Genomic DNA, 44,404 nt, shown 5'->3' on the forward strand with positions numbered 1-44,404 from the left:
GTTCTCGGTGGAAAAACTCGTGCTGCCTGGGTCAGCTCTCAGTGGAAATCAACACTATCAGTTCCTCCGGGCTCTGAAGGAGCATGGTGGCCCGGCGCGGGTCCTTGATCAGATAGGCCGGCGGCTGAAGACCCACTCTTCTCAGCCATTCCGGCAGGCAACGCACTGTGTCGTGATCGCGCAGCAAGATTCTGACCGGCTGCCCTCGGATCAGCTCGATCAAAACATTCTGGCCATGCATCTCGGGGATGAATCCACACTGCAGCGCCTCGACGGCGAAGCCGACAACGAGCGTGAACAGCTCCTCGAGAAAGGCTTCGATGCTCACTCCGGACCGAAGTCCGAGGGCCTGTTCGATCGCCGGAGGCAGTCCAGCGCACGGCGCGACCGAAAAGCTCGCCAACGGAACGAATGTCGCGTCGTCGGCGAGGAGAGGAAAGTCACGGATTGCGCAACCGAGAACAGCGGAGCGCGGCGAGAAGACGTCGCGCGACGCTTCGTCGAACGTCCAAAACCGAGCTTCATCCGCGATCCGCACACGAGCGGCAATGGTCGGTCTGCGCGAGCTGGCCTCCTCCAGGAGGGCGGCCGCGAGCAAGCCGTTGTGGAGCGATTGCGCGCTCATGAGACGTCGTACGCCGAGCGTGTAGACGTCCAATGGAAGCTTGACATGGCGATGAGGAGTCGAAGCGATCGCGACCGTCCGCAACGACGACGTCGCGCTAACGAGGGGTCCGACGAAACCGAGAATGACGATCTCGCCCGAAGCAAGTTCGGGACCGAACTCCAAAGGCGCGGCGGCTTCCAAGTGCCAAGGGTGAACGGGAAATGCGATATGGGTCTCCGCGAGGCCGCATCGCGCCATTTCCTCCGTCAAGGCCTCCACCTGAGATGGAGCCAGGATGATATCCGCGGGCTCTCGTCGGTCCATAGCGGGAGACTTCCGGATATGGTCGCGTGACACGGCGCACCAACGCAGCGCGAATAGCCGTCCGAATTCCGCGCCATAGGTTTCGATCTCGTCTTTTTCCCAGCCCCCTCTGCCGCGCGCGAGAGGGTGGAAAGGCCTGTCGCGCCACGCGGCAAGTCTTTCCCATATCCAGCTGTTGTTCTTCTCGAGGGCGAGCTTGCAGTCTTCCTCGAGAAGAAGAGCGGCTCTCTCCAAAAGCTCGGAATTACGAATACTCTCGTCGAGCTGCCGCATCGTGCGATCGAGTGTAGCCAGGTCGAGATCTCTCAAAGCCGAAAGAAGGATCCACAACAGATCTTTCGCATCCAGCCGCGCGGCGCCTTCAGCGGACTCTGCGAAGACCGCCGATGGCCGAAGCTCCTCGCGCCAGCCGTCCCAATCGAGCGTAGCCGACAATTCGATCTCACCGAGACGCAAGCGGCCCGACACGCGGCCGTCTCGTGCTTCGGTTACAATTCGCGAGCGAAAACCTGCGATATCCTCTGTCCACAATAGCTCCAGCAGTTCTGTGAGCACAGGATCGGCGGCGGCGGGCGGCTGGCGCATGATCGACCTCAGAACAAGTCGAGCATTGTTCCGACGTCGCCTGCTTCGGCGCGTCGCAGGATCGCTCGCGCACAGACGATGTCGTCGATAGCCATCCCCATCGGGTTGAGCAGAATGATCTCTTCGCCGTTCTCGCGGCCCGGCTTGGAGCCGACGACGATCTCGCCGAGTTCGGCATACAGCTGCTGCCTCGAGAATGAGCCGGCCTCGACGAGCTGATTGATGATCTTTTTCTCGCGATTGGACTGATCCCAGTCGTCGACGACGACCTTATCCGCCCTCAGGAAGACGTCCCTTTCTGCATCCATGATGGAGACGTTGGCGAGGAATGCTCCGGGCGAAAGCCACTCGAATGGCAAGTACGGCCGATCGGTTACTGTGCAGGTAACCACCACATCCGCGCCTTCGATGGCGGCGCGAGGACGCTCGAAACGCACGAACTCTACTTCGGGAAACGCCGTCTGCGCCCATTGAACTCCCTCGCTGAGGTTTACGGCGTGGGCGTCGTGAAGACGGATCTCTCGAACGTATGGGAATTGCTCGCAGAACATCTCGATCTGCGTGCGTCCGATGGGGCCGCATCCGATGATCGCGACTCGACGAAATTGTTGCTTGGCGAGGTGGCGACAGGCTACGCCCGTCACCGCGGCGGTGCGTAGAGCGCTGATCCGACCCGCCTCCAGAATTGCGATCGGAAAATGCGTGTTGGCGTCGTTCAGGACGATAACCGCGCTGGCTCGTTCCATGGACCTGGCCGAGGGGTTGTCGTGCTTCGATCCGATCCATTTTATTCCGGCGATAGGATCGTCGCCGCCGATCCAGGCGGGCATGGCGATGATGCGGTCGGCGATATGGGAGGAACGGGGGCTGCGCAAGTAGGGCTTAAGCGGCTGCGCATAGTCACCTGCGGCGTGAAGTCGAAAGCCGTCTTCCACCGCCTGCATGTAGAGCCCCGAGTGATTTCCCCCGAGAGACGCGATGTCGGCGCGGGAGAGAAAACGCAACGCATGAGCGCTCGCCGGCGCATGCCGGACGATGTCGAAAGTGTTCATCGATGAAGACCTCAGGAAGGAAAAGATGCTTTTGGGTGTTCGGCTAAGACTGGGTGACGCTTTGCGGTCTGGATGTCTTGGCGAGAATTCTGTGAGAGTCGTGAAGAGGTCGCCGCGCACGCTCGTTCTCGGGCAACCAATTCGAATTATAGACAGTGTCGAGATAGCGCTCGCCGCGATCGGGCAGCACCGTGACGATGACGGCGTCGTGCGGGAGGCGGGGGACCATTTTTTCGATCGCTGCGATAATCGAGCCCGAGGAACCGCCCGCGAGCAGTCCCTCTTCACGAACGAGCCTATGACAACCCTGCATGGACTCCCAATCGGTCACATAGACGACCTCGTCGATCTCGCATGTGTCGAGCTGCTCGGGAACACGGCTGGCGCCGATGCCCGGAAGTCGTCTCTGTCCGCCCGGGGAGCCAAATATGACGGAGCCCACGACATCGACGGCAACGATACGAATAGCCGGCCATGCTTCCCGCAGTCGACGAGCCACTCCCATGATCGTTCCGCATGTGCTGACGCCGATGAAAGCGTGTGTCGGCTCGACTGGCATGTCTCGTACGACTTCCTCTCCAATGCCTTCGTAATGAGAGCGTCGATTGTCTGGATTGGCGTACTGATTCAGCCAGACTGCGTTCGGCAATTCGTCCAGAAGTCGACGCACGCGACGAATTCGTGATTGCAGATAGCCTCCTTCTACATCCTTCTCGTCGACGAACTCGATTTTGGCGCCATAAATCTCGATCAGCTCGCGGTTATTTTTCGTGACGTTCGGATCGATGACGGCCGTAAACTCTAGTTTCATTTGCCGTGCGATCATTGCGATCGCGATGGCAAGATTCCCAGAGGAACTCTCGACCAAATGAGTGCTGTTGGTGATTCTTCCGTCAGCGATCCCTTGCTGAATCATGAACGACGCCGGCCGATCCTTGATGCTGCCACCGGGGTTGAACATTTCCAGCTTGGCGAACAGCCTGATTTCCGCGCCACCGAAAGGGACCTCCAACTCCACGAGAGGCGTATCGCCGACGAAAGAATAGAGATTCGGAATCATTTTGGTGCTCCGTCTAACGGGTAAAATAGCAGTGTTAAATTCGGCTGAGTCGCCGGAACACTAACTCAGTGAGCTTTTAGCGAGCCATGAGGTTTCAATATTCTGAGCCAAAATTGGTTAGCAGGCGAATTTTGGCGAGCCGGGCGCTTGCAGTTGTTGAGTATCATCGATCTTGCCCGAGCATCGATCACGCGCCGAAGCCCGTCAATGCGTCAATGGCGTGATTGGAAGCATTATAGAAAGCAGTTTAGAAGTATTGCAGTTTAAATATGAGGAAGGGAAGCGGATGAAAGATCATATGGCGCCGGCGGTGTCGGTTTAGTGCTCGCGAATGTCGAGCGCGCCTTGCCGGCCGCAACGCTGCGCGCTTTCAACGTCTCGAGCAGCGTCGTCAGAGCCGGCGCGTTCGGCTCGACGACATATTTCGTGTGCTTGCGCGAGCCCGGGACTTGGACCGCGACAATCCATTTCTTCGAACTCGACTCCAATGCTCCGATCAGCGTGCTATCGTAATCCAGAGCGACGGCCACGGGCGCTTGATCCACAATCGGGCGCATCTTCGGGGCTCCTTTCGGTTCGAACGACAAACCGAAGCCTACCCCGTCTCAGCCATCGCTTGCCTCCGTAGGTCTGAGAGATGACCTCGGGCAGGGTCGAGTCCCACGCGCTTTGTCGGAGCATGGCGTCGGGCGGGCTGTGCCGCGCTCTTCTTGTGCGGCGGCGGCGAAGGACAGCTCTGTTCCGCTCTGTCTAGAAGAAGAATTATTACAAAGTAGATCGGCGAAACCTATAACTATTCCAAAAACAATACGGATTTCATTAACGAAATTACGTAGCACAGATTACGTACCTGAAGCAATTCCGAAATGTTCGACACCACCGGCACGCCGCCCGAGGCCGTGATGGTCGCCATCGAAGTTCCGCATGGCCCCATCGTGGAAAGCTTGATGGAGCGAGGTTTCCGCGTTCACGCCATCGATCCCAAGCAGCTCGATCGCTTCCGCGATCGCTTCTCGCTTTCGGACGGCATCCGATCGCGCGCGCCGTCGCCGATTATCGTCGCCGCTGCGCTCAAACCCGTGTCGTTGACAGCGCATAACGATCCCGTCGGCCGGCGCCAGGGAGTGAAACACGTCGAGACTTTCGGCCGAGAGGCGACTTCGCTGCTATTCGGCGACGCCCTCCTCGACGCGCTGGAGGTGCTCCGTGAGATTCATGCAAAGCGCCCGAGGAAATTTCCGGCGCATCCACCGACGGCGTTCAGAGCTGGCTCCGCTTTGGCGCATACTCGACAACCATTCGGCGTGGGGCGGGAATAGGGCGAACTCCGTATCCGGCAGGCATGTCGCGGCGTCGGACCTCACTTGCGAATTCGCGTCGTATCGTTACCGTTGACGACCAAAGGCGCGTTGCGCATCATGTCGAGGCGTGAGCGGAATTCCTCGGCGACTCCTTGCGCGTCGAGCGAGTCGCGAATAATGCGCGGCTTGATGAAGATGATGATTTCCGAGCGATCCTTGTTCTTGGTCGTGCTGCCGAAGAGATCGCCGAGATAGGTGAGATGCCGAAGGCCCGGAATGCCATCCTTGGTGTGGTTTTCCTGCTCGCTGATCAGGCCGCCGAGCAGAACTGTCTGCCCGCTTCGAACCGAGACCGTCGAATGGACGCGCCTCTGCGAGATGGTCGGGGTCAGGCTCGTATTCACCGGATTGGAGATTTCCTGCTCGACCTCGAGCTGGACGACGCCATCGGCATGCACATGCGGCCACACCTTTAGAATGACGCCGGTGTCGCGCATTTGGATCGAGTTGACGATGGTGTTGGAGGTCGACAGAACCGTCGCAGAGCCTGTCGAGATCGGGACTTCCTGGCCCACTTGCAGGAGCGCGGGTTGATTATCCGATACGACGAGCGAGGGCGAGGACAGCACTTTGACGCTGGTCAGCGTCGTCAACGCGTTCAGCACCACATGAGGCTGGGCCTCCGGTCCCAGCAGCAAATTGAAGCCCGGCAACACGCGTTGAAGGACGAGATTCGACACGACGTCCGTCGTAGAGGAGGAGGTCGACGACGAGGTCGCGGCCGCGGCGGTCGTCGCGTTCGTCAATGACCCATTGGCTCTCGAAGAACCGCCGAGATAATATTGTACGCCATATTGCAGAGCGTCGGTCAACGTCACTTCGGCGACCGTCGCTTCGATCGAAACCTGCAGCTGCGGCTTGTCGAGCGCGCGCAGCGACCGCTCGATGACGAGATAATCGTCTTGGCTCGAATAGACGACAATGGAATTATTGGCGCTGTCGGCCGTGATGCGCACATTTTGGAACACGCCCTTGGGCAACGATCCGGAGGCGCCGAGGCCATTGCTCTTTTCTTCGCTCTCGGCGTTTTTCTGTTCGGCGAAATTGCCGAAGGCCGCCGCGATCTGATTGCCTCGGCCGGAGCCGGCGGCGGACTGCTGGCTCGCGTTATTCTGCGAGCCGGCCGCCGATGCGCTCGCGTTTCCCGAGAAGCTGCTGCCGGTCGAAAGCTGGTCGAGCTTGGCTTGCGCCCCGCTGGTTCCGGGCGCGAGCTGGCTCGCAGCGGAATCGGTCGCCTGACCGGCCCCCTTGCCGACGAATATCTCGTTCAGGATCTTTGCGATGCGCGCCGCATTGCCATTGACGAGCTGATAGACGCGCACAGTCGATCCGCTCACGTCGGATCGATCGAGCCTCCGCAGCCATAGGGTCGCGCGTTCGAGAAGCTGGCGATTGCGGGTCACGATGAGGACGGCGTTCATCCGGGGCATGGGCTGAAAGGCGACCGTTCCGGCGCCCTGGCCGTTTTCGCCAGTGTCGAATATTCGCTCGAGCTCACGAATGATGTTGTCGGGAGAGGTGGATTTCAGCGGATATATGGCGACGGAGCGATTGCGCAGCCATTCGACGTCGAAGCTGGAGACCATGTCGACGACGGCTCGGCGCTCGCTCGACGTTCCGTGAACGAGAAGAAGATTGCGCGTCGCATCCGCGCGGATGGCGCCGGCGCGCGCAATAAAATTCTCCGCCGTTTTGGCGAGCGCAACAGCCGAAGTGTTATGCAAAGGGATGATTGTGACGCCATAGCCCGGTTGCACGGAACCGATTGTGGTCGGCCCCGCGCCATTGGCTTCCGGGAGCGGAACGATGCGAACGAGCCGGCCCTCGCGGAGCAGAGCGGCGTTGGACATGCGGATCACATTTTCGAATGTCGGCAGAATGTCTTTTTTCGGGATGGGTCCCGCGGAGACGATGGTGACCGCGCCATGGACGCGCGGATCGATGGTGAAGTCGAGGCCGAGCGCGTCGCCGAGCAGCGCTTTGGCGACCGTCTGAATTTCGGCCTGTTCGAAATTCATCTCTATTTCGTCGCCGCGCGAGGTCACGCCGGGCTCCGTCGGCGCCTCGCCCGGCGAGCGCTTTGGCGAAGCGTCCTCCGCGCCGGGATAGAGAACCGGCCGGGCGGCGCTCTTGTCGAGGCGGGAGCCGACGGAGGCGGTCGTCGGAAAATAGGCGGAGAAGTCTTTCATGCGGGCGACATCGACGCTGTCGCCGGGACCGATCCCCATCAATTGCTCGGAGGACGAGCAGGCCTGCAGCAAGAGCGCGATCAGGAACAGAAGCTTTCTCGGATGCGCTGTCGGAAACCGGAAAACACGAGCCACTCTACACACTCCGACACACTCACTATAGAGCTTTTATATATCGACGCGGGACTTGCGAAAGCGGCGACAAGCCTCATCTGGCAAGATCCGCGCCAATAATTTTCTTGCGTCTCTTTCTCGTTATGTATAGAGTCCACATGACGTTTACGCAAGAATCTTGCATTGGCTGGCGACGTGAATTCGATGTCCCGCGACGCGTTCTTGAAATATCTCGCTCATGAGGGCGGGCTTCGCGAGGCCGATGCGTTCGAGCCCGTCCGGCGCGCCAATGAGAGCGAGGCGTCCGCCGAATTCGATTGGGCGAGCGCGACGAAGCTATCGGCTTCGGCCTTCGCCGACGAGCTCGCGAAGTTCTATTCTTGCGAGCGTGTGACGCGCGGCGAGCTCGCCGGCGTGACATTCGGCGGCGCGCTCTTGTCGCCGCGCTTTCTCCGGGATGGACGCCTCTTTCCCTTCGTGCATGACGACGAGCTGGTTCTCGCTATCGCCGCGCCGCTCGAGGACGAGATGCGCTCGGCTATAGAGACCGCCCTCGGACGGAGCGTGCGCGTCGCGGTCGCGACGCCGGAGGAGATCGAGGCCGCGCTCGGCTCGGCGCAAAAGCCGCTGGCGACGGAGGCCGTAGAGACGGCGAGCGCCGAAGCCGCCTCCGACGATCTCGACGATCTTCGCGATCTCGCGCGCGGCGCGCCCGTGGTGCGCGCGCTCGATGATCTGCTGCGCCTCGCAGTCGAGCAGCGCGCCACCGATCTGCATATCGAGCCATTCGCCGGGGCGTTGCAGGCGCGCATACGCGTCGACGGCCTGTTGAAGCCCGCGCCCGCGCCGCCGGCGAGCATGGCCAAAGGCCTGCTGTCGCGCCTCAAAATCATGGCGGGCCTGAACATCACCGAGCGGCGCCTGCCGCAGGACGGGCGCGCGCGCATCGTGGTCGGCGGCGCGGAGATCGATCTGCGCGTCGCGACATCGCCCAATCTCTACGGCGAGGGGGCGGTCGTGCGCCTTCTGCGCAAGGGCGCCGGCGTCGTCGCGCTGAATGAGCTCGGCCTTTCGCGACGCGACGGCGACATACTGCGGCGAATGCTGCAGGCGCCTTTCGGCATGATCATCGTCACCGGGCCGACCGGCTCCGGCAAGACGACGACGCTCGCCGCGTCGCTTTCCGAGATCAACGAGCCGACTCGCAAGATTCTCACCGTCGAGGACCCTGTCGAATATCAAATCCCCGGGGTCAATCAGATGCAGGTCCATCCGGGGATAGGGCTGACCTTTGCGACTGCGCTGCGCTCCTTTCTGCGCCAGGACCCGGATGTGATCATGGTCGGCGAGATGCGCGATGCGGAAACGGCTCATATCGGCGTTCACGCGGCGCTCACCGGCCATCTTGTGCTGACGACCTTGCACACGAATACGGCGGCGGGCGCGATCACGCGCCTCATCGATATGGGCGTCGAGAGCTTTCTGCTCGCTTCCTGCGTCCGCGCCGTCGTCGGCCAGCGCCTTGTGCGCATCCTCTGCCCGGATTGCAAGGAGCCGCACGAGCTCACCGAGCCTGTCCTCGAAGCCGACGCGCGCTATTCGGCGCTCGGCTTCGGCGCCGGCGAGATTCTGCATCGGCCGAAAGGGTGCGAATGGTGCAATTTCACCGGGTTTCGCGGGCGCAAAGGCGTCTTCGAGGTCATCGAGGCTTCGGCCGCGCTGCGGGCCGCCATCGGGCCGAAAGTCGACGGTCATGAATTGGAGACTATCGCGAAAAGCGAGGGGATGACGTCCATGACGCAGGACGGCGTCGCCAAATGCCGCGCCGGCCTGACGACGATCGACGAAATTTTCCGCGTCACCATGAGTCTTTGAATGCCGCAGTTTCGTTATCGCGCAGTGACGCGAACGGGAGAAATGGTGGCTGGAGAGGTCGAAGCGGCGACCCGCGAAGACGTGTTGCGACGCATCGAATATCTCGGGCATCTGCCCATAGAGGCGGAGGTCGCGTCGGGAAAGAGGCGCGACGTCGCCTCCGCCGGAGGCCGTGCGCCGGCGCGCGACGTCACCATTTTTCTACGTCAACTGGCGCTGCTCGTCGGCGCAGGCCTCACGCTGGACGCGGCCCTGCAGACGCTGGCGGAAGATGCGAGCAAGCCTATTCAGGGCTTTGCGACAGCGCTGCGCTCGATGATCTCCTCGGGCGACAGCTTCGCGGAGGCGTTGGAGCGACATCCGCATATCATCGATCCCGCCTATGTCGCCATGGCGCGCGCAGGCGAAGCCTCCGGAAAGCTGCAAGCCGTGCTCGCGGCGATCGTCGAGGATCGTGTGCGGCGCGAGCTGCTCTCCGAGCGAGTCGGCTCGGCCATTCGCTATCCTCTTTTTCTCATCGGCGCGGCGCTGCTCGTGTTGTTTTTCTTCATGCTCTATGTCGTTCCGCAGTTCGAGCCCGTGTTTCACGATCTCGGCGATCGATTGAATGGGGGCGTCGCCTTCGTGCTCGCGGCCTCCGCCTGGCTGCACGCCAATCTCTATTCTTTTCTCGCCCTATGTGCGGCCTTCGCGCTCTCGCTGCTCTACGCCTTCTCGCAGCCGGGCGCGCGCGCCGCGGCGATCTCGGCGCTCGGGCGCGTTCCCGGCGTCGCCGGCCCTATGCAGGATTGGCGCACGACGCGCGTCATCGGAGCGCTCGGCCTTCTTCTGGGCAATGGCGTGCCCTTGCCGACGACATTGAAAATCCTGCGCGATGTCGTGGTCGAGCCACAATCGGCCGCGGCGATCGACAGGATTCACGAGCAGGTTCGCAGCGGCCGCCGCTTCGCCGACGCGCTCGCCGAAACGCGGCTGCTGCCTCCGCTCGCCGTCCGCATGTTGCGGATCGGCGAGGAGACCGGCGATCTGCCCGCGATCGCGGCCCATGCGACGCAATTCTACGAGCATCGGCTCGGGGTTGGGCTCGATCGGCTCATGGGCGCGATCGGCCCAGCGGCCATCGTCGTCGTCAGCGTCCTCGTCGGCGCTCTCGTCACCTCGATCATGAGCGCTCTTCTCAGCATAACGGAACTCGCCCAATGACACTCTCCCGCACGCCGCATCACGATCTCGGTCGCGTCCCCAATAGCGCGCGCGCCGGCTACACGCTCGTCGAAATGCTGGTGGTTCTCACGATCATCAGCCTCATCCTCGGCCTCGTCGGTCCGCGCGTGCTCAATTATCTCGGCGAATCCCGCGTGAAGACGGCGCGCCTGCAGATCGAGAGCTTCGCCTCGGCGCTCGATCTCTTCTACATCGACGTCGGACGTTATCCCGCCTCTTCCGAGGGGCTCGCCGCGCTCGTGCAACGGCCGAGCGGCGTGGACATTTGGAACGGTCCCTATGTGAAAGGCGGTCGCCTGCCCAATGATCCCTGGGGCAAGCCCTATCTGTATCGTTTCCCCGTCGATCACGTTCCGCCTTACGAAATCGTCTCGCTCGGCTCGGACGGGCAGGAGGGGGGTGTCGGCGCGGCGGCGGATATTTCCAATGTCGAACATTGAGCGGCGCGCCGGCTTCACGCTGGTCGAAATGATGGCGGTGATGATGATCGTCGCGCTGATCTCCGCTCTCGTCGTCACATGGACCTTCGGCTCGGGACGGCCGACGCTGAAAGCGGTCGCGCTCGAGGCGGCGGCGCTGCTGCGGCGAGAACGGCTCGGCGCCATGCTGAGCGGCCATCCCCGTCATATCGCGCTCGACGTCTCGACGCGGTCGCTGATCGGCGACAGCGGCGGAATAGTCGCCGTGCCTCGGGATGTGTCGCTCGCTCTCCTCGCTGCAGAGCAGACGAACGGCGATCTGCAGGGGGTCGCGCGTTTCGAGCCGGACGGCGCCTCGACAGGCGCGGTCCTCGCCTTCGCCAAAGAGCGCGCGCGCTATGAGGTGCGGGTCGATTGGTTCAGCGGAAGAGTATCCGTCGATGCGCCGTGACCACGCCCGCCGTCGCGCCGGCTTCACGCTCATCGAGGCGCTGGTCGCGCTCGCCCTGCTGACTGCTTTCGCCGCCGCGCTCGGCCCGCAGCTCTTTCAAGCGCGTGGGGCGCTCGCCAAGGGCAAAGGGCGCGTCGTGGCCGAGCAGCTGCTGCGGTCGCTCATCGCGGCGCCCTCGGACCGCGCCGGCCCTCCCGAGAGCCGGGAAGGAGAGAGCGGCGGTTATCGCTGGCGCATCGCCGTCGAGCCGATCTTTCTCGAGACGCCGAGCCTCCGGGACGCGACGCCGGTGAAAGAGGGCGCCGATGGGCGCAAATGGTCGGCCTATCGCGTGGAGGCGCGTGTCGCCTGGGGCTCTGGCGGTCAATCCGTCGCGGCGGAGACGATCCGTCTCGCGCTCGATCCGTAGCAGGGGAAGGGACATGCGAGGCAGGCCAGAGACAGGACGCCGCGCCGGCTTCACGCTCGTCGAGACGCTCGCGGCCCTCGCCGTGGCTTCGTCGATCATCGTCGGGGCGGCGGCGCTCACCCATCATGTCGCCGCTCATTTCGATCATGGCGCGCGCGGCGTGAACGACGCCGAGCGCTTCGCTCTCGCTATGGAGCGTCTGTCGCGGGATTTCGGCGCGGCGCGCCATGTGGCGCTGAAGCCGTCCGGCGCCATAGCGCCGCCGGCGCCCGCATTGCCCGGCGCGAATGGCAAAAAGCCGGAGACGCCGCCTCCTCTGGTCGCTTTCGATGGCGATAGCAAAAGCGTCGTCTTCGTGACGGCGAGCGCCATCGGCGCGCAGGCGGCGCTGGAGGAGGTCGTCACCCTCTCCGTCGAGCCCGCCGGCGAGAGTACGCGCCTCGTTCGTCGGCGCGCGCCTTGGCTCGGCCCGGACGTGGGGCTCGACCGGGGACAGGCGAAAGATGACGTCGTGCTGCTCGAGGGGCGTTTCGACATCTCCTTCGCTTATGCGCGCGTCGAGAAGGGCGTTGCGAGCTGGAAGGACGTCTGGCGAGGCGAGAGCGCGCCGCCGCGCCTCTTTCGCCTCGATCTGCGCGACGAGGAGACGGGCCAGCGCCTCGCTCCGGGAGCGGAGTTCCTGCTGCGCGCCGACGCGCCGGCCGACTGCGCGAGCGCCGAAGCGCAATGTCTCCCGGGGGCAAAGAAAGCGCCGGAGCCGCCGCCGCCACCGCTGGGACGGGCGCCGACATGAAGCCCGTGCGGAGCATCCGCCCGCGGCGGGGCGTCGTCCTCGTCGCCGTCTTGTGGACGATCGCGCTGCTCTCAGCGCTCGCCATGGCGGCCTCGGCCGGCCTGCGCAGCTTTGCGGGACTGCTGGCGGTCGACCGCGACCGCGTCCAGGCCGAGGCGCTGATCGCCGCGGGCATAGAGGCCGGCGCCGATCTGCTGATCAAATATCGCGGCCGGCCGCTGCTTCCGGCCGAGGCGCGCTTTTCGCTTCGGAGTGGCGAGGGGCGCGTACAGATCAGCGACGAGCTCGGCCGCATCGACATCAACAAGGCGCCGGTCGAGACGCTCGCTTCCCTGCTCGCCGGTCTCGGCGCGCCGGATGCGCAGGTTGCGGCGCTGGCGATCTCGCGGCGGCGCGAATCGACACAAGCGACGGCTGCAAAGGCGCAAAAGCCGGAATCCTCGGAAAGACGACGGTTCGACCAGATTTTCACCAATGTCGGACAATTGGCGCGGATTCCCGGCGTTCCGACCGAATATGCGCGTCTCGTCGCGCCTTATGTCACCGTCTTCGGGGAGACGACGGTGAACGCCGCGACAGCGCCGGCGGAAACGCTCCGGCTGCTGCCGCAAATGACGGAGGCGCGCATCGAGCGCCTGCTGAGCGCGCGCGCGGAGGGGGCGCTCCAGGCGCCCGATTACGAACGCATTCTCGGTCCCGCTGCGCGCTACGCGAAACCCGCCGATCACAGCGTCGCGCGGCTCGAGATCGCGGTCGCGCTCGCCGATGGTTTCGCCTCCGCGGCCGAGGCGATCATCGTCACGCTGCCGAAGGACAGCGAGCCGTACCGAATTCTCGCCTTTCGCCAATCGCCCCGGGCTTCGGCCTATGCCGGCGGCTTTTCGGAGACACGCTGAGGTGCCGAATTTCGCCCTTCTCTTCCGCTGGCTGGACGTGCTCGGGGGGCTCCTCACGCTCATCGCGGACAGGCGGCGCATTCGGAACATGTTGCGCGTCACATGCTCGGGCGATCGATTTCTGTTTCGCTCGGGCGCCGATCCCGACGCGCCGCCCCTCGCCGCCGCCGCGATCGGAGCGACTTTGCCGGAGGAGATCCTGCGACATGCGCGCGGCGGCTTCGTCCTGCTCGAATGGCCGCGCGAGACGACCGTCACGCGCACATTGGTCGCGCCGGCGCAGGCGCGCGAGTTTTTGGCCGGCATCGTCGCCAATCAGCTCGATCGGCTCTCGCCCTGGCCGGTCGGCCAGATATTGCACGGCCATAGAGCGACGCCGGAGGAGGCCGGACGCGTGACCGCGCGCGTGCTGATCGCGCGGAAAGCCGACATAGACGCCGCGCGCGCCGCGCTCGCCGAAATGGGGCTCTCGGTCGATCGCGTCGTCGGCGCCGCGGACGCGACCCACGAGCCCATCGTTTTCTGGACGAAGGGGGCGACGCAGAGCGATGCGGCGCAGCGTCGGCGCATCCGGCTCTGCGTCGGCGGCGGGATCGGCGCCTATGTCGCGCTCTGCGCGTTCATCGTGCTGGGAGCGTCGCTTTCCGCCAGCGCGCTCCAGGAAGAGGCGGCGGCACTGGCGGCGCGCGCCCATGCGCTGCAAAAGCGCGCCGACGCCGCCAAAAACCCGGCCGTCGTCGCCGCTCTGCAGCCCTCCGAGCGCGCTTGGATATGGAAAGAGACATCGACGCCGGCCGTCGTTCTCATCGACGCGCTCACGCGCGCCATTCCGGACGGCGCTTTTCTCGAGAGCCTCGGTCTGGAGGGCGGCAGGCTGCGCATATCCGGGCTCGCCGACGACGCGCCGCCGCTCATCGACGCTCTGGAAAAGACCGGACAATTCTTCGACGCGCATTTTTCTGCGCCGACGACGCGCGCTTCCGACGGCCGGCTGTTTCGCTTCGGCGTCGAAGCGCAGCTCGCCGCAGCCACGAAAAAGGGAAAATGATCCATGCGAATCGACTTCGACCTCGATCTCGATCGCGAACAGAGTCTCGCGCTCGGCGCGCTCGCCCTTCTCATGGCGTGCTGCGCCGCCGCCGCGGTCTTCGCCCTCGGTTCCTGGAGCGACGCCGCCGAGGAGGCGGCACAGCGGCGCGCCATTCTCGCGCAGGTGGAGGCGGCGCAAGGCCGCAGCGGCGTCCATGGCAAAGCCGCGATCGCGCCCGAGGCGGCCTTTTTCGCCGCGCCGACGCAAGGCCAGGCGAGCGCTCTGCTGCAGGCCCATCTCACGAGGCTCGTCGTCGCGCGGCATGTGAGCGTCACGACATCGGCCGCGCAACCGACGACGCGCGAGGATACGTCCGATGTCGTGCGGCTGCGAGCGACATTCGACATGGGTCTCGCACCCTTGCAGACGCTGCTCTACGAGCTCGAGACCGGCGTGCCTTATGTGTTCGTCGATACGCTCTCCGTTTCGCCGCTGCGCGGCGGCCAGCGGGGCCCCGAGCCATCGGCGTTGCGCGTCACGTTGGATCTGCGCGCTCTCTGGCGGAGGATTCGAATATGAGGGGGCTTTACCTCCTTGGCGCCTTGCTCGCCGCCGCTTGCGTCGCCGCCTCCGCCCAAGAAACAGGAGAGCGCGCTCGTCTCAACCCTTTGGCGCGCTTCGAGCCGGGGCAGCTGGCGGAGACGCTGCGACGGCCTTTGTTTTCGTCGAGTCGGCGTCCTCCCCCTCCGCCCACCGCGGCGCTCCGAGACGAGGCGCCGCCTCCGCCGCCGGAGCCTCCGCGACTCACTCTGATGGGCGTCGTGACCGATTGGAGCGGCGCGCGAGCGCTGGTGAAGACCGGGCCGCCGATTCGGATGCGCAGCTTGCGGAGAGACGACGAGATCGAAGGATGGCGTGTGGTCGAAATTGCGCCCCGGCGCGTGGTTTTCGGACGGGACGCGCGTCGTCATATCGTCGCATTGTTCGCATCGCCGGTTCGCCCGGCGATCGCATCTCCTTTACCCGATGCCTCGGCTTCCGAGGGCGATTGAGGGCGTCGGCTCGCAACAGCGGGTCAGAAGGCTACAATTGTATGAATAATATATTGCAGATCTGGATTCCGGCAAGGATAACTCCTGCCAGATAAATTGGCGATAGCCTATCTAAACGTCACACGACGCGCGTAAATAAGGCGATTTGCTTATGACTGCGGCCTGCCACCTTGTATCATCTTCACATTGCGAACAATCGGCGAGCTTGACAGGCAAAAAATCATAGGTAATATATCTACGACTCATAACGCATGTATATACAAGTTTTAAATGCGTATGAGCAAATATAATACTTCACACAATGGCGGCGAGCTGGGATGGCTGGCTTGTGTCGTGCCTTTTTACGAAGGGGTATGGGGTATGCAAAAATACAAAATGAAGGCTGTTCTGTCTGCGGCGGCGGTTGTCGTTTCACTTTTCTCGGGAGGGGCTTCGCCGGCGCTGGCTACGAATATCAACGTCTCTGCCGCAGCCAATTTCTGCGCTCCGCCGAATCCTAATGATCCGACTCCATTGGGAGATCTGATAACGGCGTTCCAGAACACCACTGGGTACACCGTCACTCTGGTCCAATGCGGCGCCACTGGCACGCTCGCGAATCAGATCACCAGCGGCAATAGCCTGAACGTCGATCTCTTTCTCGCCGCCAACAGCGCGACTCCCGCCAGCCTCGCCAGCGGCTATGGCGTCGGCAGCCCCTTCGTCTATGCGGTTGGCACGCTCGCCTTCTGGTCCAATACGCCCGGCGTGAACGTCAGCTCTGGCTACAACTCCAGCACCTATTCCAAGGTTGCGGTCGCCAATACCACCACCGCGCCCTATGGCACGGCCGCCTCCCAATTGCTCACGGGACGCTATGGTCTCACGGCCCCGCTCTCCAGCAATAGCCTCGTCAACATCTACTCGAACATCGATACGACTTTCCAGGCCGTCAAAAATCAGACTGAGACGGTCGGCTTCGTCGCGCTTTCGCAAATCTGTAAGAACGGGGCCTATCCGCCGAGCGGCTCCTCTGCGCTCGCCTATCCGCCGACGGACACCAGCGTGTCGCCGGTGATCTATAACTACGACCCGATCAACCAGTCGGGCCTTCGCATCGCTCGCAGCGCCCGGACCAGCGCAGAGGACACGGCGCTCAACGCCTTCGTCGCCTATTTGACGGATCACACGCTCTCGCCGCAGTCGCAGATGATCACGACCCTGCTGAACTATTGCTACGGCGTTCCGTGAGCAGGGCGGGCAGCTTCGCTGAACCGTGCTGAAACGAGCCGAAGACAAAGAGAATGCCGCCGCGGTTTTCCCGCGGCGGCATTTTTCGCATCCGCCCAATGCCGCCCCGCCAGCCGGAGTCCTCGATGCGACACCGGGTCGAAGGGCCAAAATCAGTGCGCAGGCGTTCTGCACCGAGATTAATCGTTATGCATCAAATTTATATTTAAATTCACAATAACTTGTCTATTTCGACGCCATCTCCCGCATTGACCGAAACCTGCGCCATTCGATAATGTAATAACAATACATAAACAAAATCGTCATGGGCAAAATGGGGCTGCTCGATGAACCACAAAGATTATAAAGTCTTATATCGCGCTGCCGCTGCTGGCTGCCCCTCGAGGCCAAATCGGCCGTCCATGTCGCAGTCGTCCCGTATGACAATGACGGCGATCGCGGCAATTCTCGCCCTGCCGAGCTTCGCGCTCGCCAATCCGACGGGGGGCGTCGTCGTCGATGGCGCGGCGACCATTTCCTCGACGCCCAACGTCACCAATGTCGTGCAATCGACCAATCGCGCCATCATCAATTGGCAGGGCTTTTCGATCGGCGCGGGTGAGACCGTCAATTTCCTACAGCCCACTGCGATGTCGGTGACGCTCAACCGCGTCGTCGGCAATGAGCAGAGCATCATCGCCGGCGCGCTCAACGCCAATGGCAAGGTGTTCATCATCAATTCCAATGGCATCATGTTCACCAAGGATGCGCAGGTGAATGTGGGCGGCCTCGTCGCGTCCACGCTCGACATCTCCAATTCCAATTTCATGGCCGGGAACTACACTTTCTCCGGCTCCTCCGCCGCCTCCGTCGTCAATAAGGGGACGATCAACGCCGTCGATGGCGGCTATGTCGCTCTGCTCGGCAAGGCGGTCGCCAACGAAGGGACGATCAACGCCAAATTGGGGACCATCGCGCTCGCTTCCGGCGATGCGATCACGCTCAATTTCAGCGGTGATTCGCTGCTCGATGTGACGATCGACAAGGGAACCTACGACGCTCTGGTCGAGAACAAAGGGCTGATCAAGGCCGACGGCGGCAATGTGGTGATGACCGCCAAGGCGGCCGATGCGGTTCTATCGGCGCAGGTGAACAATAGCGGAATCATCCAGGCGCGCACGCTCGCCGATCTCACCGGCGGCTCCTCATCCACGGGAAGCGTGAAGATCGGCAAGATCAAGCTGCTGGCCCAGGGCGGGAGGACCAAGGTGTCCGGCACGCTCGACGCTTCCGCGCCCAATGGAGGCAAGGGCGGAACGATCGAGACCTCGGGCGACAAGGTGACGATCGCCGATGGGACGCTCGTCACCACGGCGGCCGCCTTCGGAGAGACCGGGACTTGGACCATCGATCCGGACGGCTTCACCATCGGGACGAACGGCGACATCACCGGGGCGCTGCTCGGCAGCCTGCTCGCCAGCAATAATATCACCCTCTGGTCGACGAGCGGCGGCGGAACGGGCGGCGATCTCAATGTCAACAGCGCGGTGAGCTGGTCGGGCAACACGATACTGACGCTGAATGCGACCAACAACATCAATATCAATTCCTCGATCACCGCGACCGGCGCGAACGCCGGGCTCGTCCTCAACTATGGCAATTACGCTTCGACCGGCAGCGCCGCCTCTGGGACGAATTACAGCATCAACACCGCCAATGGCGCTTCGGTGACGTTGAGCGGCGCCGTTGCGAGCCTGAAGATCAATGGCGACGCCTATAGTTTGATCCACAGCATGAGCGATCTCGCCGCCATCGACGGCGGCCCGGGCTATTATGCGCTGGCGCAGAATTTGGATGCGTCCGGAACGACCTATGCGAGCGCGATCGTCCCGACATTGGCCGGCACGCTCGCCGGCCTCGGCCATACGGTCGCCAATCTGACGATCAACGATAGCGCCGGAAATGGCGGCATCGGGCTGATCGGAACGCTCGGCTCGGGGACGAACTCCACTGCCGCAATTCGCGATATCGGGCTCGTCGGCGCCAGCATCACGGGCTCGACTTCGAGCATCCGAGTCGCTTCGCTCGTCGCGTTAAATTGGGGCAGGATCACAAACGCCTATGCGTCGAATTTGACGATCAACGGCCTCCACGTCGTGGGCGGACTTGTAGCGGTGAATTGGGGCACGGGGGTGATCGACAACTCCTATGTCACGGGAACTTTGACGACGCCCGTCGCCACGATCCCCGCGAATGAAATCGGCGGGCTGGTCGGATCGGATCTCGGCGTCATCACCAACTCCCATACCAATGTGGCGATCACAATATTGGGTAGAGCCTCCAATGTCGGCGGCCTCGTCGGGCAGAGCTATGGCGGCAAAATTTCAGATTCCTACGCCACCGGAGATTTGAACGCCAATGACACGACCGCTATCGGCGGCCTGATCGGTCAGGCTACGAATAATGGGCCCAATATCAACACGATCACCAACTCCTACGCCACCGGCAATGTGACGGTGAATTGGACGAACGCCACGCAGACGAATGGTGGCGGAATCGGCGGGCTCGTCGGCGGCGAACAGGGTGGAGCGATCACGAATAGCTGGGCGTCCGGAAACGTGACCGTCCATGCGCCCGACAGCACCTATGGGGTGAACAATGTCGGCGGGCTGGTCGGCGGGCTGTCGGGCGTCAACAACCTCGCCCTCGTCGGCGGCAAGGTCGTCGTCGTCTCCACCACTGTCGCCACCATCACCGGCTCGCACGCGTCCGGAAATGTGAGCGCCGGCGTCAATAGCGTGAGCGTCGGAGGTCTTGTCGGAAGCGCCGGCCTGAGCAGCATCTCCAATTCCTCCGCCAGCGGCAATGTGACCGGTCTCACCGATGTCGGAGGATTGGTCGGCAGTAATGGCGGCAGCCTCTCCAATGTATCCGCCACAGGCAATGTGACAGCGACGAGCCCGCGCGGAGGGGTCGGCGGCCTCGTCGGCCGCAATAGCGGCGCGATAGACGGAGCTTTTGCGAGTGGCGATGTTTCCGGCGGCCGCAATGCGGGAGCCCTGGTCGGGGAAAACACGGACACCGTTCAGAACACAGGAACGCTGATCGGCTCGGTCGCGAATTCTTCGGCGACCGGCAGCGTGTCGGGTGGCGGTTTGATCGGACAAAATTTCGGCACGCGAGGCGCGATCGCGAATAATTCCTATCGTGACGTGAAGGCGGAGGCGCGCGCCGCCGCGCAGCTCGCCGCGACGCAGCGGACGGCCGCTGCGGCCGGCAATGTGATCTCCAATGCCGCGGAGGTCGCCGCGACGAAGCCACAGAATGCGGCGGCATCGACCGCCGCCGGCAAATCCGCCGTCGCCTCGGCCAACGCCTCGGCGAATATCGATGATAATCTGACTGGCCAGGAGTCGACGCAGACGCAGCTTCCAGCCGCGCGCGCGCGTGCGCGCCATGCCTCCTCGGCGAACGCAGGCGGCGCGCGCAGGGCCCAGGCCCCTTCGCCCGGCGCCCATTATCGCGCCCGCATTCGCAGCATAGAGATCGACGGCCAGCATTTCGATCTCGGAACAGACGGCAAGAACTCCGCGCCCGCCCCGAAGGCCCAATAAGACGCACGGGACCAGAAAGGTTTATCCTCAGATGAATTTCCGCTGTCTGCTCCTCTCCTGCGTCGCTGCGCCGGCGCTTCTCCTCGCTGCGCCGCAGGCCTTCGCGCAGAGCGCGCCGACGCCGATCCTGCCTTACAATATCGGCGACGCCGTGCGTCAGGCCGAGGAAGCGCGGCCCGCGCCGCCGCGGCAGAGCGCGCCCACGCTGCCGCAAATCGCCGAGCCGCGCTTCACCCTCGCCAGCAAGGAGACGCTCTTCGTCAAACATTTTGTCGTCGAAGGGCCGCTGCTCGTCCAAGAATCCGAGCTGCGTGAAATTCTCGCGCCCTATGAAGGCCGCAAGCTCACGCTCGGCGACATCTACGGCGCCGCGGACAAGGTCACTCTGCTCTATCGCGCCAAGGGCTTTCTGGTCGCCAAGGCCTATGTGCCGGCACAGGATGCGCGCAGCGGATCGTTGAAGATCAAGCTCGTCGTCGGCAAATATGGCAGCGTGCTCGTCGAGAACTCCTCGGCCGTCGACGCGGGCTTTCTGCAAGGCGTCGTCGACACGGCGCTCGCGGATGAAGCGCTCATTCATAAAGACGCGTTGGAGCGCGCGCTGCTGCTCGTCTCCGATCTGCCCGGCGCCGGCGCGCCGCGCATCGTGGTCTCGCCCGGCAAGAGCCAAGAGACATCCGATTTTCAATTCGCCGTGCCGGAAGGAAAGCGCGTCGCAGGCTATCTCTTGGGCGATAATTTCGGTTCGCCCTATACGGGCCGCGATCGTTTGAATGGCGGCTTCGTCATCAACTCGCCGCTCGGCTTCGGCGATCGTCTCTCCGGCTCGGCGATCGTCTCCGAGCGCGCCGCGCTCGCCAATGGCCGCGTCGCATATTCGTTTCCGCTCGGCTATGACGGATTGCGTGCGGAAGTCGGCGCCTATCGCACCACTTACGCGCTCGGCGGCGCCTATAAGGATTTGGACGCCACCGGCAGCGCCTACGCCATCACCGGCACGCTGAACTATGCGCTGGTGCGCCAGCGCGAGGAGAGCATCTCGCTATGGGCGAATTTCACCCATAAATGGCTGGACGACAGGATCGCAGGAACCTCGACATCGGAGCGCAAGATCGCGCTCGGCACTATTGGCGTGACGCGCGAGACCGCGCAGGAGCTGCTCGGCCTGCCGCTGGCGACGAGCGCGATGCTGTCTTTCACCTCCGGCTACGTCGATTATCCCGATGTGACGCAGAGAACGCAAAACAGCGCCAGCGTCGATACGGTGGGCAATTTCCATCGCATCAATCTCGCCGTGAGTGCGACCGTGGCGTTCGACGAAAAATTCTCGCTGTCGACCTATCTGCGCGCGCAAAAGGCGCTCGACGGCAATCTCGACACCAGCGAGCAATTCAGTCTCGGCGGCTTTTGGGGTGTGCGCTCCTTCGACGAAGGCCTCGCAGGCGACAGCGGCTATTTCGTCACGCCGGAGCTGAAATATGCGCTGCCGCAGATCGAGAATTACCGCCATGCGCTGGGCGTCTTCACCGATATCGGCGCGGTGTGGCTGGAGAATGGCTCCTACACGACGACGCAGCGCAGCTATACGGGAGTGAACGATGTCGGCGTCGGCTATTACGCGACCTATGACATCGGCGGCGGCAGCCTGCTGGTGCTGAAAGCGCAAGCCGCGCACACTTACGGAACGAATAGCGGCGCGACGGCTTATGACCGGCATACGAAGGGGCTGTTGCAGGTCGGATTCACCTTCTGAGCTTTGCGCAACAGCAAATTCGCCGGAGCTTTGTCGATTGTCGCGTCAGAGCTTCCCGCGGCGTCGATCGCGGAGCCGGCGGGGACATTTCCAGGCTCGTTCGATTGGCGAAGCTCGAAGGCGCGGCCTTCGAGCTTCCCGCGATCGGAACTCCGCCGGCAGCGCGACGAGCAAATAGCGTGGGAGTCGAGGCGTCAACGCATATCGGTCGATGAAGCCGGGCGCGCCGCAGAAGCAAATCTCATCGAAGTTCGGATCGGGGCCGAACGAAGAACTTACCCGACGACAGAAACTTTGCGCAACCACGTCAAGGCAATGCCAGACCTCGCGCAGGGCGATCAGGTGAAGGTTTCCTCATCCTGAGGAGCCGCGAAGCGGCGTCTCGAAGGACGAGGAAACCTTCATTCGCGGCCAGCTGGAGCTCCCCCTCGTGCTTCGAGACGGCTCCTGCGGAGCCTCCTCAGCATGAGGGGGAGGATTGTTGTCCTTCACCCGATCGCCCTCAGACCTCGCGCCTTCCATTCCACCGCAACGGGGCCGAATTGCGATTCTCGCCTCGCTGGCAGTTTCGTCGCCGAGCGCAATTTATTTGGCATGTTCCAACGATCCCGAACGTCTAGGGATCGAGAATGAGATTCCGATCACGTCTACCCAGCAAGCCCTTATCGGCCGCGGCGAAGAAGGATATGATGCGATGTCGTCAGGATCATGCGTCGGCGGGCGCTGCCCGAAGAGCGGGATTTTTGGCTCGATTTCGAACACACTATTGACTCCATAGGCCGGCGAACGCACAATTACATTCGAGTAAATCACGCAAAGCAGCGGCGTTGCATGAAGGATGTGCAATCCAGGCGAGGGTTTTCGAGGCGCGCTTTCATCGCGCATTTCCTTGCGTGCGTGCTGATCCTGCAGGGCGTCGCCTCCGTGGTCTCGCACGAAAGAGGCTGGTTTGTCGGGTTCGACTCCCAAACAGAGGCCTCCGTCGAAGCCCGATCGTGCGGAGCGGATGCGACGGGCGACAATGGCGCGCCGGTTCCGCGCCATGATCATTCTCAGTGCTGCATAGTTTGTTCGTCGAGCGTGGACGGCGGGTTGATCCGTTTCACCGCGGCGCTTTTCGACCTCCTCGTCTTTCCGATCTTCGATCATGTCACTTCCGGGCGGCGCTTTCTCGATGAAGTCGCCGCGCCGCCGACGGGACCGGACAATCCCTGGTCTTCTCGCGCGCCTCCCGCTTTTAGTCCCGACTGACCGAATGCGGTCCTGAGCCGCTGTTTCTATTCCAGGTCACGTCGGCCAGTGGAGCCGCGTCAGGGGAATTCATGCTGCGTTCGACTTTGCTGCGCGGCGTTCCACTGGCGCTTTCATGTTCCCATTCATGAATGGTTTCGGCGCGCGCCCAGGAGACCTTGCCTGCGATCGAAATGGCCCGACCGAGCTCGTTCCTGGCGGCGTCTTAGGCTCTGAGAGCCGTCGCTCGAACTAGGGCTCTCGCCGAGGAAAACGACATGCGCGAAAGAGGTCATCAAATCGGATGGAATGGCGACGCGCCGACCCCAACGCGCGCCGCGCGATTTTCATCTCTTTGTCGAGCCGGAAAATGAGCGTGGATCCGGCCGCCGGCGCGTCGCTGCGCACCGAAGACGAAGCCAGCTCCACGGATGTCGACGGCTTCTCGAGACGCCGCCGCCTCGCACGGAAGCTCGCGATCATGCTGCCGATCGCCATAGGCTTCGCCTGGGTCGCGTCGATGTCGTCGGACGGCGTCCAGCCCGCTCGCGAGGCGGCGCCGGCGCCGGTTCCAGTCGGCGCGGCGAGCGCGACGAAGGGCGATGTCCGGGTCACTCTCGCGGCGCTCGGGACGGTCAAGCCCCTCGCCACTGTATCGGTAAAAACGCAGATTTCCGGTCGGCTGACGCAAATCGGCTTCGAAGAGGGGCAGATGGTGAAGGAAGGCGATTTCCTCGCGGAGATCGATCCTCGGCCCTATCGACATGCGTTGCGTCAGGCGGAAGGGCAGCTCATGCGAGATCGCGCGTTGCTCGAAAACGCGCGTCTCGACCGCGAGCGCTATCAGCGGCTGGTCAAGCAGAGCTCGATCTCCCGTCAACAGCTCGACACGCAAGAATCGCTCGTGCGTCAATATGAAGGCGTGGTGGAGATCGACGAAGGAAATGTCGCGAACGCCGCGCTCAATCTGGAATATTGCCGCATCGCGGCTCCGGTGTCCGGCCGCGTCGGGCTGCGCCAAGTCGACTTGGGAAATTATGTGCAGGCGGGCGGCGAGAGCATCGTCGTCCTCACGAAGCTGCAGCCGATCACCGTGGTTTTCCCCTTGGCCGAAGATCATCTGCCCGAGGTTTTGAAGCGGGTCGAGGCGGGCAGCAAGCTCACGGTCGCAGTGTATGATCGATCCGGCAGGAAGCTGATCGCAGAAGGGACGCTCGCGAGCGTCGATTCCCAAGTCGATCCTGCGACGGGCACGGTGAAGTTCAAGGCGCAGCTCGACAACCGCGATTCCTCGCTCTTTCCCAATCAATTCGTCAATGTGCGTCTGCTCGTCGATACGCTTCGTGATGTCACGCTCATTCCGAGCGAAGGCGTCCAATATGGCCCGAATGGCGCCTTTGCCTTCGTCCTCTCCGAGGACGACAAGGCGATCGCGCGACCGATCGAACTCGGGCCGGCGGAAAAGGGGACGACCGCGGTTCTTTCCGGCCTCGAGCCCGGCGAGCGGCTCGTGATCGCCGGCTCTGATCGCCTGCGCGACGGCGCCAAGGTGAAGGCGATCGAAAAGTGAATCCTTCGGCGCTGTTCATCCTGCGGCCGGTCGCGACCACTCTGACGATGGTCGCCCTCCTGCTGTGCGGGACGATCGGTTTCGTATTTCTCCCCGTCTCGGCGCTGCCCGCGTTCGACCATCCGGTCATCGAAATCAGGACCTTCTACCCCGGAGCCAGTCCCGAGGTGATGGCGAGCGCAGTCACTGCGCCGCTCGAGCGGCAGCTCGGTCAGATGCCCGGCCTCGAGCAGATGAGCTCGACGAGCTCCGGCGGCGCGTCTGTCATCACTCTTCGCTTTTCGCTCGACATTGCGCTCGACGTCGCCGAGCAGGAGGCGCAAGCGGCGATCAATGCCGCTCAGAGCCTGCTGCCGAGCGATCTGCCGGCGCCGCCGGCGTATGCGAAGATCAACCCGGGCGATGCGCCGATTCTGACGCTCGCCGTAACCTCGAGAACTTTGCCTCTCGAGCGCGTCCAGGAACTCGCCGACGCGCGTCTCGCTCGGAAGATCTCGCAAGTGCCCGGCGTCGGATTCGTCGAGATCGGCGGCGGCAAGCGCCCAGCCATCAGGATCGAGGTCAATCCCGACGCCGCTTCTGCTTACGGCGTCGACATCGACGACCTGCGCGCGACGATCGGCGGCGCCAATGTCGACATGCCGAAAGGAAGCTTCGAGGGACAAAAGCGCGCCTATGCGATCAACGCCAATGATCAGCTGAAGCGCGCGGAGGACTACGAGCGCATCATCGTCGCGTTTCGCAACGGAGCGCCCGTGCGCCTCTCGGATGTCGCGACGATCGTCGAGGGCGCGGAAAACGAATATGTCGCCGCTTGGTCGGATACGACGCCCGCCATCATTCTCGACATCCGTCGACAGCCGGGCGCCAATGTCATCTCCGTGGTGGACGCCATACAGTCCCGATTGTCGAGCTTGAAGGCCGGCCTGCCACCCGGAGTCGACGTCGCCGTGCTGACCGATCGAACCACATCGATCCGCGCGTCGGTACGTGGCGTCGAGTACGATCTCCTTCTGGCGATGGCGCTCGTCGTTCTGGTGATCTTCGTCTTCCTCCGGGACGGCCGCGCCACCTTGATCCCGAGCCTCTCGGCGCCGCTCTCCTTGGTCGGCGCTTTCGCCGGCATGTATCTGCTCGGCTTCAGCGTCAATAATCTGACGCTGCTCGCCTTGACCGTCGCGACCGGATTCGTGGTCGACGATTCGATCGTCATGATCGAGAATATCGCCCGCCATGTCGAAGAGGGGCGATCGCCGTTCGCTGCGGCTCTCATCGGCTCACGACAGATCGGCTTCACCATTCTCTCCTTGACCATTTCATTGATCGCAGTGCTGATCCCGCTCCTCTTCATGGGCGACGTGATCGGTCGATTGTTCCGAGAATTCGCCGTCACCCTCGGTCTGACGATTATCGTCTCCGCCGGCGTGTCGCTCAGCCTCGCGCCGATGCTCTGCGCGCGTCTCTTGCGGCGGAACGCCGGCGACGAGGCCAATTCGTTCGAGCACGGGAGCGATCGAAAGTTCGACGCCGTCGTTCGACTTTACGCCACGCTCCTCGATCGTGTGCTCGAACGTCGAGGCGCGGCGCTCCTGGCGACGGGGGCGACGCTCGTCATCGCTGTTCTTCTCTATGTCGCCATTCCGAAAGGCTTCTTCCCGGTCCAAGACACGGGAGTCGTTTACGGCGTCTCGGTCGCGCCGGGAGACGTCTCCTTCGCGGCGATGACCGAGCGCCAGCAGGCGCTCGCGCGGCTCATTCTCGCGGATCCGGACGTCGCCGGCCTGTCGTCCTTCGTCGGGGTCGACGGCGTGAATATGACATTGAATTCCGGACGTTTTCTCATCAATTTGACGCCGCATGAGCGCCGAGCCGCGAGCGCCGCCGAGATCGCGCGGCGGATCGCCGCCCGATGCGAGGCCGTCGCCGGAGCGGCGATCTACCTGCAGCCGGTTCAGGACCTTTCCATCGACGCCGCCATGGGTCGCGCGCAATACCGCTTCGTCTCCGAGTCTGCCGATTCTCGCTCGTTGGATCGCTACGCGCCCGCGTTGATCGAGCGTTTGCAGCGCCAGCCCGAGCTCGAAAATGTGAGCAGCGCGTCGCAGGTCACAGGAATCGGCGCCTATCTCGACATCGACCGCGACACCGCTGCGCGTTTCGGCGTCACATCGGCGACGATCGACAATGCGCTCTATGACGCGTTCGGGCAGCGGATCGTATCGACCATCTTCACCCAGTCCAATCAGCGGCGCGTCATTTTGACGGCCGCTCCTTCGTTCGGGCGCGCGCCGGATGCGCTCGCGCGGCTCTATCTCCCTTCGTCCATCGCGCGCGGCGGTCAGGTGCCCCTGTCCGCGATCGCGCATGTCGAGATCGGACCGGCGCCGTTGCAGATCGAGCATTTCGGACCGTTTCCGGCGGCTTCGATTTCCTTCGATCTGCGTCCGGGGGTCGCGCTCGGCGAAGCGGTGCGAGCCGTCCGCCGAGCCGAAAAGGAGATCGCGTCGACCTTTGACGTCCGCACGCATTTTCAAGGCGCGGCGCTCGCTTTCGAAGCCTCGCTCGACAATGAGCCCTTGCTCATTCTCGCAGCGCTGGTGTGCGTCTACATCGTGCTCGGCGTTCTCTACGAGAGCTTCATCCATCCGATAACGATCATTTCGACCTTGCCCTCGGCCGGCGTCGGAGCGCTGCTCGCCTTGATGCTCACAGGTCACGATCTCGACGTCGTCGGCGTCATCGGCATCGTGCTGCTGATCGGCATCGTCAAGAAAAACGCGATCATGATGATCGATTTCGCGCTCGTCGCCCAGCGCGATCAGGGCCTCGATCCGCACGCAGCGATCCGCCAGGCCTGCCTTCTGCGCTTGCGGCCGATCCTGATGACGACGCTCGTGGCGATGTTCGGCGCTCTGCCTCTGATGTTCGCTTCGGGGGCCGGGGCGGAGCTGCGACAACCGCTCGGGATCGCCATTATCGGCGGGCTCGCCGTGAGCCAGATCCTCACGCTATTCACTACCCCGGTCGTCTATCTGACCTTCGAGCGATTGGCGAGCCGCTGGGGAGGCGGCGCCTCCGCTCGGATGAAATCGGCCGCCTATGAGGCGGGCGAATGAATATCTCGGCCCCCTTCGTCGAGCGACCGGTCGCCACGACGCTGCTCACCATCGCCATCGCGCTCGTGGGCGCTTTGGCGGTTCTCCATCTGCCGGCGGCGCCCATGCCGGAATTCGATTATCCTGCGATCAGCGTGAGGGCGCAAATGCCGGGCGCCAGCCCGGAAGTCATGGCGACGACCGTGGCCGCGCCGCTCGAGCGGCGGCTCGGCATGATCGCCGATGTCTCGGAAATACGTTCGTTCAACAGCTCCGGCTCGACTGTCGTCGCTCTCACATTCGGCGTCGGCCGCAACATAGACGGCGCAGCGCGCGACGTGCAGGCGGCGGTCGCCGCCGCACGGGCCGATCTGCCGATCTCGCTGCGATCGAATCCGCTCATTTTCAAATCGAACTCGGCCTTCTGGCCGATCACTTATCTGTCTTTGAGCTCGACGACGATGAGCGTCGATCGGGTCTATGACGTCGCGTCGACAGTGCTGCAGCCGCTGCTCGCTTCGATCCAGGGAGTAGGGGAGGTCGTCGTTCTCGGCTCCTCGCCTCTCGCCGTGCGCGTCGAAATCGACCCCGACGCCTTGTCGAAATACGGCGTCGAATTGGAGAGCGTTCGCGCCGCGCTGGCCGCCGCCAACGCCAATAGTCCGAAGGGCGTCATCGAGAGCGACGGCCGAAGATTTCAGATCTACGCGAACGACCGCGTGAGCAACGCCGTCGCGCTGCGGGATCTCATCATCGCCTATCACGAAGATCAGGCGATCAGATTGTCCGACGTCGCCGAAGTGATCGATTCGGTCGAGGATTTCCGTCCGTTCGCGATCACGGGCCGACAAGCTTCCATCCTGGTTCGCGTCTACCGGACATCGGGCGCCAATGTGGTGGAGACGGTCGATCGCATCAAGGCGAGGCTCGAGCAGATACGCGCTGCGTTGCCGCCGGCGATCGCCGTCGAGATGGCGTCGGATCGCACCGCCACCATTCGCGCCTCGCTGCGCGATCTCGGACACAGCCTCGTCATCGGCGCCGTTCTCGTCATTCTCGTGGTGCTCGCCTTTCTTCGTAGCCTTCGCGCGACATTTCCGCCGGCGATCGCGGCGATCGTCTCGCTGCTCGGGACCGGCGCCGTCATGCATGTGATGCGCTACAGTCTGGACAGCGTCTCGCTCATGGCGCTCATCATCGCCGTCGGACTGGTCATCGACGATTCCGTGATCGTCCTCGAAAACATATCGCGGCATGTCGAGCGAGGAGAGCCGCTGCTGCGCGCTGTCCTACGAGGCGTCGACGAGGTTGGATTCACCGTCGTCGCAATCAGCCTTTCTCTCGTCGCGATCTTTATTCCGTTCCTGCTCATGGGCGACCTCATGGGGCGGGTGCTCGCCGAATTCGCCGTCACGCTCTCGACCGCAGTCATGATTTCGCTCGTCGTCTCTCTCACGACGACGCCGATGCTCTGCTCGATCGTGCTGTCGCGAAAGCAGCCCCGGCGGGCCGGCGCGGCGCTCGAAGCGATTTTTCAGCGCGTGCTGGCGCAATACGATCGGACGCTGGATTTCGCCCTTCGTCATTCGCAGTGGACGCTCGCGGCGTTTTTCGCTGCGCTCGGCCTGAGCGTCTATCTCTACGCCGCGGTCCCCAAAGGGCTGCTGCCCCAGCAGGATCCGGGCCGGCTCTACGGCGTCTTGCTGGCGGATCAGAATGTTTCCGCCGCCGCGATGCGACGGATGTTGGAACGCGCAGCGGAGCTGATTTCCGCCGATCCGTCCGTGGCGAGTTTCGCCGCCGTGATCGAGGACGGCGCGAGACGCAACAGCGCCGAGCTCTATGTCGAGCTGAAGCCGCGGCCGGGGCGCGTGGAGAGCTGTCAGGACGTCAACGCCAGACTGACCAAGGCAATCAGCAATATCGCCGGCGCGACATTGCGCCTCGTCGCTCCACAGGATATCGCCGCCTTTTCCGCGCCGGCCAACAGAAGCGGACAATATCATTACGATTTGCGTGGCGACGACCTCGCAGAGGTTCAGGCTTGGGCGCTTCGTCTGACCGCGGCCCTCACCCGCGCGCCGCAGATCCGCGACGCCGATGTCGATCCCCGGCCGCACGCGCTCGAGACCGTCGTGACGGTCGACCGGGACAAAGCCGAACGTCTGGGGGTCGACATGAGACAGGTCGACAATGTGCTCTACGACGCTTTCGGCCAGCGGCAGGTCTCGACCATGTACGGGCAGCTGAACCAATATCACATCGTGATGGAGGCGGCGCCGCGCTTTCGGGAAAGTCCGGACGTTCTGAATAGAATCTATGTCAGCCCCGCGCGGGGGCTCGTCGGCGGCGTGCAATTCACCAATGCGCCGATCGGAACCATCGTGGCCGAGACGAATGGGGCCGCCGATCCGGGAGGCTCTTCCGCGGCGGCCGACGTCGCGCGCAATCAGCGCGCCAACGCCATCGCCCATCGAGCGGGCGGCGCGGTGTCGACGGGAGCCGCGGTCAGCACGCAGGTCGCCAGCATGATTCCGCTTTCCTCGATCGCGCGTTTCGAGCAGAAAGCGGCGCCTCTCGTCGTCACCCATGTCGGCGGCTCCGCCGCCGTGTCCGTTTCGTTCAATCTGCCGCCGAATGTCGCGCTCGGCGACGCCGTCGCGGCGATCGAGCGAACGGCGGCCGAGATTCATATGCCGGCCTCGATCCAATCCGGCTTCTCCGGAGCCGCCGCGGCATTCCAGAAGGTGATCGTCCAGGAGGGGATTCTGGCCATTGTGGCGATCGCCGTGATCTACATAATTCTCGGCATCCTCTATGAGAGCTTCATCCATCCGATGACGGTTCTGTCGACTTTGCCGTCGGCCGGCCTCGGCGCGATTCTGACGCTGACGGCGTTGCGCATCGAATTTACGGTGATCGCCTTCATCGGCGTGATCTTGCTGACCGGCATCGTCAAAAAGAACGCGATCATGATGATCGACGTGGCGATCCGAGCGCAACGCCAACTCGGCCTGTCGGCGCATGACGCCATTCGCCACGCATGTGTGCTGCGCTTCAGGCCGATCACGATGACGACAGTCGCCACGATTTTCGGAGCGGCGCCGCTCGCCCTCGGCGGGGGCGACGGCGCCGAGTTTCGGCAGCCGCTCGGGATCGCCGTCATCGGAGGGCTCGTCGTCAGCCAGGCGCTGACGCTCTACACGACTCCGGTGGTCTATCTCTATCTCGATCGGCTGGTTCGACGCGGAGGACGTTCGAGCGAGAGCCGAAATTCGGCGATGCAGACCAATCCGTGAGCTCGGCGAGCAGAGCGCCGCCTATCTCGACCGTCGGCCCTTCGCTATAATCCGCATGGCGATATGAATGGGGCTCATGAATGGTGCGAGACAATGTCGACGACCTGCTCGCCTTCCTCGCCGTGGCGCGGGAGCGCAGCTTCACCCGGGCGGCGGCCAAAATGGGCGTTTCACAATCGGCCTTGAGCCATAGGATTCGACAGCTCGAGGCGCGGCTCGGCGTCCGGCTGCTGACGCGCACCACGCGCGCCGTGTCGCCGACGACGGCCGGCGAGCGCCTGCTCGAAGGCATTGGCCCGCATTTCGACGAGATCGAGGCGCAGGTCGATTCGCTCAGCGAGCTGCGCGACAAGCCCGCCGGAACGATCAAGATCACCGCCTCCGATTTTGCGATCAGCAATGTCCTATGGCCGAAGCTGAAATGCTTCATGCCGAAATATCCGGACATAAAGGTCGAGGTCCTGATGGAAAACGGCCTCACCGACATCATCACCGAGCGCTATGACGCCGGCGTTCGCATGGGAGAGCTGGTCGCGAAAGACATGATATCGGCGCGCATCGGCCCCGACATTCGCTTCGCCGTCGTCGGCGCGAAATCCTATTTCGCGAAGAATCCCGAGCCGACCAAGCCGCAGGATCTGATGCGGCATATGTGCATAAATTATCGCTTCACGACGTCCGGCGGCCTCTATGTCTGGGAGTTCGAGAAGAACGGCCGCGAGATCAAGATCCGCGTCGACGGGCAGCTGGTCTTCAACAATATCCACCATGTGCTCGACGCCGCTCTGGCGGGTCTCGGCCTCGCCTATGTGCCCGAGGAGATCGCGCTTCCGCATATCGCCAAAGGACGGCTCGTGCAGGTGCTGGAGGGCTGGTGCCCCTATTGGGACGGCTTCTACCTCTATTATCCGAGCCGGCGGCAGTCCTCGCCGGCCTTTTCCGCTCTGGTGGCCGCGTTGCGCCACCGCGAATAGCCGCGCTATTTCGGGAGCGGCGCGGCGGCGCGAGATTCGGCTTCTCGGCGGCGTCCAGCCTCACGTCGGTTGGAGACGGCTGTCTTCAATCGTAGGCTTTGCCGATGTTCTGCGCCGGAGGCATCGTCGCGCGCGGCGACGGCCCGAAGGATCACAGTGCGGCGCCTCAAATATCATAGCAGAGCGCGACGCGATCGCTCAGCGAGCGGGCTTGCGCGAGCGTGCAACTGTCGAGCACTTCGGAAAGCGCCCTTTGCGCCTCCTGCATGATGAGCCGAATGGCGCAGCGCTCGACATCTCCGCAATCGTCGCAAGGCTGGTAGCGGGTTTTGCTGGCGCAAGGGAGCGGCGCCAAAGGACCGTCGAGCGCGCGAATAATGTCGCCGATGATGATCTGTTCCGGCTGGCGGGCGAGCGTGTATCCTCCGCCCTTGCCCATTTTGGAGCTGACATAGCCGCTATTGCGCAGCTCGCAGAGGATAGAATCGAGAAATTTCTTCGGGATATTCTGCGTCGTGGCGATCTCGGCCACCGGCACCGGGCGCCCCGGCGCGAATTTCGCGAGATACGCCATGGCCTTCAGGCCATATTTCCCCTTTTTGGTCAGCAAGCGCCCCGCTCCGTCTATAAAGTCGATAGACTAAAAGCGTAGCGTTACGAAGTCAACGAATTCGAGCCGATCACCGAGGCATAGCGGGAGCGCGACCGCTCTGCAGGCGCATGAGCGCGGCGACCAGCGCATCGACATCGGCGCATGTATTATAGAAGGCCAGCGACGGCCGCACGGTCGCCTCGAGGCCGAAGCGGCGCAGAATCGGCTGCGCGCAATGATGGCCGGCGCGCACCGCTATGCCCTCGCGGTCCAGCGCCTTGCCGACATCCTCGGTGCGATGGCCGTCGAGCACGAAGGAGAGCACGCTGGCCTTCTCCCCCGCCGTGCCGATGAAGGTGAGGCCGGGCACGAGGCGCATCTTCTCGGTCGCGTAGAGGAGGAGATCATGCTCGTAGCGGGCGATCACCTCCATGCCGATCGATTCGATATAGTCGAGCGCGGCGCCGAGCCCGACGGCGTCGGCGATATTGCCGGTGCCGGCCTCGAAACGCTCCGGCGGGCCTTGATAGATGGTCTTCTCGAAGGTCACGTCGGCGATCATATTGCCGCCGCCCTGCCAGGGCGGCATGTCGGCGAGAACCTCATCCGTGCCATAGACGACGCCTATGCCGGTCGGGCCGAACACTTTATGGCCGGAGAAGACGAAAAAGTCGCAGCCGATCGACTGCACGTCCACCGGCATATGCGAGACGGACTGCGCGCCGTCGATGAGCACGCGCGCGCCATGGCGATGGGCCATGGCCGTGATCTCATGCACCGGCGTCACCGTGCCGAGCGCGTTGGAGACCTGCGTCACCGAGACGATTCGCGTCTTGGGACCGAGCAGCTTTTCGTATTCCTCTAGGATGATCTGGCCGCGATCGTCCACCGGCGCGACGCGCAGCCGCGCGCCCTTCTCGGCGCAGAGCTGCTGCCAGGGCACGATATTGGCGTGATGCTCGAGCCAGGAGACGACGATCTCGTCGCCCGCCTGCACATTGCGCCGGCCCCAGGCCTGGGCGACCAGATTGATCGCCTCGGTCGCGCCGCGCACGAGGATGATGTCCTTGACCGAAGGCGCCTTCAGGAAGCGGCGCACCTTCTCGCGCGCGGCCTCATAGGCGTCGGTCGAGCGCGCCGCCAGCGCATGGGCGGCGCGATGAATGTTGGAATTCTCATATTCATAGAAGTGGGCGAGCCGGTCGATGACGGCCTGCGGCTTCTGCGTCGTCGCCGCATTGTCGAGCCAGACCAGCGGCTTGCCATGCACTTGCTGCTGCAGAATGGGGAAATCGCGCTTCACCGCATAGGGGTCGAAGGCGGCCCGGCTCGCCGGCGCGCTGGCGGCAAGTTGCGGCGCATAGCCCTGCGGCTCTTGCGGAGCCGTCTTCGGCGCGGCGGGAACGGCGCCGGCGCGATCGAGAAAATAGAGCGAATCGGTCGCGGCGGGACCAGCGGCGCCGGGCGCGGAGCTGCGCTCCTGGCCGGAGATTTCCGGCAGGGCGACATTTGGCGTCCCCAGCGCGAAAGCATCCGAGAGACGATGCGGGTCCGCCTCGGAAGGGCCGGAGTAGGCGAAATTCTGCGGTGGAGCTTCGGGGGCGGCCGGGGACGGCGCGACATCCGCCGCCTTATAGCGGTCGACGAGCGAAAGCGAGGGATCGGAAGCCGCCGGCGTCGCGCGCTCGCGCAGGAAATAGAGATTGTCGCTCGGCGCCGCCTTCACGCCGCCGGGCGTGGCGGCGGGATCATGGGAGCCATAGGGCGCCGGCGCCTGCACAAGCGAAGCGCCGGGATATTGCGGCGGCGAATTGTGGATGGCGGAATAGTCGATCGCCGCATCGGCGGGGCTTCCGGGCTCGAAGGCGCCGACCGAAGCGCCCGGCTGCGGAACATCGGAGAGGCCATAGGGCGGAACCGCAGGCTGCAGGCCGACCGGCGCCGAGGGGGCGGAAAGATTGGGCGTCGGCGCGATGGAGGGAATGGTCGTCGGCGGAATGTCGGGTGGCCCGAAAGGCGCGCGCGCGGGCGCATAGGGAGCGACGCTGGTGACGACCGAAGGCGCGGGCGCCTCGGGCTGGGTCGGCGGCATGATGGGAGCGCCGGGAGAAGGCGTCGTCGGAGGCTCATTCGGCGAGGCCTGGAAAAAAGCATTGGCGAGGCGCGCGATCATGGCCGGATCGGGAAAGGCCGGCGCTCCATGGCGCGTCAGCGTCTCCTCGGAGGGCGCATCGGGCGCTGTCGCGCCGAATGCCGCGGAATTGGACGGCGCAGAAGACATGATCGCTCTCTCTCGGACATTGCGGAAATGCGCGCCGGCGGAGCTTCGCCGGCGCGAGCGGCTCGAGAGCCGGAAGATCAGACGTATTTGTCGCCGTAATCGTGGAACTTGCCGACCTCGACGCCCTCGAGCACGCCGAGGGCGTCATGCGTCAGCACGGCGGCCGAGCAATAGAGTGAGATGAGATAAGAGGCGATCGCCTTGCGGTTGATGCCCATGAAGCGGACCGAAAGGCTCGGCGCCACCTCGCCCGGAATGCCCGGCTGAAACAGGCCGATCACGCCCTGCTTCTTCTCGCCCGTGCGCAGCAGCAGAATATTGGTCTTGCCGGCCTCGTCAATGAAGAGCTTGTCGCTCGGCACCAGCGGCAGGCCGCGCCAGGTGATGAAGGGCGAGCCGAACAGAGTGACGGTCGGCGGCGGCACGCCGCGGCGGGTGCATTCGCGACCGAAAGCCGCGATGGCGCGCGGATGGGCGAGGAAGAAGGCCGGCTCTTTCCAGACTTTGGAAATCAGTTCGTCGAGATCGTCCGGGGTCGGCGCGCCCGTCCGCGTCCTGATCTTCATGGACGGATGGGCGTTGGCGAGCAGGCCGTATTCGGCATTGTTGATGAGCTCGCTCTCCTGCTTCTCCTTGACCTTCTCGGTCAGCAGGCGGACCTGCTCCTGGATCTGATCGTAAGGATGGCTGTAGAGATCGGAGACGCGGGTCTGCACATCGAGCACGGTCGTGACCGCATTCATCGAATATTCGCGCGGATGATCCTCGTAATCGACGAAGGTCTCCGGCAGGTCGGCGTCGCGGTCGCGGGCCGGGCTGCAGGTCACGTCGGCGTCGGTGAGGGCTCCCTCCTCCTTGACGCGGTTCAGCCGGTAGATGCCGGCCTCGACGGGCGTCCAGGGCAGAAAGGACACGAGCCAGCGCGGCGTAATGCCCGACCACTGCGCTCTCGTCTTGGTCGCATTGGCGAGCTGGCGGGCCGCAGATTCGCTCAGCGTCCGCCGGACTTCGGGTTCGGTGGTCATTTAAGGTATTCCTCGGGGCGATAGAACGAAGCGCCCGGCGCCGGCGCGACGGAATCGCGCGTCGCCGAAGAACGTCGGCCGTCATCGAAAGGAGCGGCGCAGGCGAGGCCCGCCGCAACCGAAAGCTACCCTCGCCGAGCGCGTCGAGCAATAGTAATTTAAGTAGAAAATTTTTCTACTTCAGCAGTTTGTGTTAATTTATTCATTTTATAGACGTCTACAAGAAGTCTATACTTCTCGGCGTGGCGGCGTCGCGAGCGAGAGTGGGTAACTCGACCAATGGCGTGAACGGGGCATTCGACGATGGTCGAAGCGAGTGCTCGGCGCTTGCCGCTTCGCTCGGCCGCCGCGGCCGAGCTCGAATTTCAGAGCGGGCGAGGCGCGGCGGCGTTGACGCTCGAGGGCGCCGGTCCCATTTCACCCTCGTCGAGGCGAAATATTCGCAATCAGGAAAAGTCAGGACCGCCAATATCGAAGGTCGCCGCTTCCGTTCATGCTCGAAAGCCTTCGAGACGGCTCGGGATATTCTTCCTCATTCTCGTGATCGAGCCCGATGAACATACCCGTCGATCGCAAAATCAACTGGTCGGCCGTCTCGTTCGAGACGGCTCTGGAGCGGCTCGATTCCTCCAGCGCGGGGTTGAGCGATGCGGAGGCGGCGCGACGGCGCGCCCATTACGGGCCGAATCGCCTGCCGTCCGGACGGCGGCGCAGCGCGCTCGTCCGTTTCGCCCTGCAATTCCACAATGTTCTCATCTATGTGCTCATCGGCGCCGCTGTCATTACCGCTCTGCTCGGTCATTGGGTGGATATGGCGGTCATCGTCGCCGTGGTGGTCATCAACGCGCTTATCGGCTTCCTCCAGGAAGGCAAGGCGGAGCAGGCGATGGAGGCGGTTCGCGGTATGCTGTCGTTCCACGCGACAGTCATTCGCGACGGTCATCGCCATGTCGTCGACGCCGAGACATTGGTTCCCGGCGATGTCGTGTTCGTCCAATCGGGCGACAAGATTCCCGCCGATCTTCGCCTGATCCGCGTCAAATCATTGCAGATTCAAGAGGCGGCGCTGACGGGAGAATCCCTGCCGGTCGATAAGGACGTCGCGCCGGTCGCGCCGGACGCGCTGCTCGGCGACAGGCCGTCCATGGCTTATTCGGGCACGGTGGTGACTTATGGCCAGGGGGCCGGGCTCGTCGTGGCGACGGGCGCGGCGACGGAGATCGGCCGCATCAGCGCGATGCTCTCGGAGGTGGAGGAGCTGACGACGCCGCTGCTGCAGCGCATGGCCGAGTTCGCGCGATGGCTCACCATTCTCATTCTCGTCGTCGCCTTCGCCGTCTATCTGATCGGGACGCTGGCCTGGGGATTTGCGGCCTCCGAAATGTTCATGGCGGCGGTCAGCATCGCCGTGGCGGCCATTCCAGAAGGATTGCCGGCGATCATCACCATCACCCTGGCGATCGGCGTCGAGCGTATGGCGCGCCGCCGCGCCATCATCCGGCGGCTGCCCGCGGTGGAGACGCTCGGGGCGGTGACGACGATCTGTTCCGACAAGACCGGCACGCTGACGCGCAACGAGCTCACCGTCCGCGCCGTCGTGACCGCGGGCGCGATCTATGAGGCCTCCGGCTCCGGCTATGATCCGCACGGCGGCTTCACGCGGCTGGAGCGAGACGCCGGGCAGCAGGACGTCTCTTGCGAGGACGCCGCCGATCTGCTGGCGATTTTACGCGCCGCTTCGCTCTGCAATGATGCGGTCCTGCGCGAGGCGCGAGAGGTCTGGAGCGTCGAAGGCGATCCGACGGAAGGCGCTCTGCTGACGGCGGCGGTCAAGGCGGGCGTCGATCTGCGCGCGCAGGCGCTCGAGTTGCCGCGGACCGACGAGATTCCCTTCGAATCGCAACACCGCTTCATGGCGACGCTGCATCACGACCATAGAGGCGCGGGCTCGATCTTCGTCAAAGGGGCGCCGGAGCGCCTGCTCGAAATGTGTTTCTGGCAGCGCGACGCCGAGGGCGGCCAGCAGCAGCTCGACGCGGCGTTCTGGACCGCGCGCATCGACGAGATCGCGGCAAAAGGCCAGCGCGTGCTGGGCGTCGCCCAAAAGAGCGCGGAGGAGGGCCGCCAGCAGCTCGCATTCGACGATGTGGACACGGGCCTCGTCTTTCTCGGACTCATCGGCCTGATCGATCCGCCGCGCGAAGAGTCTCTGGAGGCGGTGAGGCGATGCGCGCTGGCCGGCGTCGGCGTGAAGATGATCACCGGCGACCACGCAGCGACGGCCGTCGCCATCGGACGGGAGCTCGGGCTCGAGCGCGTCGAAGCGGCGCTGACCGGACATGACATCGACGCGCTGTCGGACGAACGGCTGTGCGACGCCGTCGCGAGCACGACGATTTTCGCCCGCACCAGTCCAGAGCACAAGCTGCGTCTGGTGAAGGCGCTGCAGAGCAAGGGCCAGATCGTCGCCATGACGGGAGACGGCGTCAACGACGCGCCGGCGCTCAAGCGCGCCGACATCGGCATCGCCATGGGCGTGAAGGGGACAGAAGCCGCGAAGGAGGCGGCCGAAATGGTGCTGGCGGACGATAATTTCGTCTCCATCGTCGACGCCGTCGGCGAAGGGCGCCTCGTCTATGAGAATTTGCGGAAGACGATCCTCTATCTCCTCCCCACCAATGGCGGCCAGGCTCTGACTGTCATTTTCGCGATCGCGATCGGCGACATGCCGCCGATCTCGCCGGTGCAGATTCTCTGGGTCAATCTCGTCACCGCCGTGACTCTCGGCATAGCGGTCGCCTTCGAGCCGCCGTCGCGCGGCATCATGGCGCGTCCGCCACGCGCCGCGACGGAGCCGCTCCTTTCGAGCTACTATGTCTGGAGGATCGTGTTCGTCTCGATCCTGATGCTCATCGCCACGCTGGGTCTCTATGAATACGCCAAAGCGGCGGGTCTGGGGCTCGACCGCGCGCGGACGATCGCGGTCAACACGCTCGTCGCCTGCGAGGCGACCTATCTCTTCAACGCTCGCTATCTGAACGAGTCCTCGATATCCTGGCGCGGCTTTTTCGGCAGCCGGGCCGCGCTCATCGCCGTCGGTCTCACGATCGCGCTCCAGGCGCTGTTCACCTACGCGCCCTTCATGCAGGAGTGGTTCGCCACAGAGGCGCTCGACCTCGCGAATTGGGGATATGTCCTCGCGGCGAGCGTTGCGCTGTTCCTCGTCGTCGAGATCGAGAAGGCGCTCTTCGGCTCGCGGAATTTGGCTCGTTGGGCGCGCGCCGTTTTCTCTCCCGCCGGCGGCGCTGTTCGAAGCGGCTGGCGTCGGACAGCCGCGGTCGGGCTGCTCGCGCTTCTCGCAGCGGGCGGCGGACTGGCCTATCGCGCTCTGCGTCACGCGCCGCCCGCGGCCCCTGTCGTGACGGCCTCGGGCGTGATCGAGCCGGTCGTCGTCGTCCCGGCGTCTGCGCGCGCGGCCGGCGTTGTCGAATCGATCCTTTGCGATCGAGGAACGAAGGTCGCGGCCGGGCAAATCTGCGCGAAGCTCGACGCGCGTCCTCTCGAGACGGCTCTCGACGCGAAGCGGACCGCTGTCGCAGCGGCGGAAAAGGCGCTTCGACAGAGCGAGGCGCGCCTCGCCGCAGCGCGCGACGGTCTCGATCGCAAGACGGCCGGGCGGCGCGCGTCGCGAAAAGCGCTGGCCGCCTCTCGCGCCTCGCTCGAGCGGGCGCAGGCTGCGGCGCGCCGTGCGCAAGCCACGCTCGCCGAGCGTCGTTCCGCGCTGGCGGCGGCGGAAACGGCGCTGAGCGACGGCGATATTCGCGCGCCGGTCGACGGCGTCGTCGTCGCTCGCAATGTCGAGGTCGGTCGAAAAGTCGCGCCGGGGGGCGATCCTCCGCCTTTCGTCATAGGATCGAATCTCGCCACTTTGCGCATCGACGCCCGAACCGCCGAGACGAACGCTGCTCTCATTCGGGAAGGGACTGCCGCGACCGTTGCGGCCGATGCGATTCCCGATCGCCGCTTTTCCGGCGTCGTGCGCGTCGTGCGGCGCGCGCCGGAAGGGAGCGCCGGACGCGAGGTCAGCGAGATCGTCGTGGATGTGGCCAATCCGGACATCGCCCTCGAGCCGGGGATGACCGCTACGGTCGAAATCGCGATCGATCCTTCGGAATAGGGCGAAATCCGATGCTGCGCGTCGTCCCGCTCAGCCTGCGGCGTCGGATAATTTGCGCTTCTCCTTGTGCGTCGTCCACCAGAGCGAGGCGCCGACGAGAAGCGCGAAGACGAGAACGATGACGACGATCGTCAGAATCAGCGCCGACTGCTGAATCCAGGCGATGATCGGGATCGAGATCGCCAGCACGAGGCCGACCGCGGAGATCTGCCAGGCCGCGGCATGTATGCCGGCGAGCACGGTGGCGAGCGCCAGAATGGTCATCAATGTGATGCCGGCGGCGTTGTTGTTCATCACATCCTGCACGCGCGGCAGATAGATCACATACATGGCGACGAGAACGGACAGCCAATGCGCGGATTGAGTCCATACGAGCTTCAGCCGCGCCTCGCGATCCTCGGTCTTGCGCCAGCCGGTGTGAATGCAGATGATGGCGTAGAGGGGCGTCAAAATCTCCCAATAGACCGGCGTCATCTCGCCTGTGAAAGTCGCCATTCCGATCCCGAGGACGGCGGCGAGCAGCATCACGATATAGGGAAGGTCGATCTTCAGCACATGCAGGAACAGCGCCGGCGGCGGCTCCTGGACGATTTCCTCGACCCCGTGCGCGATTTCCTCGACCTCATGCTCGACCGTATGCAGCCATCCGCCTTCGGGAGCTCCGGCGTGCTCGGCTGCGGTTCCGGCGTCTCGTCCAGATTCGTGACTCTTCGTCATCGGTCGGCTCTCCAGCTGATAGGCTGGCCTCGACGCTCGATCGCGAGCGCAGGCTCTGGACGGCTCGAGGAGGCGGGCGATTCGTCGACGCGACGCGATCGTCCCGCCGGAACATAGCCGTCGACCAGAGCGGCTTCAATGGCCGTGCGCAAATTCAGCGTTCCGTTTCGGGAGCCTCGCCTTCCAGCCATCGCCGCCATATGGCGAGCAGCACGGCCAGAATCAGCGGGCCGAGGAACAATCCGACGAAGCCGAAGGTGAGCAGGCCGCCCATCACCCCGAGAAAGACGACGACGAGCGGAATGTCGGAGGCGGTGCTGATGAGCAGAGGCTTGAGAATATTGTCGGTCGGGTTGACGATGAGCGCGCCCCAGGCGAGCAGCCCGAGGCCTGCGCCGATCTGATCGGTGAGAAGAAGCCAGACGCCGAGCGGTCCCCAGATCGCCACCGTTCCGACCAAGGGAATCAGCGCGGTCAGCGCGGTCGCCGCGCCGAGCAGAACGGGAGGGCCGGCGCCGATGAACGCATAGCCGACGCCGGCGATGAAGCCCTGCGCCAGCGCGCTGACGATTAGGCCCGACACGACCGCATTCGATGTGGTCTCTACGGCTCGGACATATCGATCCGCCGTTTCTCCGACCACTCGTCGAAGCCCGACGCGGATCTGCTCGAGTATGAGGTCGCCATCGCGATAAAAGAAAAACACCGCGATCGTGGTGACGCCGAATTGCGCGATGCTGCGGCCGACCGCGCCGACGACCCCGGCGAGCTGACGGATCCAGGGCTCCATCCATTCGTTGAGCTGCTGCTTGCGAAACTCCGGATCGTTCACGACATTGTTCAGCGCGTCGGTCAACGCAGGGCCGATGACGGGCAGTCGCGCGATCGCCTCGGGCAAGACCAGCGGCTCATCCGCGAATTTCGTCGATAGATCGCGATAGGCGCCGACGATCTCGCTCTGCAGATCGACCAGCAGCAGCGACACCGGAACGACGATGAGAACGATCAAAAGAATCGTCGTGACTGCGGCGGCGAGATTGCGCCGCTGGCCGCAGAGGCGCAGGCAGCGGCGAAAGGCGCCGTCGGTCGCGTGAACCAGAATGGCGGCCCAGGCGAGCGGCGCCCAGAAGGGACTGATGACGACGACGCCCAGCGCGATCATGCCGGCGAGCAGAATCAAACCGAATATTTGTCGATTTTGCATGTCGGCCTCCCCGCTGCGCTTTTTCCTTCTCCGATGCGGCGATCGGCGCGACACGCGAACATCGCCGCTCCTGGTCCCCGTATCGCTTCTGAAATTTCGACGCGAGAGTTCATCGCGTAGAGAGCTCATCACGTATCTTGCCGTCGGCCCGATCCGGGCGCAACGCCGAAAGGGTGCGGCCTGTCCTCCGCTTTGGTCTCGATTCTCCACCGCTCGACGCCCCTTGCGACGGGCGAAAAAATCGGTGGACGCCGTGACGCGCGCTGTTTACTTCTCGGGGCTCCGCTTCACGTCGAAATGAGCCGCGTTCCGAAAATGACCGATCAGCCCTGCCCGTGCCGCGCCAAAGACGCCGAGCCGGCGCCCCTGTCCGCTTGCTGTGGGCCTCATATCGACGGGACGAGGCCCGCGCCCAGCGCTGAAGCTCTGATGCGCTCGCGCTATTCCGCCTATGCGCTCGGCCGCATCGACTATCTTCAGGATACGCTGGCGCCGGAACGCCGGGCCGGTTTTCATCGTGAGGCGGCGACGGATTGGTCGAAAAAATCGCAGTGGCTCGGACTCGAGATCGAAGCGACGGAGGACGGCCGGCCCGGCGATGCGAAGGGCTATGTCGAATTCACCGCTCATTATATCTCCGAAGGGCTGCGCATGACGCATCGGGAGCGCGCGGAGTTTCGCTTCGACGAGGCCGATCAGCGCTGGTATTTCGTCGAAGGCGAGGGCCGCAAGAGCGCGCCTGTCATCCGGGAAGCTCGACCGGGACGCAATGATCCTTGTTCCTGTGGATCGGGGAAGAAATACAAGAAGTGCTGCGGCGCCGCGGCGTGATTTGACGAGCCCTTCGTCCATGTGACGACGGGGAGACGAGCGGAAGTCGCGTCATCTCGCATGTTCGACGGCAGGCGTCGAAGTCTCGCTGATAGCCTTCGGGTAATTTCGCTTTGTTCGCGCGCGCGAGATTTTGCGCATAGGCGATCATTTTGTCGGTCGGCGCTTTCGAACCTCCGGGGCGGCGCCTCGCCCCGTCTTCGGCCGATGCGGCCGGCTTCGCTCGGGACGCGCGAGGCGCTTTCGCGCCGCGACGAGGCCGACCCGCGTCGGATCGCTTCGCCGCGGCAAGGCCGTTCAACGCTCCTTTTCGCCATCGCCGCCCCGTTCGGCCGGCTGGCGCCGAGTTCGTCAGATCGACTTTTCCATTCGGCGTTTCGATGAGCGCCTCGACCAATTCTCCCGCAGCTGAGGGCGTTGTCACGTTAACGGGCGGGTAAGCGGACACGGGCATAGGCGCTAGGATAAGGGCTGGACGGGCCGAATCGTATTGTGATTCATAGGTGAGATGCATGATTCGGCATCTCTCTTCGATCGCGATTGGCCTGACCTTCTGGCTCGATTGAGCAAGGGTTTGGACCTCGAGGCGCTGGCTCTGGAAAAGCGAGCGCTGATGCGCCGTCGCGGCGTTCCCGACGCGAAGGCTTTGCTTCGTTTGGCTTTGGCGCGAGGTCCCGGCGGCATGTCGCTGCGGCAGACCGCCGCCTGGGCGCAGCTTTCGGGCGTCGCCGATCTCACCGACGCCTCGCTCAACGATCGGCTGCATCAATCCTGCGACTTCCTCGCGGCGATCGTCACGCATCTGTTGCAGGCGAAGGCGCCTTGCCCGCGCCGGCGGGGCCGCAGCAAGACCGAAAAGGGCGGGCGCAGCTGGACATACGCCCATCTGATCCTCGCCATCCTCACCGACGAATGCAGCCAGGACCTCCTGGACTCTTCCCCCGGAAGACCTGCTCGCGGCGCATTACGCGCCGTCGATCTGGCGCGCGCAAAAGCTCGTCATCGCGATATTGCGCGCCGCGATCCTCGGTCGCCTCACGCTCGACGCCTTGCTCGCCGCTTCCCCGAGATTCCACCACCTCCTCGCAGAACTCCGAAGAAAACGAAAATTGCAGTTCAAATACCCCGTCAGCCCTTATCCTAGCGCCTATGGGGGCAAGAGTCGTAGAAGGGCGTCCATCAGTCGGCGAGCGTCGGCGGCGCGCGCGGCCCGCGTCCGATCGACGTCGCGGGAATTCATGTTTCGAATAATCTCGTTCGTGTCGAAATCGATTTCTATATATAAATCGACAGCGTATATCCGATATGAGCGCAACATCAATTCGACGGCGCATACGCCCAGGGCTCCGAATTCGGGTTAACGGCGGTTAACAGATCGGCTCAGGCATGATT

At 63.7% G+C, this 44,404-nt stretch carries 31 protein-coding genes; 20 read left to right on the forward strand and 11 right to left on the reverse strand.

The window, feature by feature from the left end; all coding sequences use genetic code 11:
* Positions 1–31: 31 nt before the first annotated feature.
* From KP010_RS20570 to KP010_RS20585, 4 genes are all read right to left on the reverse strand, one after another.
* Positions 32–1,516, reverse strand: a complete 1,485-nt coding sequence (locus KP010_RS20570) for an IucA/IucC family protein (RefSeq protein ID WP_216281573.1) — start codon at positions 1,514–1,516, stop codon at positions 32–34.
* Positions 1,517–1,524: 8 nt separating this feature from the next.
* On the reverse strand, positions 1,525–2,568 hold the full coding sequence (sbnB, locus tag KP010_RS20575) for a 2,3-diaminopropionate biosynthesis protein SbnB (protein WP_142862089.1): 1,044 nt from the start codon (positions 2,566–2,568) through the stop codon (positions 1,525–1,527).
* Positions 2,569–2,611: 43 nt separating this feature from the next.
* Positions 2,612–3,628 (reverse strand): 2,3-diaminopropionate biosynthesis protein SbnA, encoded by a 1,017-nt coding sequence (sbnA, locus tag KP010_RS20580; protein ID WP_142862088.1) that lies wholly within the window; start codon positions 3,626–3,628, stop codon positions 2,612–2,614.
* A 263-nt stretch (positions 3,629–3,891) separates the two neighbouring features.
* Positions 3,892–4,185: a hypothetical protein gene (locus tag KP010_RS20585; RefSeq protein ID WP_142862087.1), complete on the reverse strand. Its 294-nt coding sequence runs from the start codon at positions 4,183–4,185 to the stop codon at positions 3,892–3,894.
* Positions 4,186–4,494: 309 nt separating this feature from the next.
* On the opposite strand from KP010_RS20585, the gene KP010_RS22925 reads away from it, so the two are divergent.
* Positions 4,495–4,947: a hypothetical protein gene (locus KP010_RS22925; protein WP_246659756.1), complete on the forward strand. Its 453-nt coding sequence runs from the start codon at positions 4,495–4,497 to the stop codon at positions 4,945–4,947.
* A gap of 41 nt (positions 4,948–4,988) precedes the next feature.
* On the opposite strand, the gene gspD is transcribed toward KP010_RS22925, so the two are convergent.
* Entirely contained in the window at positions 4,989–7,313 is a 2,325-nt protein-coding gene (gspD, locus tag KP010_RS20595; RefSeq protein ID WP_246659755.1) for a type II secretion system secretin GspD, read from the reverse strand.
* Positions 7,314–7,496: 183 nt separating this feature from the next.
* Between gspD and KP010_RS20600 the strand changes: the two genes are divergently transcribed.
* The 13 genes from KP010_RS20600 (at position 7,497) to KP010_RS20660 (ending at position 22,017) form a co-directional block, all read left to right on the forward strand.
* Positions 7,497–9,167, forward strand: a complete 1,671-nt coding sequence (locus tag KP010_RS20600) for a GspE/PulE family protein (protein ID WP_142862086.1) — start codon at positions 7,497–7,499, stop codon at positions 9,165–9,167.
* Positions 9,168–10,370 carry a type II secretion system F family protein gene (locus KP010_RS20605; RefSeq protein ID WP_246659754.1) on the forward strand — a complete coding sequence of 401 codons (1,203 nt, stop codon included), beginning with the start codon at positions 9,168–9,170 and terminating at the stop codon, positions 10,368–10,370. It abuts the gene before it with no gap.
* Entirely contained in the window at positions 10,367–10,831 is a 465-nt protein-coding gene (gene gspG, locus KP010_RS20610; protein ID WP_109027219.1) for a type II secretion system major pseudopilin GspG, read from the forward strand. Before KP010_RS20605 ends, gspG begins: the two co-directional genes overlap by 4 nt.
* The gene (locus tag KP010_RS20615) at positions 10,818–11,261 is read left to right on the forward strand and encodes a prepilin-type N-terminal cleavage/methylation domain-containing protein (protein ID WP_142862085.1); all 444 of its coding nucleotides are present in this window, start codon (positions 10,818–10,820) and stop codon (positions 11,259–11,261) included. The genes gspG and KP010_RS20615 overlap by 14 nt, the downstream gene beginning before the upstream one ends.
* Positions 11,251–11,670 carry a prepilin-type N-terminal cleavage/methylation domain-containing protein gene (locus KP010_RS20620; protein ID WP_142862084.1) on the forward strand — a complete coding sequence of 140 codons (420 nt, stop codon included), beginning with the start codon at positions 11,251–11,253 and terminating at the stop codon, positions 11,668–11,670. The genes KP010_RS20615 and KP010_RS20620 overlap by 11 nt, the downstream gene beginning before the upstream one ends.
* A 13-nt stretch (positions 11,671–11,683) precedes the next feature.
* Positions 11,684–12,463, forward strand: coding sequence for a type II secretion system protein J (locus KP010_RS20625; RefSeq protein ID WP_185966435.1), 780 nt, complete (start codon positions 11,684–11,686; stop codon positions 12,461–12,463).
* On the forward strand, positions 12,460–13,359 hold the full coding sequence (locus KP010_RS20630; protein ID WP_166143753.1) for a type II secretion system protein GspK: 900 nt from the start codon (positions 12,460–12,462) through the stop codon (positions 13,357–13,359). Before KP010_RS20625 ends, KP010_RS20630 begins: the two co-directional genes overlap by 4 nt.
* Before the next feature lies 1 nt (position 13,360).
* On the forward strand, positions 13,361–14,407 hold the full coding sequence (locus KP010_RS23455; protein ID WP_185966434.1) for a PilN domain-containing protein: 1,047 nt from the start codon (positions 13,361–13,363) through the stop codon (positions 14,405–14,407).
* A 3-nt stretch (positions 14,408–14,410) separates the two neighbouring features.
* A complete protein-coding gene (gene gspM / locus KP010_RS20640) occupies positions 14,411–14,968 on the forward strand; it encodes a type II secretion system protein GspM (protein WP_109027213.1) in 558 nt (185 codons plus the stop codon).
* A gap of 233 nt (positions 14,969–15,201) precedes the next feature.
* Positions 15,202–15,441 (forward strand): hypothetical protein, encoded by a 240-nt coding sequence (locus KP010_RS20645; protein WP_142862648.1) that lies wholly within the window; start codon positions 15,202–15,204, stop codon positions 15,439–15,441.
* A gap of 513 nt (positions 15,442–15,954) precedes the next feature.
* Entirely contained in the window at positions 15,955–16,671 is a 717-nt protein-coding gene (gene modA, locus KP010_RS20650; RefSeq protein WP_185966471.1) for a molybdate ABC transporter substrate-binding protein, read from the forward strand.
* Positions 16,672–17,096: 425 nt separating this feature from the next.
* Positions 17,097–20,264 (forward strand): S-layer family protein, encoded by a 3,168-nt coding sequence (locus tag KP010_RS20655; RefSeq protein ID WP_253203949.1) that lies wholly within the window; start codon positions 17,097–17,099, stop codon positions 20,262–20,264.
* A gap of 31 nt (positions 20,265–20,295) precedes the next feature.
* A complete protein-coding gene (locus KP010_RS20660) occupies positions 20,296–22,017 on the forward strand; it encodes a ShlB/FhaC/HecB family hemolysin secretion/activation protein (protein ID WP_142862651.1) in 1,722 nt (573 codons plus the stop codon).
* A gap of 585 nt (positions 22,018–22,602) precedes the next feature.
* On the opposite strand, the gene KP010_RS20665 is transcribed toward KP010_RS20660, so the two are convergent.
* Entirely contained in the window at positions 22,603–23,166 is a 564-nt protein-coding gene (locus tag KP010_RS20665) for a hypothetical protein (RefSeq protein WP_142862652.1), read from the reverse strand.
* Between the two features lie 451 nt (positions 23,167–23,617).
* On the opposite strand from KP010_RS20665, the gene KP010_RS20670 reads away from it, so the two are divergent.
* The 4 genes from KP010_RS20670 (at position 23,618) to KP010_RS20685 (ending at position 32,185) form a co-directional block, all read left to right on the forward strand.
* Entirely contained in the window at positions 23,618–24,817 is a 1,200-nt protein-coding gene (locus KP010_RS20670; protein WP_185966472.1) for an MdtA/MuxA family multidrug efflux RND transporter periplasmic adaptor subunit, read from the forward strand.
* Entirely contained in the window at positions 24,814–27,933 is a 3,120-nt protein-coding gene (locus KP010_RS20675; RefSeq protein WP_142862654.1) for an efflux RND transporter permease subunit, read from the forward strand. Before KP010_RS20670 ends, KP010_RS20675 begins: the two co-directional genes overlap by 4 nt.
* A complete protein-coding gene (locus KP010_RS20680) occupies positions 27,930–31,211 on the forward strand; it encodes an efflux RND transporter permease subunit (RefSeq protein WP_142862655.1) in 3,282 nt (1,093 codons plus the stop codon). The genes KP010_RS20675 and KP010_RS20680 overlap by 4 nt, the downstream gene beginning before the upstream one ends.
* A gap of 80 nt (positions 31,212–31,291) precedes the next feature.
* Complete coding sequence (locus KP010_RS20685; RefSeq protein WP_216281575.1) at positions 31,292–32,185, forward strand: LysR family transcriptional regulator; 894 nt, start codon at positions 31,292–31,294, stop codon at positions 32,183–32,185.
* A gap of 166 nt (positions 32,186–32,351) precedes the next feature.
* On the opposite strand, the gene KP010_RS20690 is transcribed toward KP010_RS20685, so the two are convergent.
* The 3 genes from KP010_RS20690 to KP010_RS20700 all read right to left on the reverse strand — a co-directional run bounded on the left by KP010_RS20690 (position 32,352) and on the right by KP010_RS20700 (position 36,083).
* On the reverse strand, positions 32,352–32,795 hold the full coding sequence (locus KP010_RS20690) for an Rrf2 family transcriptional regulator (protein WP_109027202.1): 444 nt from the start codon (positions 32,793–32,795) through the stop codon (positions 32,352–32,354).
* Between the two features lie 70 nt (positions 32,796–32,865).
* Positions 32,866–35,058, reverse strand: a complete 2,193-nt coding sequence (locus KP010_RS20695; protein ID WP_216281577.1) for a family 2A encapsulin nanocompartment cargo protein cysteine desulfurase — start codon at positions 35,056–35,058, stop codon at positions 32,866–32,868.
* Positions 35,059–35,135: 77 nt separating this feature from the next.
* Positions 35,136–36,083 (reverse strand): family 2A encapsulin nanocompartment shell protein, encoded by a 948-nt coding sequence (locus tag KP010_RS20700; RefSeq protein WP_142862656.1) that lies wholly within the window; start codon positions 36,081–36,083, stop codon positions 35,136–35,138.
* 553 nt (positions 36,084–36,636) lie between these two features.
* Here KP010_RS20700 and KP010_RS20705 point away from each other — a divergent pair.
* On the forward strand, positions 36,637–40,260 hold the full coding sequence (locus KP010_RS20705; protein ID WP_142862657.1) for an HAD-IC family P-type ATPase: 3,624 nt from the start codon (positions 36,637–36,639) through the stop codon (positions 40,258–40,260).
* Positions 40,261–40,290: 30 nt separating this feature from the next.
* On the opposite strand, the gene KP010_RS20710 is transcribed toward KP010_RS20705, so the two are convergent.
* Positions 40,291–40,977 (reverse strand): hypothetical protein, encoded by a 687-nt coding sequence (locus KP010_RS20710; protein ID WP_142862658.1) that lies wholly within the window; start codon positions 40,975–40,977, stop codon positions 40,291–40,293.
* Between the two features lie 154 nt (positions 40,978–41,131).
* Positions 41,132–42,181 (reverse strand): AI-2E family transporter, encoded by a 1,050-nt coding sequence (locus tag KP010_RS20715; RefSeq protein WP_185966474.1) that lies wholly within the window; start codon positions 42,179–42,181, stop codon positions 41,132–41,134.
* 315 nt (positions 42,182–42,496) lie between these two features.
* On the opposite strand from KP010_RS20715, the gene KP010_RS20720 reads away from it, so the two are divergent.
* Positions 42,497–43,012 carry a YchJ family protein gene (locus KP010_RS20720; RefSeq protein ID WP_142862660.1) on the forward strand — a complete coding sequence of 172 codons (516 nt, stop codon included), beginning with the start codon at positions 42,497–42,499 and terminating at the stop codon, positions 43,010–43,012.
* The last annotated feature ends 1,392 nt before the right edge of the window (positions 43,013–44,404 follow it).

Source organism: Methylosinus sp. KRF6 (assembly GCF_018887255.1).
Lineage (GTDB): Bacteria > Pseudomonadota > Alphaproteobacteria > Rhizobiales > Beijerinckiaceae > Methylosinus > Methylosinus sporium.

What these genes read in the sequence shown, in the direction of transcription:
- KP010_RS20570 (WP_216281573.1), bottom strand. Translation starts at nt 1,516, where the DNA reads ATGCGCCAGCCGCCCGCCGCCGCCGATCCTGTGCTCACAGAACTGCTG.
- sbnB (WP_142862089.1), bottom strand. Translation starts at nt 2,568, where the DNA reads ATGAACACTTTCGACATCGTCCGGCATGCGCCGGCGAGCGCTCATGCG.
- sbnA (WP_142862088.1), bottom strand. Translation starts at nt 3,628, where the DNA reads ATGATTCCGAATCTCTATTCTTTCGTCGGCGATACGCCTCTCGTGGAG.
- KP010_RS20585 (WP_142862087.1), bottom strand. Translation starts at nt 4,185, where the DNA reads ATGCGCCCGATTGTGGATCAAGCGCCCGTGGCCGTCGCTCTGGATTAC.
- KP010_RS22925 (WP_246659756.1), top strand. Translation starts at nt 4,495, where the DNA reads ATGTTCGACACCACCGGCACGCCGCCCGAGGCCGTGATGGTCGCCATC.
- KP010_RS20600 (WP_142862086.1), top strand. Translation starts at nt 7,497, where the DNA reads ATGTCCCGCGACGCGTTCTTGAAATATCTCGCTCATGAGGGCGGGCTT.
- KP010_RS20605 (WP_246659754.1), top strand. Translation starts at nt 9,168, where the DNA reads ATGCCGCAGTTTCGTTATCGCGCAGTGACGCGAACGGGAGAAATGGTG.
- gspG (WP_109027219.1), top strand. Translation starts at nt 10,367, where the DNA reads ATGACACTCTCCCGCACGCCGCATCACGATCTCGGTCGCGTCCCCAAT.
- KP010_RS20615 (WP_142862085.1), top strand. Translation starts at nt 10,818, where the DNA reads ATGTCGAACATTGAGCGGCGCGCCGGCTTCACGCTGGTCGAAATGATG.
- KP010_RS20620 (WP_142862084.1), top strand. Translation starts at nt 11,251, where the DNA reads ATGCGCCGTGACCACGCCCGCCGTCGCGCCGGCTTCACGCTCATCGAG.
- KP010_RS20625 (WP_185966435.1), top strand. Translation starts at nt 11,684, where the DNA reads ATGCGAGGCAGGCCAGAGACAGGACGCCGCGCCGGCTTCACGCTCGTC.
- KP010_RS20630 (WP_166143753.1), top strand. Translation starts at nt 12,460, where the DNA reads ATGAAGCCCGTGCGGAGCATCCGCCCGCGGCGGGGCGTCGTCCTCGTC.
- gspM (WP_109027213.1), top strand. Translation starts at nt 14,411, where the DNA reads ATGCGAATCGACTTCGACCTCGATCTCGATCGCGAACAGAGTCTCGCG.
- KP010_RS20645 (WP_142862648.1), top strand. Translation starts at nt 15,202, where the DNA reads ATGGGCGTCGTGACCGATTGGAGCGGCGCGCGAGCGCTGGTGAAGACC.
- KP010_RS20655 (WP_253203949.1), top strand. Translation starts at nt 17,097, where the DNA reads ATGACGGCGATCGCGGCAATTCTCGCCCTGCCGAGCTTCGCGCTCGCC.
- KP010_RS20660 (WP_142862651.1), top strand. Translation starts at nt 20,296, where the DNA reads ATGAATTTCCGCTGTCTGCTCCTCTCCTGCGTCGCTGCGCCGGCGCTT.
- KP010_RS20665 (WP_142862652.1), bottom strand. Translation starts at nt 23,166, where the DNA reads ATGATCGAAGATCGGAAAGACGAGGAGGTCGAAAAGCGCCGCGGTGAA.
- KP010_RS20670 (WP_185966472.1), top strand. Translation starts at nt 23,618, where the DNA reads ATGAGCGTGGATCCGGCCGCCGGCGCGTCGCTGCGCACCGAAGACGAA.
- KP010_RS20680 (WP_142862655.1), top strand. Translation starts at nt 27,930, where the DNA reads ATGAATATCTCGGCCCCCTTCGTCGAGCGACCGGTCGCCACGACGCTG.
- KP010_RS20685 (WP_216281575.1), top strand. Translation starts at nt 31,292, where the DNA reads ATGGTGCGAGACAATGTCGACGACCTGCTCGCCTTCCTCGCCGTGGCG.
- KP010_RS20695 (WP_216281577.1), bottom strand. Translation starts at nt 35,058, where the DNA reads ATGTCTTCTGCGCCGTCCAATTCCGCGGCATTCGGCGCGACAGCGCCC.
- KP010_RS20700 (WP_142862656.1), bottom strand. Translation starts at nt 36,083, where the DNA reads ATGACCACCGAACCCGAAGTCCGGCGGACGCTGAGCGAATCTGCGGCC.
- KP010_RS20705 (WP_142862657.1), top strand. Translation starts at nt 36,637, where the DNA reads ATGAACATACCCGTCGATCGCAAAATCAACTGGTCGGCCGTCTCGTTC.
- KP010_RS20710 (WP_142862658.1), bottom strand. Translation starts at nt 40,977, where the DNA reads ATGACGAAGAGTCACGAATCTGGACGAGACGCCGGAACCGCAGCCGAG.
- KP010_RS20715 (WP_185966474.1), bottom strand. Translation starts at nt 42,181, where the DNA reads ATGCAAAATCGACAAATATTCGGTTTGATTCTGCTCGCCGGCATGATC.
- KP010_RS20720 (WP_142862660.1), top strand. Translation starts at nt 42,497, where the DNA reads ATGACCGATCAGCCCTGCCCGTGCCGCGCCAAAGACGCCGAGCCGGCG.